General features: G+C 55.7%; 44 protein-coding genes and 2 tRNA genes (2 of these 46 cut by a window edge). 20 read left to right on the top strand and 26 right to left on the bottom strand.

The features are described 5' to 3' along the window. Both HK26_RS06260 and HK26_RS06255 read right to left on the bottom strand, forming a co-directional pair. Positions 1-732, bottom strand: partial view of an NAD-dependent succinate-semialdehyde dehydrogenase gene (locus HK26_RS06260; RefSeq protein ID WP_086638981.1) — the 5' portion only. It extends 660 nt beyond the left edge of the window; only the first 732 of its 1,392 coding nucleotides appear in the window; its start codon is at positions 730-732; the stop codon falls past the left edge of the window. A gap of 433 nt (positions 733-1,165) precedes the next feature. After that, positions 1,166-1,759 carry a TetR/AcrR family transcriptional regulator gene (locus HK26_RS06255; RefSeq protein ID WP_086638980.1) on the bottom strand — a complete coding sequence of 198 codons (594 nt, stop codon included), beginning with the start codon at positions 1,757-1,759 and terminating at the stop codon, positions 1,166-1,168. A 147-nt stretch (positions 1,760-1,906) separates the two neighbouring features. Here HK26_RS06255 and HK26_RS06250 point away from each other — a divergent pair, with 147 nt between their 5' ends. Further along, the gene (locus HK26_RS06250) at positions 1,907-3,106 is read left to right on the top strand and encodes an MFS transporter (RefSeq protein ID WP_086638979.1); all 1,200 of its coding nucleotides are present in this window, start codon (positions 1,907-1,909) and stop codon (positions 3,104-3,106) included. A gap of 78 nt (positions 3,107-3,184) precedes the next feature. Here HK26_RS06250 and HK26_RS06245 read toward each other — a convergent pair whose 3' ends face one another. Further along, complete coding sequence (locus HK26_RS06245; protein ID WP_025825484.1) at positions 3,185-3,391, bottom strand: cold-shock protein; 207 nt, start codon at positions 3,389-3,391, stop codon at positions 3,185-3,187. 369 nt (positions 3,392-3,760) lie between these two features. Between HK26_RS06245 and HK26_RS06240 the strand changes: the two genes are divergently transcribed. Then, positions 3,761-4,558, top strand: a complete 798-nt coding sequence (locus HK26_RS06240) for a hypothetical protein (protein ID WP_086638978.1) — start codon at positions 3,761-3,763, stop codon at positions 4,556-4,558. 32 nt (positions 4,559-4,590) lie between these two features. Here HK26_RS06240 and HK26_RS06235 read toward each other — a convergent pair whose 3' ends face one another. From HK26_RS06235 to HK26_RS06220, 4 genes are all read right to left on the bottom strand, one after another. Next, positions 4,591-5,523: a DMT family transporter gene (locus tag HK26_RS06235; protein ID WP_257640883.1), complete on the bottom strand. Its 933-nt coding sequence runs from the start codon at positions 5,521-5,523 to the stop codon at positions 4,591-4,593. Positions 5,524-5,714: 191 nt separating this feature from the next. Continuing rightward, on the bottom strand, positions 5,715-8,507 hold the full coding sequence (locus tag HK26_RS06230; RefSeq protein WP_180539363.1) for a sensor domain-containing diguanylate cyclase: 2,793 nt from the start codon (positions 8,505-8,507) through the stop codon (positions 5,715-5,717). Positions 8,508-8,750: 243 nt separating this feature from the next. After that, complete coding sequence (gene tmpT, locus HK26_RS06225) at positions 8,751-9,404, bottom strand: thiopurine S-methyltransferase (protein WP_086638976.1); 654 nt, start codon at positions 9,402-9,404, stop codon at positions 8,751-8,753. A gap of 28 nt (positions 9,405-9,432) precedes the next feature. Continuing rightward, entirely contained in the window at positions 9,433-9,756 is a 324-nt protein-coding gene (locus tag HK26_RS06220) for a YnfA family protein (protein ID WP_086638975.1), read from the bottom strand. A gap of 654 nt (positions 9,757-10,410) precedes the next feature. Between HK26_RS06220 and HK26_RS06215 the strand changes: the two genes are divergently transcribed. The 7 genes from HK26_RS06215 to HK26_RS06185 all read left to right on the top strand — a co-directional run bounded on the left by HK26_RS06215 (position 10,411) and on the right by HK26_RS06185 (position 19,799). Next, positions 10,411-12,609: a sensor domain-containing protein gene (locus tag HK26_RS06215; protein ID WP_086638974.1), complete on the top strand. Its 2,199-nt coding sequence runs from the start codon at positions 10,411-10,413 to the stop codon at positions 12,607-12,609. Positions 12,610-12,713: 104 nt separating this feature from the next. Beyond that, positions 12,714-13,628 (top strand): NUDIX hydrolase, encoded by a 915-nt coding sequence (locus HK26_RS06210; RefSeq protein WP_086638973.1) that lies wholly within the window; start codon positions 12,714-12,716, stop codon positions 13,626-13,628. Between the two features lie 87 nt (positions 13,629-13,715). After that, positions 13,716-14,696, top strand: coding sequence for a quinolinate synthase NadA (nadA, locus tag HK26_RS06205; protein ID WP_086638972.1), 981 nt, complete (start codon positions 13,716-13,718; stop codon positions 14,694-14,696). A 23-nt stretch (positions 14,697-14,719) separates the two neighbouring features. Beyond that, positions 14,720-15,583: a carboxylating nicotinate-nucleotide diphosphorylase gene (gene nadC / locus HK26_RS06200; RefSeq protein WP_086638971.1), complete on the top strand. Its 864-nt coding sequence runs from the start codon at positions 14,720-14,722 to the stop codon at positions 15,581-15,583. Between the two features lie 317 nt (positions 15,584-15,900). Next, entirely contained in the window at positions 15,901-18,276 is a 2,376-nt protein-coding gene (locus HK26_RS06195) for a TonB-dependent receptor (protein WP_143296294.1), read from the top strand. Between the two features lie 14 nt (positions 18,277-18,290). After that, on the top strand, positions 18,291-19,094 hold the full coding sequence (locus HK26_RS06190; protein WP_307772206.1) for a tetratricopeptide repeat protein: 804 nt from the start codon (positions 18,291-18,293) through the stop codon (positions 19,092-19,094). An 87-nt stretch (positions 19,095-19,181) separates the two neighbouring features. Continuing rightward, the gene (locus HK26_RS06185; RefSeq protein WP_086638969.1) at positions 19,182-19,799 is read left to right on the top strand and encodes a GcrA family cell cycle regulator; all 618 of its coding nucleotides are present in this window, start codon (positions 19,182-19,184) and stop codon (positions 19,797-19,799) included. Between the two features lie 76 nt (positions 19,800-19,875). On the opposite strand, the gene HK26_RS06180 is transcribed toward HK26_RS06185, so the two are convergent. Next, positions 19,876-20,565, bottom strand: a complete 690-nt coding sequence (locus tag HK26_RS06180; protein ID WP_180539361.1) for a bactofilin family protein — start codon at positions 20,563-20,565, stop codon at positions 19,876-19,878. 214 nt (positions 20,566-20,779) lie between these two features. On the opposite strand from HK26_RS06180, the gene HK26_RS06175 reads away from it, so the two are divergent. Continuing rightward, positions 20,780-21,778, top strand: a complete 999-nt coding sequence (locus HK26_RS06175) for an adenosine kinase (protein ID WP_086639059.1) — start codon at positions 20,780-20,782, stop codon at positions 21,776-21,778. Positions 21,779-21,811: 33 nt separating this feature from the next. Here HK26_RS06175 and rnd read toward each other — a convergent pair whose 3' ends face one another. Then, complete coding sequence (gene rnd, locus HK26_RS06170) at positions 21,812-23,014, bottom strand: ribonuclease D (RefSeq protein WP_086639058.1); 1,203 nt, start codon at positions 23,012-23,014, stop codon at positions 21,812-21,814. A 123-nt stretch (positions 23,015-23,137) separates the two neighbouring features. On the opposite strand from rnd, the gene queF reads away from it, so the two are divergent. Beyond that, on the top strand, positions 23,138-23,608 hold the full coding sequence (gene queF / locus HK26_RS06165) for a preQ(1) synthase (RefSeq protein ID WP_086638967.1): 471 nt from the start codon (positions 23,138-23,140) through the stop codon (positions 23,606-23,608). Between the two features lie 64 nt (positions 23,609-23,672). Here the strand turns inward: queF and atpC are convergent, their stop codons facing one another. From atpC to HK26_RS06135, 6 genes are all read right to left on the bottom strand, one after another. Continuing rightward, positions 23,673-24,080, bottom strand: a complete 408-nt coding sequence (atpC, locus tag HK26_RS06160) for an ATP synthase F1 subunit epsilon (protein WP_025825463.1) — start codon at positions 24,078-24,080, stop codon at positions 23,673-23,675. A gap of 28 nt (positions 24,081-24,108) precedes the next feature. Beyond that, positions 24,109-25,581 carry a F0F1 ATP synthase subunit beta gene (gene atpD / locus HK26_RS06155; protein ID WP_025825461.1) on the bottom strand — a complete coding sequence of 491 codons (1,473 nt, stop codon included), beginning with the start codon at positions 25,579-25,581 and terminating at the stop codon, positions 24,109-24,111. A 31-nt stretch (positions 25,582-25,612) separates the two neighbouring features. Further along, positions 25,613-26,500, bottom strand: a complete 888-nt coding sequence (locus HK26_RS06150; RefSeq protein WP_025825459.1) for a F0F1 ATP synthase subunit gamma — start codon at positions 26,498-26,500, stop codon at positions 25,613-25,615. Between the two features lie 16 nt (positions 26,501-26,516). After that, positions 26,517-28,052 carry a F0F1 ATP synthase subunit alpha gene (gene atpA / locus HK26_RS06145; RefSeq protein WP_025825457.1) on the bottom strand — a complete coding sequence of 512 codons (1,536 nt, stop codon included), beginning with the start codon at positions 28,050-28,052 and terminating at the stop codon, positions 26,517-26,519. After that, on the bottom strand, positions 28,052-28,669 hold the full coding sequence (gene atpH / locus HK26_RS06140; RefSeq protein WP_180539359.1) for an ATP synthase F1 subunit delta: 618 nt from the start codon (positions 28,667-28,669) through the stop codon (positions 28,052-28,054). The genes atpA and atpH overlap by 1 nt, the downstream gene beginning before the upstream one ends. A gap of 298 nt (positions 28,670-28,967) precedes the next feature. Then, positions 28,968-29,041 (bottom strand) — tRNA-Gly (locus HK26_RS06135). Between the two features lie 225 nt (positions 29,042-29,266). Here HK26_RS06135 and HK26_RS06130 point away from each other — a divergent pair. From HK26_RS06130 to HK26_RS06115, 4 genes are all read left to right on the top strand, one after another. Further along, positions 29,267-29,343, top strand: a tRNA-Trp gene (locus tag HK26_RS06130). A 135-nt stretch (positions 29,344-29,478) separates the two neighbouring features. Further along, positions 29,479-29,673, top strand: a complete 195-nt coding sequence (gene secE, locus HK26_RS06125) for a preprotein translocase subunit SecE (RefSeq protein ID WP_025825454.1) — start codon at positions 29,479-29,481, stop codon at positions 29,671-29,673. A gap of 9 nt (positions 29,674-29,682) precedes the next feature. Further along, the gene (gene nusG, locus HK26_RS06120) at positions 29,683-30,213 is read left to right on the top strand and encodes a transcription termination/antitermination protein NusG (protein ID WP_025825452.1); all 531 of its coding nucleotides are present in this window, start codon (positions 29,683-29,685) and stop codon (positions 30,211-30,213) included. Positions 30,214-30,403: 190 nt separating this feature from the next. After that, a complete protein-coding gene (locus HK26_RS06115) occupies positions 30,404-32,032 on the top strand; it encodes an NAD-dependent malic enzyme (RefSeq protein ID WP_086638965.1) in 1,629 nt (542 codons plus the stop codon). Between the two features lie 70 nt (positions 32,033-32,102). Here the strand turns inward: HK26_RS06115 and HK26_RS06110 are convergent, their stop codons facing one another. Next, positions 32,103-34,067: a S9 family peptidase gene (locus HK26_RS06110; RefSeq protein ID WP_257640881.1), complete on the bottom strand. Its 1,965-nt coding sequence runs from the start codon at positions 34,065-34,067 to the stop codon at positions 32,103-32,105. 261 nt (positions 34,068-34,328) lie between these two features. Here HK26_RS06110 and HK26_RS06105 point away from each other — a divergent pair, with 261 nt between their 5' ends. Together HK26_RS06105 and HK26_RS06100 are read left to right on the top strand one after the other, a co-directional pair. Further along, complete coding sequence (locus HK26_RS06105; RefSeq protein WP_086639057.1) at positions 34,329-34,913, top strand: DedA family protein; 585 nt, start codon at positions 34,329-34,331, stop codon at positions 34,911-34,913. Then, positions 34,910-35,860 carry an SDR family oxidoreductase gene (locus tag HK26_RS06100; protein WP_086638963.1) on the top strand — a complete coding sequence of 317 codons (951 nt, stop codon included), beginning with the start codon at positions 34,910-34,912 and terminating at the stop codon, positions 35,858-35,860. The genes HK26_RS06105 and HK26_RS06100 overlap by 4 nt, the downstream gene beginning before the upstream one ends. Before the next feature lie 13 nt (positions 35,861-35,873). Here HK26_RS06100 and HK26_RS06095 read toward each other — a convergent pair whose 3' ends face one another. After that, positions 35,874-38,225, bottom strand: coding sequence for a helicase-related protein (locus HK26_RS06095; RefSeq protein WP_086638962.1), 2,352 nt, complete (start codon positions 38,223-38,225; stop codon positions 35,874-35,876). Positions 38,226-38,586: 361 nt separating this feature from the next. Between HK26_RS06095 and HK26_RS06090 the strand changes: the two genes are divergently transcribed. The 3 genes from HK26_RS06090 to HK26_RS06080 are packed head-to-tail and all read left to right on the top strand — an operon-like array spanning position 38,587 to position 42,306. Then, on the top strand, positions 38,587-39,483 hold the full coding sequence (locus tag HK26_RS06090; RefSeq protein ID WP_025825442.1) for a ferredoxin--NADP reductase: 897 nt from the start codon (positions 38,587-38,589) through the stop codon (positions 39,481-39,483). A gap of 58 nt (positions 39,484-39,541) precedes the next feature. Then, positions 39,542-40,939, top strand: coding sequence for a glutathione-disulfide reductase (gorA, locus tag HK26_RS06085; protein ID WP_086638961.1), 1,398 nt, complete (start codon positions 39,542-39,544; stop codon positions 40,937-40,939). An 11-nt stretch (positions 40,940-40,950) separates the two neighbouring features. Next, on the top strand, positions 40,951-42,306 hold the full coding sequence (locus HK26_RS06080) for a dihydroorotase (protein ID WP_086638960.1): 1,356 nt from the start codon (positions 40,951-40,953) through the stop codon (positions 42,304-42,306). Positions 42,307-42,404: 98 nt separating this feature from the next. Here the strand turns inward: HK26_RS06080 and HK26_RS06075 are convergent, their stop codons facing one another. The 9 genes from HK26_RS06075 to HK26_RS06035 form a co-directional block, all read right to left on the bottom strand. Beyond that, a complete protein-coding gene (locus HK26_RS06075; RefSeq protein ID WP_180539357.1) occupies positions 42,405-42,962 on the bottom strand; it encodes an HD-GYP domain-containing protein in 558 nt (185 codons plus the stop codon). 186 nt (positions 42,963-43,148) lie between these two features. Further along, positions 43,149-45,245 (bottom strand): UDP-forming cellulose synthase catalytic subunit, encoded by a 2,097-nt coding sequence (gene bcsA / locus HK26_RS06070; RefSeq protein WP_086638958.1) that lies wholly within the window; start codon positions 45,243-45,245, stop codon positions 43,149-43,151. A gap of 91 nt (positions 45,246-45,336) precedes the next feature. Further along, positions 45,337-46,968: an SGNH/GDSL hydrolase family protein gene (locus HK26_RS06065; RefSeq protein ID WP_086638957.1), complete on the bottom strand. Its 1,632-nt coding sequence runs from the start codon at positions 46,966-46,968 to the stop codon at positions 45,337-45,339. A 75-nt stretch (positions 46,969-47,043) separates the two neighbouring features. Beyond that, positions 47,044-50,985 carry a cellulose biosynthesis protein BcsC gene (locus HK26_RS06060; RefSeq protein ID WP_086638956.1) on the bottom strand — a complete coding sequence of 1,314 codons (3,942 nt, stop codon included), beginning with the start codon at positions 50,983-50,985 and terminating at the stop codon, positions 47,044-47,046. Positions 50,986-50,992: 7 nt separating this feature from the next. After that, complete coding sequence (locus tag HK26_RS06055) at positions 50,993-52,126, bottom strand: acyltransferase family protein (protein WP_257640880.1); 1,134 nt, start codon at positions 52,124-52,126, stop codon at positions 50,993-50,995. A gap of 88 nt (positions 52,127-52,214) precedes the next feature. Continuing rightward, complete coding sequence (locus HK26_RS06050; RefSeq protein WP_086638954.1) at positions 52,215-52,865, bottom strand: SGNH/GDSL hydrolase family protein; 651 nt, start codon at positions 52,863-52,865, stop codon at positions 52,215-52,217. 111 nt (positions 52,866-52,976) lie between these two features. Beyond that, a complete protein-coding gene (locus HK26_RS06045) occupies positions 52,977-55,559 on the bottom strand; it encodes a cellulose biosynthesis cyclic di-GMP-binding regulatory protein BcsB (protein ID WP_143296292.1) in 2,583 nt (860 codons plus the stop codon). Positions 55,560-56,032: 473 nt separating this feature from the next. Continuing rightward, positions 56,033-57,094, bottom strand: a complete 1,062-nt coding sequence (locus tag HK26_RS06040) for a family 8 glycosyl hydrolase (RefSeq protein ID WP_257640896.1) — start codon at positions 57,092-57,094, stop codon at positions 56,033-56,035. A gap of 61 nt (positions 57,095-57,155) precedes the next feature. Next, positions 57,156-57,671: the 3' portion of an SGNH/GDSL hydrolase family protein gene (locus HK26_RS06035; protein ID WP_257640879.1), read on the bottom strand. Its footprint extends 99 nt past the window's final position; the window shows 516 of its 615 coding nt (coding positions 100-615); its start codon lies beyond the right edge, outside the window; it ends in the stop codon at positions 57,156-57,158.

Here is a 57,671-nt window from a genome sequence, read left to right as displayed (position 1 = left end):
TGCATCGTCCAGAACGATAAAAGCATCCGCCCCACCCAGTTCCATGGTGGCTTTTTTGAGCGCTTTACCGGCGGTGCCTGCAATAATCACACCTGCACCTTCGGACCCCGTCAGCGCCACACCGCACACGCGGGGGTCATTCAGGATCATGGCTGTATGGGGGCGTGCAGCATACAGGTTGCGGAACAGGCCTTTGGGCAGACCCGCTTCTTCCATCAGGGTCTGGCAGGCAGCGGCACATTGCGGCAGGTTGGATGCGTGCTTGAGCAGCACGGCATTCCCGGCAGAAAGCTGGGGCGCAATAATGCGGACAACCTGATAGAACGGGAAGTTCCATGGCTCAATGGCCAGCACAATACCCAGCGGTTCGTGTACCAGCGTTGCCTTGCCTTCCGATGGGTGCGCAACCGGCAGGGATTCGGGCTTGAGGAGCTCTTCCGCAAATTTTGCGTAATATTCAAAAATTTCGGCAGAAAGAATGACTTCTTTCTTAGATTCTTCAAACAGTTTGCCCATTTCCAGCGTGCCAAGCAGGGCGTATTTATCCACATCCCTGCGCAGAATGGCAGCAGCGGCATTCAGGATCCGCGCACGTTCCGCAAAGGATGTTTCACGCCAGCTTTCATAAGCCTCATGGGCCTGTGTCAGCGCGGTCTGGACTTCTGCGTCCGTAGCATCGGGGAAAGTTGCAAGAACTTCGCCTGTATAGGGATTTGTTGTCGCGTAGGCCATTTTACCTCACAAATATGATAGCATCGCCAGAGCGAAAACGAACCCATTCCGCCTGACGTCCCGCTTCCAGACCGTATGTGGCCTCGGGATATAAATAAATAGACCAGTCAACTCTTTTTGAGGCAGATCGAAACCTTTGCGTTCTCGCCTGCCCCTCCATCCGCCGCCAGCACAATGCGGTCGGTTACCTCTGCGCACAAAAACCTTATGGGCCAAAACATGGACTGGAATGCGACCACGCCATGGCTCGCTTTTTGTGCAACGCACGCTGTCTGTATACGTAGGGATATAGATAAGGTCAACGCAAAAAATAGACCGATCGTCTTGAGATTCCTCTCAACTCAGTCATTCGTCCTGCATAACAGCATGTGAACAAAGGTTTTTTTAATTAAGACCGTTTAAGTCCCAATTAACGCAGGGCTGCTATCCCAGATTAGGGAAGAAGAAGCTGCTCCGAGGCACGCAGAGTTTTTTCAAACGGTTGCGAGCGATGGGTGATTTTGACCATCAAGGTTGCTCCCAGCCACAACTGGTACAAAGCCCCTGCCAAAACCTGTGGCTCCATGCCACGCCGCACTGACCCGTCCTGCTGCCCTTTGGCAATTGTGCCAGCAATACGATCAATCGCCTGAGCCGTGCCGGAATCCAGAATCCTGCGCATACGCTCCGATAAATCAGAAACCTCGGCAGCGAGTTTAACAATCAGGCATTTATCGCCTGTTTTGCCATCCACATGGGTTTCCTGCCAGAAACGGAAATACGCAAACAGCTGGTCCACTGCATTCCCTGCATCTGGCGAGAAGAGTGCATCCATTTTTTGCAGATAATCAGCCATATAGATTCGCAGAAGTTCCTCGCCAAACGCTTCCTTGGAATCAAAATAATGATAGAATGATCCTTTGGGAATGTTTGCCACTTCCAGTATCTGGGAAATACCTACGGCAGAAAACCCACGCTCTCCAACAATAGAACGCGCAGCTTCCACAATACGTTTTCTGGCTGCATTATGCTTTTCTTCAACACTCATACGTTTTGAATAGAGTATCCACTAAAAACAGTCAATACAACTAGACCGTTCGGTCTATATTTGTCCCCCCCCACGGCTCTTTTCCTCATTGCTGCCATCGCGTTGAACTGACTGGGCAAAAGGCCGGAAATCTGGTCCAATTGCCCTATGGCCATAACCCCCACACCAGCTTCAGCCCCGTTGCACAGGGTGCTTACAGTCGTTCTGTTCAACCTGCTTGTTTATATTGTTATTGGCCTGCCCAATGCCGTCCTGACCATTTTTGTGCACACCACACTGGGGTACAGCACAACATTGGCCGGGCTGACCTTTGCCTTGCAGTATGCCGCCACTTTTGCCGCCCGCTCCTCTGCCGGGCGACTGGTGGACAAGGTTGGCCCCAAACCCGTCGTCATCGGGGGGCTGGCCACCTGCGTGTGTTCCGGGCTGCTATTCGGCTGGGCCGCTACGCTCCATAATACCCCCGCCATCTCTTTAGCAGTTATGCTGCTCAGCCGTCTTTTTCTGGGCTGGGCAGAAAGCTGGACTTCCACGGGTGTTATTATTTGGAACATCCACCGGGCTGGCGCAGAGAACACTGCCCTTGCAATTTCGTGGAACGGGATATGCTCTTATGGGGGCATTGCGCTGGGGGCGCCAGTTGGCGCGGCTTTAGCACTTCTGCCGCCACCTTACGGTGGCCTTGTTGCCATTGGAGGACTCTCCGTAATTCTTCCCCTGCTTGGGCTGGCTCTTATTGGTTTTTACCAAGGGGCCAAACCCCATGCCTCCACGCAAGCCCCCATTCCTTTTCGCAAAGCCCTGCATCTGGTCGTGTGGCACGGCTCCGCCCTTGCTGCGGGCTCCATCGGGTTTGCTGCCATTTCATCTTTTCTGGCGCTTTATTATGCCGCGCATCACTGGCACGGAGCCGCTACCGCGCTGGCGGTGTTTGGCGTGGTGTTTGTGTGTATCCGCTTTTTCTTTGCAAAACAGATCAAACAGCGCGGCGGCGTATTTGTGGCCATGACCTCCCTGCTGGTCGAGGCACTGGGGCTCATGATTATTGGCACATTTCCATCGCACACATGCGCCCTGTTGGGGGCGGCCTTAACGGGTGCTGGTTTTTCGTTACTTTTCCCCGCACTCGGGGTTATGGCGGTCGAACGGGCCGGGCCCTATAATCGTGGGGCGGCGTTAAGCGCCTATTCCATTTTTCTGGACCTGGCGATCGCCTGTTCTGGCTTTACGCTTGGCCCGATTATTGAACTCTCGGGCTACCGCGCCATGTTCCTGAGCAGTGCAGGCTGCTGCCTGCTCGGGGCCACCATAAGTTACATGTTAAAGCGTAACCCGACTGCGCACTAAGCACGCAACCATACAAACCGGGCATAAAAAAAGCCGCCCCGAAAGGCGGCTTCAGACAGCATTTCTGCCAGTCTGGTCTTAAACTGCCTTGAGATTGACAGCGGACTTTTTGCCGTTACGGCCTGCTTCGATTTCGTAAGAAACCTGCTGCCCTTCGCTGAGCGAAGCCATGCCTGCACGTTCAAGAGCAGAAATGTGAACGAACACGTCCTGCGCACCATCCTCAGGCTGGATAAAACCGAAACCCTTGGTCGAATTAAACCATTTTACGGTGCCTGTTGCCATAACTAGGCTCCTTTTTTAACGTCGTGGTCGCGCACAGAACACGTGCGCAATCGTAACTTCCAACAGGACAAGACCGACACAACGCGCGCCGGGCAGCCTTGTAAGAGCATCCACTTTTTGTGTTTACGCAGATTTTTTATCAAACCGCAAGGTTTTATTTTTACGATTCAAGAAATAAACCTCTAAAATCAGGATAACTAATTTATAATATTGAAATTATTCATAGTTTTTTATGCTATAATTATTCACATTTATTATCTTATTTCCCCATTTTTATAAATTTTTAACCCTAGTCAATAACCGCACTCATCAGCCTTTTTGGTGTCATTCCACCACGTGTTCACACCATAGCTGCACTGCACAGGCTGGATGGAACACGCCATTCGCGTTATGGAAAATCCGCTCCATACAACCTTCAAGGCCTTTTTCATGCCCCACTCCCAAACTCCACCAAGCCAACCAGCCGGCGCGCATGATGTGGTCTGGAAAGATTGCCCTGAAGCGGCCCTGCTCAACCTTGTTACAGCAGAAATCGTACAGAATTTCCCGCGCCCTTTGCAAGACGACAACCGGCGCGTTCACACACCCACGCTCTTTGCAGCGCTGGGCAGTGTCTGCGGGTTTACCGCTCAGGCCAGTCTGTCAGCATTGATGGACGCAGGCCTAAGGCCGGAGCAGGACATGATGGCCCACACATTGGCAGGGGGGCGGACATTCCTGTTTGGCGAACAACTCAACCAGTTTCTGATGCACGGAGACCCCAGCGTCCACAACCCCGGCCTCTGGCCCTGCCTGACCAGCGCCGCCTTACAGCAAGGCTGTGCCGTGCTGGATCTGCCAGACCTGAATACCCAGTTTGCATGTGTTGCCAGCCGTCTGGGCACCGCAGAAGAAGGCATACCCGATGTTGCGGCACCGTTTCACCCCCTGATCGCGACAGAAAACCTGCGGGAGGCCATGTGGGTTTATATGGAGCCCATTTTTTTACAAAATTACCCCGATAAACCCGGTCCACATGGCCCACTGCCCAAACCATTATGGAGTTCGGCAATGAATGTGGCGGCCGGCATGCTGTTCGCCACGCTCTTCAAGGTCATGGAACCCCGCACATCCATGGCTATTCTTCTGCAATCTGCCATTTTTGGTTCAAAAATCATAGAAAACTGAAGCACTGACCCAAAAACACGCAGGCTCGTCTCTCAACTGGTTACTTGTCCAGCCTTGCGGGCCTTGCGGCGTGCAAGGCGCTCCTTCATGGCCATACGCTCGTAACGAATTCTCTGTCGCACCCAGTTCAGTATGCCAGACGACATCAGCACAAGAATGCCAACAAAAGTCCAGACATCCAACGGTTGACGGAAAACAAGGTAGCTCAGGGCCACCCCCCACACCATCTGGCTATATTGGGGCAGAGCCACCCGGTTAGCCGGAGCACGGGCGGTCGCCATCATCATCATCAACTGCCCCAGAGCCGCCAGAAATCCATACCCGAACAGGTAAACCCACGCCGTCGTAGTCGCTGGCCACTGGGCGTGCAGCCCCATAAGAAGCCCGTTCCCGACCAGAGGCCCGATCAGACTGGACCCGAAAAGGGACAGGCGCGTACGCTCCTTATCCGCCAGTCGATAGGCAATAACACTGCCCGCGTTGGCAAACGCTGCAATAAGAGCACATAAATGCCCCCAGTGCAGCGCCCGAAACCCGGGGCGCAACACAATCAACACCCCGACAAAACCCAGCACAACTGCCAGCCACGCCCAGAATGTCACTTTTTCCTTGAGCAGTATTACGGACAGGATTGTCACGAATAACGGCATCAAAAACATAAGAGAAAATGCTTCGGGCATAGGAAGCAGCATAAAGGCTTCCACACTGGCAGCCGTGGCAGCAAAAACGCAGCCTGCCCGCAACAGCCACATACCCCATTGCTGCGGGCGGACAATATCCAGATACGATTCATCTGGCCTACGGATAAGCGGAAGAATCAGAAAACCAAAAACGCCGCCAGAAAATGCAACTTCAAATGGATCAAGCTGACCTGCCAGCAATTTGGAAAACGCATCGCTGACAGAAAAAGACGCGTAAGCCCCAAAAGCTAACGCCATACCGGAAAAAAGAGTTTTAGTGTCCATTGAAGCCGCTATATCTGTGAGAAAAATCCTGAATTCAGGATAGTATTTGGTAGCAATAAGGCCCGGTCAGCACAAAGTAAAACCTATTTTCCAGTTTTGTATTTCTGGCATCAGGTTTTTCAATCAATCCCGCAAATCATGTTCTAGCAAAAACAGACGTGCCAGCATATGCACGCGCCATCCTGCGGGCCTTATGTCAGATGGGTGTCTGGAATATCGTCAGCAAGATCACTGGCCAGACACCACCATTTTTCACGCGTTTTTTTATTATGCTTTGCATGGTACATAGCCATGTCGGCACTTTTTAACAAATGTTCCGCATCCGCACCATCCTGTGGGTAAAAAGCAAGACCCAGCGTCATACCCACCATGGCGGAAGCACCTGTTATGACGACAAAAGAATCTTCAACCGCACCATGCATAGTATTGAGCACAACTTCGGCCTGCTCAGTCGCCTGCGCTGTTACCAACCCTTCCAGAACCACAACAAACTCATCCCCGCCCAGTCGGGCAATATAATCGGTCTGGCGTAGCAGGCCCCGTAAGCGCTGGCCAAGCTGGAGCAAAAGCCTGTCTCCCGCCTCGTGCCCATACGTGTCATTCACCTGCTTAAAACCATCCAGGTCAATCAGGCCAACCGCTACGGTTGTGGCATTCCGCTGCGCCCGCGCAAGTGCCTGCGGCAGATATTCCGCAAGTGCCAGACGGTTGGGTAGGCCGGTCAGCACATCCTGCCGTGCCCGCTGGGCTTCCTGCTCCTGCAAACATTCAATCCGCTGTTTGACATCCAGCTTATCCAGCGCATGCCCCAAAAGACTGGCAACCCGCTTGCACAGAGCAATACTATGCTCATCAAAAACCTGTGCCTGTGGAGACGCAAAAGTCATAAGCGCCCATATCCGATCCCCCCGCCAGATGGGTGTAGACAGAACCGCACGCCAGTTATTAGCCTGAATAAACGCAAAACATGGATTATTGGCCTGCTCGGTCAACTCGTCATTACTGTAAACAAGCTCCTGCCCTTTCCATGCGCGCATGAATACAAACGGCTGGTCCCGCGCGCAGTCATCGTTCAGGCAGGTATTAATCTGTTCAATGCCACCTGTTCCCTCACCTGCACGGGACAAAACATGGACTTGCCCCGCATGATCCACCCGACCAATCCAGACAGCATGGAACAGTGTGTCCCGCACAAGATCCGAACAGGTGCGATTGCACATTTCCCCTTCATCTGTCGCAAGCAGCACGGCATCTGCGGCATTAACCAGCGCATGGTAGAGACGTCTGGCCACATCTCGGCTTGTGACATCCTCCAGTGTCCAGACAGAAATATCATTATGCAAATCGGACAACTGAACACCAGAACAATCAGCAATCAAAATCTGGCCATCAGCACGGGCAAGACGCACGCCAGCAATGCGCACCTCACGTTTTTGCGCCAGTTCATCATAACACGCGGCAACACGCCTGAATTCATGATGATCTGCAAAAAGAATTTCGGTTGATTTTCCAACCAGAGTATCGGCCGGCATACCCAGCATGTGTGTGGTATAGGAATTGGTCATCTGCACCACTCTGTCTTTTACAAGCAGAATGCCCACCACAGAGTTATCCAGCAGCGCAGCTTTTAGCCGCTGGCTGTAAATCCGGTCCAACCCCATGGAAATATTGATGCACACCTCTTTAAGCAAAATTTGAACCTGATCATCAAAAATGTCAGACTTTTCGTGATAAACACTGAAAATTGCCCAAACTTTTCCATCTCTGTAGATAGGCAAAGCCGTATTTGAGCGTAGCCCCAGCCGGAGTGCTTTCTCTTTCCATGGCGCCAGTGTGGCATTTTCCATAAAAGATGCGTTAAATATGGGCGAACCCGTACGCCAGACCTGACCAATGGTGCCCCGACCTTCTGGCACATCCGCACGCGCAGAAATAACAATATTATCCAGATATGTGCTCGCACCACTTATAGCCAGAAACTTGAAACACTGATCTTCATCTGGTCTGGTGATCAAAGCAATTTTGAAATGGGCGTACCGTATGGCCATATCGCAGATTTCCCGCAAAAGACCAGACTCATTGTTAGCCTGACTGGCACATTGACTGGCCTGCGCCATAAACATGTTAAAATCGGTCAGCCGACGCAAACGTACCATCTGCTCACGATCACGCCGACGAATGAGAAACTCACCCGCTATAACCAGCAGCGCAAGAAAAAGGGCCTCTGCACTCCAGCGTGCTGGAGCTTGCTGGCTGTAACTGCGCCACACACGTGAAGAGGGGACCAGTGTCTGCACCACAAACGGATACCCCGGCACCGGAGCCTGTGCGACCATCTCTGGCTTGACGGACAGCAACGGATGAACCTGCACCTGCATATGCAGCAAATGCGTCAAAGATTGCCCATTGCGGGTATCGATAACAGTAAAATCCCATTTCCTGTAATCAGGGGGCAGTTCCTGCTCATCCAAAAACCTGTTCAGGCGATAGGGTGATCCTAGAAAATACCCTGTTTCACCGGCATCTTTTTCACGCACCCGCATGGGTAGAACGACAGTGCCCAGATTTTCGGAATAATGTACGGGACCCAAAAAATGATTGGGCATTTTGGGAACAACCGAAAAATCCCGGAGTGGTTCAAGCTGATATTTTTTCTGCCCAGAGGTGGACCACTGTATGCTGTCCCCATCCGCCCCAAGCACGCTGAACGTCGAATACGCAGGACGAGACAGCAGGTAATGGCGGAGCAAAAGCTCCATTTGAGCGGACATGGTCTCTGGCCTGTCGTCCGGCCCGTGGAGCGCTACCAAAGCCATATCAAGCTCTGTAAAGCGCGTATCCAGCCGCTCCATAATCAGATTGGCATATGCCTGACCATCTCTGCGTGCGGCCTCGTTTACTTCTGCGATAGCATGCTGGTATTCATCAAACTCGATCGCAGTGCCACAAATCACCACCACCAGAACAGGTAGAGTGTAATTCATGACCACTCCGGTCCGTTTTTTTGCATTCCTGAAAGAATGATACAAAACGGAAGAGAAAGATGAAATTTTGCTCACGCGCATGACCATGTGTTGAATTTTACAACAAATTTTCGCGCAAGATATACTACAATACCCTCGCACACTCCATGTTTTTCCAAGAACAGATGGAAAATATTTTTATGACAACACACTACACTCATGTGTTTGTCGCAACACATGAGTGTAAAAAAGATAATCCTATTTTCAAACTTTCTTTTCAACAGAATGTAAAAACCAGATATGCTCATATCCCGGCTCTTTTCCCTTGATGCCATTGGCAACGGGGGAGCGGTCTATGCTCGCAATCGTATAATCCTGCGCGTAATACCGCTCCACATCCTGCGCCATAACCGCAAAAGGCGGACCGGACAAACGCTCCTGATCATATTCTACACAAACCAGAAACTGATCCGCACATTTGGTAAGTTGTGTAAGATGACGCGCATAGCGTGCCGCCATAGGTGCTGGCAAAGCCACCAGAGCCGCCCGGTCATAAACAATATCGACCGGACCAAGCATATCAGGCGTGAGGGCAAAAATATCCGCGACAAAAACTCTAATATTTACCCCCTCAAATACCACCACGCCAGCAGGCAAGTGGGATATGACAGGATGAATACCCAATTCCGCAAACAACTGCTCCACCGCAAGGTGACTCAGTTCTACACCAATCACTCTATAATTATTTTTCAGAAGCCAATGTATATCAAGGCTTTTACCACATAACGGCACAAATACGCACCCACCGCGCACGGCACACAGGCCGGAAAAATAGGTCACCAAGGCGGGGTGAGGATGTAACGCATGGAACCCAGTCTCGTTGCGTTTCCATTTTGCAAGCCAGAATTCAGCGTCCATTTACGAGCCCCACCCTTGTCGATAATAATTACGCATGTGGCGCAAACAGAATAACTGCTGCACCCAGTAGACATAGACCTACCCCAGTCAGGTCCCACCGATCTGGCGGCATACCCTCCACAAGCCACATCCACAACACGGCAACGGTAATGTACATGCCCCCATACGCCGCATAGGCACGCCCCGCCACAGACGTATCCACCAAGGTCAGCAAGTAAGCGAACAGCAACAAAGAGGCGCATCCTGGCAAAAGCCAGAAAAACGTCTTTCCCAGACGCAACCACGCCCAGAATGCAAAACATCCACCAATTTCTGCCAGTGCCGCAGCCAGAAAAACCAGCCCGGTTTTCATACCATTTCACTGCACGTCATTGTGCCCGCACCCCATCAATTCCCTAATTTTTATGTGCAGCCTATCATTCTTCAAGAAAAATTATTGCCAGAATAAAATCTGGCCATCTCCTATCAACAATCAACCTTCACACGCACCGTCAATCCGCCTCCGCCACACGCCTTCCACCCTCGGTGCCTTTGGCAAAGTTGCATTCCACCGCCGACTGTCACGATAATGTGATAACCTTGCCCTGTTAGAAAAATTGACACCATGAATGTCCATATCATTGTTATAAAAGAATTTTATGTACATTTTGATGATATTTTTCCCATCATGCGGAAGATACAACAATAGGCGTCTACCCTGCCCGAGAAAAAGTGTCGAATATGTTTGTTTATTCATCACACATCTAGGGCAAACGCATGTTTCCCTTTCTTTATAATATCCAATCCGGTGGTTTTATTTTAAATAACACATCACATTTTTATCAAATTCCTTGTTTAATAAATAAATATTCAAGATTTCCGTTGACTTTGGGGGGTGAGATATATTCAAAATTTAAGGGGTATCACACAGAAAACTATGCCATAGTGTCTACTGTTCTTTCATCTGGCATAGTCGTCTTGCGATCGGCTTCCCTCAGGTTTAGCCATATAATCAAAGATTGAGTTCATGCCAGATTATGCAAACCCGCTCTTATCTTCGTGCATTAACGATACGTTCTTTGCCGATATCCTGGAGCAGGCGGCAGATGGCATTATTATTATTGATGATAAGAACAGGATTGTTTTTTTCAACTCTGCGGCTGAACATTTATGGGGTTACCCCGCCTCCACCGTTTTAGGCAACGATGTCAATACACTTTTGCCGCTGGAACATCGCGATCACCACTCTGGCTATATCGCGCATAACCGGCAAACAGGCAGTCACCGCATTGTCAACACATCGCGCGAGGTTACTTTCGTGCGGAGCAATGGTGATTATGTTGCTGCAGACCTCTCGCTTTCCACAGCTCTACTGGGGCCTGAGCAAAAACGTTATTATATGGCGTTTATTAAAGGCGTTACCGAAGAGGTCCACCGTCTCAAGCTGCTTGAATTACAAAGTCAGGTTTTTACGTCACTGACAGGCTACACGACCATACAGGACGTGGCCGATATGCTGTGCAGTAAAGTAGAAAAACTGGTCCCCAACAGTATTGCAGCACTTCTCTCAGTCACCGTCCATGGCAGCATTTCCATACTTTCGGCAAAAAACTTACCGGCTAACACTGTTAAACAACTGACCAGTATAGTCCTTACTCCATCTGACATGAAAGACCTGCGCGCGCACCCCCACCACGCCTACGCAGTAGTCTGGCCCAACAAACAAAGTCAGGAATCTAACACTGATCTGCATGATTGCTGGGCTTCAGCCATCTGCAATGCCTCTGGAGAACTTCTGGGTATTTTTGTACTGTTTTCGTGCAACAAGGACAAAATTACGGACTGGCCCCAAAAAATTGTTACAGGGTGCGTTCCCTCCTGCGCCTCGATTATAGAGCATGAAAGAACACGTTACAGAATAAGCCAGTATAACAATATAGACCCCCTTACAGGCCTGCTGAACCGCTCTGCCCTGACAACCCGCCTTAAACAGATGGCCGCACAAAATGGGCAGGCACCATTTGCCATACTCATGCTTGATGTGGACCTGCTGCAGGATGTCAACAACGTCATGGGGTATAATAGTGGCGATATTCTTCTCCAGACAGTCGCACGCCGCATTGCCTCCCTATGCCGGACGCAACATCTGGTGGCACGTTTGGGAAGTGATGATTTTGTGGTCGTCATGCCCGATGCTGACAGGACAAAATCCTGCAAGCTGGCGCATGACCTTAACTGCATTGCACGTGAACCCATTGAAGTAAAAGGGCGTGATCTGGTCGCCTCACTGAGTATTGGCATAAGCCTGTATCCTGATGATGGCACAGAAATAGAGGAAATACTTGGCGCATCGGAAATTGCCATGCGACAGGCCAAAAAACAGGCTCGTGGAGGGTTCAGGTTTTTTGGCAAAGGTGGCAACAGCAATGTACGTGAACGCCTCATTATTGGTTCCGCACTCAGGGAGGCCTTGCACAGAAAAGAGCTGTATCTGGTGTACCAACCGCAGATCTGCGCCCTGACTGGCACATTATGCGGAGTAGAAGCGCTCAGCCGCTGGCAACATCCGTCCTTGGGGTTAATCCCTCCATCCACCTTTATTCCCATTGCCGAGGAAACGGGGCAGATTGAAGCCATTGGTCTATGGTCTTTGGAAAAATCCTGCGCGCAAATCCGCCAATGGGAGCAAGACAATGTCTATGTGCCCATTGTGAGCGTCAATATGTCTGCCGTGCATTTCTGCAGTATGGAGCTACCCGAGCAGATTTTGTCCATGCTGCACAAATACAGCGTGGACCCGCAACGCCTGACAATAGAAATTACCGAAAGCGTTGCCATGCGACAGGATCCCGAAACCGCATCCAACCTGAACGCCATACGCGATATGGGCGTTGGGTTATCCATGGATGATTTTGGTACCGGGTTTTCATCCCTGTCACGTCTGGCACAGCTCCCCCTCACCGAGATTAAGATAGACCGAAGTTTTATTGAAAATTTTGAAAATAATATCAGTTCCCTTGTCGTCGCCGAGGCCGCCATCAGCATTGGTAAACGGCTCGGAATCAAGGTTGTCACCGAAGGGGTCGAGCAGAAAGCACAGGAAACAAAATTACAGGAACTAGGCTGCGATATTCTGCAAGGCTACTTCTACAGCAAACCCCTGCGCGCGGAGGAAATTCCTTTATGGCTTGAGGCCTGCCCAACCCGGCAGGCCAGCAGAGGATAAGGACCTGCCACCCCCTTAACCTGCGCTCCCCCTTTGCCATAAAGCACCAAAAGAGAGTATTCTGTCGCGGTCTCCTAACCAGCGTATGTAACCACCACTCCCCTATGACCGACCATAGCTGCACCACACCCACCAACGCGCAGCCCGTATTGTGCGAAACTGAACTGGTGGCTGTTCTGGTCTGTATCAGCCACAACACGCCCCATATTCTTACCCTTGAGCATGGGCGTTCCTTTCCCTCTGGCCCCCTTATGGTTGAGCACCGCTCCTTGCAAAAAGGGATGCGTACCTGGGTTGAACACCAGACGGGGCTTAAGCTGGGCCATACAGAGCAGCTTTATACATTTGCAGACCCACGGCATGGCCACGGCCACCAGATGGTGCGTATCTCCTATATGGCGTTTATCCGGCAGAACTCCGAGCACACTCTGGCCGCGCACTCCATTTACGACTATTTCCCATGGGAGGACAGGCGCGACCCGGATTCTACCCCCCTGCTCCACACGATTGCCAACAGGTTAAGGCTCTGGACATCGGGCAATGCCCAACGCTGGCAAAGATGCGCCACCGTTTTTGGCCTTGATGGTCATAGCTGGAATGATGAACTCAGCCTGCAACGCTATGAACTCCTGTGGGAAGCAGGGCTGGTGGCAGAATCCCACTGGCAGAATGTCCCCCTCCTGCCGGGCCTGAGCATGGCCCATGACTACAGACGCATTCTGGCCACAGCGCTGTCACGCATGCGGGCAAAAATTCGCTACACTCCTGCGGTATTCGACCTTCTGCCTGTGCAGTTTACACTGCTGCAACTCCAGCAGGCCATGGAGTCTCTGGCTGGTCGTTTTATGCACAAACAGAACTTCCGCCGCCTTGTGCAGCAACAAAAGCTGGTCAGCCAGACTGCGGAATACGATTCTCCTGTACAGGGACGGCCAGCACAGCTTTATCAATTCGCCCCCGAAATGGCTGAACACTGCTACCTAGCGGGTGCTAAGCTCCCGCTCCCTGCCATCTCCTGAAAAAGTGTTTGCCAGCGCTCTTGCAATTCCTACGCGCTATATATACTCATTAAGAGCATATATAGCGCGGAACAATGGAGCAGAACAATGTCTGCATCACTCATGGCCAGCAGAGACCAACTCTACCACCCTGTTGCCCACATTATGCTGCGGGAACAATGGGAAGCCAATTATGCGGCAGACATTGAGGCCATTCTACGCCTGAAGCAGGAAAAAAACGCCGTTATCCTTGCCCATAACTACCAGACGCCGGAAATCTTCCATTGCGTGGCCGATATACGGGGCGACAGTCTGGCACTGGCCCGCGCCGCACAAACCGTAGATGCCGACACCATGGTTATGGCCGGTGTGCATTTTATGGCGGAAACCGCAAAACTGCTTAACCCGGAAAAAACAGTCCTGATCCCCGACGTGACGGCAGGCTGCTCTCTGGCTGAGGGCATTACTGCCGAAAACGTGCGTGAACTCAAAAGACGTTACCCCGGCGTGCCTGTTGTTACCTATGTCAACAGCACAGCCGATGTTAAGGCGGAAAGCGATGTCTGCTGCACATCCGGCAATGCCAGAAGGATTGTAGAAAGCCTTGGCGTGCCACGCGTTATCATGATTCCTGATGAATTTCTGGCCCGGAACATAGAAGCCGAAACCGGAATAGAAATGCTGACATGGCCCGCTCACTGCGAAGTGCATGAACGTTTTACACCCCAGGAAATCAGGCAATACCGCCGCCTGCACCCCGGCCTGAGCGTTATTGCCCACCCCGAATGCCCGCCGGACGTGCTGGCCGCAGCAGACCACGCGGGCTCCACTGCACAGATGATCGACTTTATCGACCAGAAAAAACCTCCCAAAGTCCTTCTGGTGACAGAATGTTCCATGAGCGACAACCTGGCCGCATTATACCCTGAAACCCAGTTTGTGCGCCCCTGCAACCTATGCCCCCATATGAAGCGGATCACCCTGTCCAACATCCGTCAGGCGTTGGAGCGCATGCAAACCGAAGTGACCATACCTGAACATCTGCAACACCCCGCCCGTATGGCGGTTGAGCGGATGTTGGCCATTTAACCCGACCGGAGCCAAAACCCACCATGACCACCGGCCTGCACCTACCCTCCCTGTTGTGGGAGCCGATTGTACGCACAGCTCTTATGGAAGATCTGGGCATTGGGGGAGATGTCACCACGCAAGCACTGGCAAAACCGGGGCAACAGTTGCGGGCGGCCTTCTGTGCACGCAAGGATGGTGTTGTGTGCGGCCTGGAAGGCGCGCGCCAGACCTTTGCCATGCTTGACCCGACCGTGCGCTTCAGCATGCTCAAACAGGACGGGCATCAGATTAACAGTGGAGATGTGCTGGCAACGGTGGAAGGCAGTGCCTACGCCCTGCTGGCAGGGGAACGCACGGCGCTCAACCTGCTCTCCCACCTTAGCGGCATTGCCACACATACGCAGCAGATTGTGCAGGCCGTAGCAGGTACCAAGGCCCGCATTGCCTGCACCCGCAAAACCCTGCCCGGCCTGAGATGCGCACAAAAACACGCTGTCCGGGCCGGTGGCGGCAGCAGCCACAGGCTCCGGCTGGATGACGCCATTCTTATCAAGGACAATCATATTGCCCTGTGCGGTGGCAACATCGATCAGACCCTGCACGCCGCCAGACAGTATGCGGGACACCTGATGAAGGTGGAGTTGGAGGTCGACACACTCGAACAGCTTGAACAGGCCCTGTCCTGTGCAGGGGCGGACGTGTATTTGCTGGATAATATGTCCATCCCACAACTGGAGCAGGCCGTGCGCATGATTAATGGCCGCGCACTGGCGGAAGCCTCTGGCGGCATTACCTTACAGACAGCTCTGCCCATCGCCCAAACGGGTGTGGATGTTCTCTCGCTCGGGTGGCTGACTCATAGCGTACACGCACTCGACATCGGTCTGGATATCGTCGAGACCTGAATTTACCCCCATACCCCGACCAGAACGCCCCGCTTTATAACGGGCAGTTCCTTGCGCATTGAGCAGTCCGTAGCTGTGCCTGCATAAAGGTTGCACATCCATTGGCTCAAATCAGACATCGAGTGTCTTTTTTGCAACATTTTGTTTTCTTCAATTCATAATAACAAAATTTCGAATATTTTTTTCGCTGTTGTTGAATTTTACCCATTTTCCGTTCGCGGCGGCATACCTCCCCCTCATTTGCAGCATTGCTAATGATTCGTATTTACACATACTCCGCAACTGCGAATCATAATCATTTATTTCAGGCTACTCACATGGGCTCATCTCCTATTCGTCGCTATCTTAATCCAACTCCTCTGGCTGTAGGGCTGGCCATGAGCTGTAATGCTTTTCCCGCATTGGCGGATGAGACCCCTGACCCTGCCAGCCATCACCTTAAAACAGACAGCAGCACCGCGCAGACCGATGCAAAAAACTCGGCCAGCCTTACAAATGGTAAGGGAAAAGGCCCCAAAACCATAAAACAGGCTGACGGCACCGAGGTTGAGCAGTGGACTGTTGTTGCCTCCCCCATGAACACGTTGCGCTCTTCAATCGGCTTTAGCCGCATGCAGGACGACGTGCTGCATACACCACAGACCATCAATGTGGTGCCTCAGATTCTGATGCAGCAGCAAAACGTGAAGTCTTTGGATGAAGCTCTCAAAAACGTCCCCGGCATTACTGCCTCGGTTGGTGAGGGCGAAGGGGGGATGTCTGGCGACCAGTTCCTGATCCGTGGGTTTGCCGCCCAAAACGATATTTATGAAAATGGATTGCGGGACTTTGGTGTTTATACCCGTGACAGCTTTGATTATGACCATATCACCGTTATAAAAGGCCCATCCTCACAGGTATTCGGCAATGGCACGACAGGTGGGGCCATCAACATCACAACAAAAACGCCCTATGCGGGCAACCACATTAACGCCAGTTTTTCAGGCGGGAGTGGCTCGTATTATCGTGGCACACTCGACATCAATCGTAAGATTACAGACACCATTGCTGTCCGCCTGACCGCCATGGGTAATGAAAACAATATGGTCGGCCGCGATTACATTTACTCGCACCGCTGGGGCATTGCACCATCCATTATTTTCGGTCTTGGAAAAAAACTTAATTATACACTGGAATATTTCCACCAGACCGACAACAGAATCCCTGATTACGGTGTGCCAGTTGCTAAAAAGCCCGGTACTGCCTACGGCAAACCGATGACTGAATATGGTATTAATCGCAATAACTGGTACGGCACCACCTTTGATCAGGACAACACCTCCACAGACATGCTAACCGGCCGCCTGCAGTGGGAAATCAACAAATACGTCACGTTTTATAATGACACGCGTGGTGGCCTTTACAGCCGCTACTACTCCGCATCGCAGGAAGCCTGCGGACTCGCGACTTGTGTCACGCCTTACTTCTCATCCAACCCAGCCAGCGCTGTCATCTCACGCAATGGTGGGCTTGGCGGACCTAACCCCTACCAGCAGGATGACTGGTCGGTGCAGAACGTTGCATCAGCCGTTGCAAACTTTAATACTGGGAAAATTCGGCACCAGATTATTGGCGGGATAGATATTGAACATATCTATGACCGCCGCCGCAACTACGCCTATGCCAGCACACGCCCAGGCACCAGCCTGATGTATCCCTCCATGTATGTGCCGGGTCTGAGCCTTTGTGATGCTGGGAGTTGCTCAGGCAACCTGACCAACATGCCCAATGGGGTCGGTAGAAAGGAATGGAAAAAAGGCGACGCCACGGATGTAGGTGCTTTCCTCTCTGAACAGGTGTGGTTTGTACCCTGGTTTTCCGTCAAAGCCGGGTTCCGCTGGGACCACTGGGACAGCCACTACAACGCCACAGGGGGAGACCCCGCCGATGCCGATACGCATATGGGGCAAAAGCAGGACACCTTTAACCCCAATGCCAGCCTGATGTACACACCTAACGACCATGCCATGGTTTATTTCAACTGGTCGGAATCCACTACACCACTCGGTTTGTACGTTGCCAACAGTTCTGAACCCCTGACACCCAAAAACCAGAACTTTTCGCCCGAGCGCAGCAGACTTTATGAACTGGGTGCAAAATACTCGGCGTTCCATGACCGGATCGGCTTTACGGCCTCCATCTTCCGTCTGGAAAAAGGCAACTCCCTGCTCACCGACCCCAGCACTGGCAGCGTCAGCTCCTCGGGCGATACACAGCGCAACCAGGGTATTGAGCTCAGCGTTTCCGGCCAGATTTTGAAAAACTGGAACATGATCGCCACCTATGCCCGCTATGACAGCCTGACAACGGGCGGCGCTGCAACAGACATTGGCAAGCAGGTCCAGTACGTCCCACGCAATCAGGCAACTGTTTGGAGCACTTACGAAATTGCACCCAAAAAAGTTTACAACCTTCTGGTCGGTGGCGGTCTGACGTGGCGCGAAGGCGTGTTTTTAGACACAACCAATACTGCCCGCGTTCCAGCCAATGTCGAGTTTGATGCCGTTATTTCGCACCACTTTGACGACCACTGGAAAGTCAGCATGAATGGCTACAACCTTGCCAACCGCCTGAATTACGGCAACCTCTTTTCCAACCGTGTGACGCCTTCAATCGGCCGGGCGTTCTTGTTCAATCTGTCTGCTTCTTATTAAAGAAGAATGGCATAATGATCGGCAGATACACATCTTTTATGACCCGTGTGATCAAGCGCAAAAAGCAGAACACACCCAAACCACCACCTCTGCCCGATCATGTGCAGGCCATCTACCAGAAGGCGGCAAACGGCCACCTTCTGGAGCAGGTCCTGTGGGGGAAAATTCTGCTGAACAGCGTTTTTGTCCCACCAGACCCCGCACAGGCCTATATATGGTTTTCCATTGCCGCCCAGACAGACTACGGCCCTGCGCACAACATGCTGGGGCGCTGCCACCACTTTGGCTGGGGTACCGACAAAGACCTGAGCAAAGCAGCACACCACTATGCCGCGGCTGCGGCTGTGGGGGATGAATGGGGGCGGTACAATCTTGCCATCCTGCATATGCGCGGTCTTGGCATGCCGCGTGACCTGCCAACAGCCTTCCGGCTGTTCCAGACAGGCGCACATCATGGCCATGCCAAATCCATGAACATCATGGCGCGTTTTTACGAAGAAGGCTGGGTTGTGAAAAAAGATCAGGCCAGCGCCTTTGACTGGTACCGACGCTCGGCCGAAAGCGGGGACTACCGTGGCTGCCATAACCACGCAACCATTCTGGTTGAGCAGGGCCAGCTGGAGCAGGCCCTGCACTGGTGGCAAAAAGCCCTGCCTGACGCAACGTCAGATATTCTGCTGGCCATGAACCGCACACTGGCATCCTACGACCATCCACTCGCCCGCTCCGTGCTAAAGGCAACACAGGAACGCCTGCAAACCCTCCTACACAAAGCTGAGCAGACCTCAGAACACTCGGATTTTGGGCTTTCCGCTTGAGATCAGAGTGCCTTCCTCCTAATATAAGGGGTGTAGAAGCACTGGTATTTTGCCAGCCCGCCATGCAATGCTCAAAGGTGCCTGTTAATGGAGTGGTCCGAAGAAATAATCGCCCAGCTTAAGGACCTATGGGCGGAAGGTCTTTCAACGGCGGAAATCGGCAGGCGTCTCTCCATTACCAAGAACGCAGTGGTCGGCAAGGCACACAGGCTGGGCCTCCCCCCCCGGCCATCCCCCATCCGCCGCAACGGTAGCAAGCCCAAAACAGCGGCAGACAAACCCGAGCAGACCACAGCGGCCACACCCGTGCCGGAGACTCCCACTCCGCGTGCCACAGGCCCGGTGGCTCCGTCTGTGCCTCCCGTGCCGCCTGCGGCCATTCCCACCCCAGCCCCTGTGGCCGAGCAAGCCGCACCCGCGGCGGCTGCACCTGTCATTGCCAGTGGGGATGACAAAGCAGCGCGGAAAGAAAAAGCAGCCCCTGTGGCACGGAGCACGACCAAACCCAAAACGCTCCTGCGCAGCATCTCCGACCCCGAACCGCAAAAGCGCCGTGGCCCCGCCTGCTGCTGGCCTATTGGTGACCCCGGCACACCGGGTTTTCATTTTTGTGGAGCAACACCCATTCCGGGCAAACCTTATTGCGAAGAGCATGCGCAAATCGCTTATGTGCGCCTGCGTGACCGGCGCGACAGTGTGGCCTGAACAACCACACTGCATCCGTTGACCTGACGGCAGCCTGAACGGCGTTATTCAGGTCAACGGGCAAACACCAGTCAGGTCAGCCTTCAATCGCCTTGGCGGGCTCAGCCGCAGCCTCAGCAGTTTTGGCCGCACCACTTCCTTCAGACAACATTTCAAGCTGGCCCGTAATCTGGCCGCCATCTTCCACCTTCAGGCGGTGGCAGGCGGCTTTGCCCAGCAGGCGGCCACTGCCACGCACGGTCAGGCTACCACGCGCAGTTAACGCGCCATCCACCGTACCGGCAATTTCCGCGTTTTCCACTTCCACACCACCACGGAACAGGCCACCGGGCATGACAACCAGCTCCTTGGCCGTAATCATGCTGGATTCGACAGTGCCTTCCACGACCAGACGCTCTGCATCCTGAACCGTGCCCTGCACGCTAATCCCACGCCCGACAACCAGCGTGCGCTGCTCCGGCCCTTCTTTTTTGGGCTGCATTTGCGTTGGCAGACCACGGGCAACAGCAGCACCCGGCATGGGAGGAATACCCGCACCAGCGGGAAGAGAAGAACCAGAAGGAAGAGGTGCACGACCCATGGGTGAAGTTTCCTTTAAATTATCAGAACGCGATACGGGAGCGCCATGTGTGGCCCCCCCCTGCACTCCCGCATTGGACGAAAGAACAGTGCCAGATGCCCCTGCCGGACGCGCAGAACCCTGCTGAACGGTAGAGGAGGCCTGAGTATTTGACTGACTCTCTTCAGGCTTACGTCTTTTGAACAAGAAAATCCCCCGCCTTTCTGGCTGCCCATGCTCAGGCAGCAATCCACATTAACAAGCTGCTGGCAGCACCAGCCCGGCTCCTCCAAACTTTTGCATGCAGGCAACCGTCTGGTCAGCAGCCCAGATTGCTTACGCCTTACTGTTGCCCTTTTTGTGGCAGCGCGCTAGCCAAACAACCACACAGATCATTTTTTCAGGAAAAAATTTTATCGCCATGACTGGTCAGGACACACAGTACGATATTCTCGGTATTGGCAATGCCATCACCGATATTCTCGCCCGCACGGACGCCACCTTCCTTCAGGGGCAGGGACTGACCCCCGGCAGCATGACACTGATTGACGTGGACCGCGCCAACGCGCTTGAAGCCGCCTTAAAGCCGGAGCAGGTCATGGGTGGTGGGTCCGCTGCCAACACCTGCGTCGTCGCCGCCCAGTTTGGCGCGCGCGTTGCCTACCTTGGCAAGGTCTCGCGTGATGATGCGGGGCTCAAGTTCACACAGGACCTGCGTGACAACGGGGTGCAGTTCCCATCCGCCCCCCTGAACACACAGGTGTTTGACAACCTGCCCACCGCACGCTGCGTGGTTATGGTCACCCCCGATGGCCAGCGCACCATGGCAACCTATCTGGGTGCCTGCACCTGCTTTACCCCCGATGACGTGCTGCCCGACATGATCGCCGCCTCCAGCATTATCTATCTGGAAGGGTATCTGTTTGATCCGCCACATGCGCAGGAAGCCTTCCGCCGGGCCGCAGCCCTTGCCCACAAAAACGGACGACAGGTTGCGCTCTCCCTGTCAGACCCGTTCTGCGTTGGCCGCCACCGCGACGCATTTCTTGATCTGGTCAAAAACCATGTCGACATCCTGTTCGCCAATGAAGATGAAATCTGCGCATTGTACGAAACAGAGAACTTTGACACAGCCGCCCGCCGCACCTTGCAGGATACAACCTTTGCCGCCCTGACCCGCTCTGGTCTGGGTAGTGTTGTGGTGCATGATGGCCAGCTGACAACCGTGGCCCCGGTACCCACACAGGTGGTGGACACAACGGGTGCGGGCGATGCCTATGCTGCGGGTTTCCTCGCAGGTCTGACCTCTGGCCGCAGCCTGCCAGAATGTGGGCGACTGGCATCTGTCGCTGCGTCCGAAATCATCTCGCACTATGGAGCGCGCCCGCTCTCCAACCTGTGGGAAGAAATGGGCTTCTGATTACACAGCCCGCTCCAGCAGGAACGCTGTCTCTTATGGAGCAGCGTCCTGACTGGGTAAGGTAATCACCCGTCCACCCCTGACCTGGAGCACGACCTTGCCCTCACACAGAGCCTGAGCCGCGTTACCAAAGACCTTGCTCCGCCAGCCTGACAGCAATGCAGGAGCCTGTGCGGGTTCTAGCGCCAGTGCTTCAAGTTCATCCATGGACGCCACCAGACGGGGGGCGACATCATGCTCCTCGCAGCATGCGGTCAGCAGCACTTTCAGCAATGCCACCAAGGATGCAGGGGGGCGGGCGTTATCCTTGCCCTTTCCACGGGCCGGGCGCGGCAATTCCGACTCTGGCAAAGCCTGCGCCTGCTTGACCGCCTCCAGCAAGGCAAGACCTGTCCGCCCTTCCGCCAGACCACGGGAGACACCCCGCACGCGGGCCAGTGCATCCACCGTTGTGGGGGTTGTCGCGGCTATTTCCAGCAGGCTTTCGTCCTTAAGCAGACGTTGGCGCGGCACGTTCACACGCTGGGCCTCACGCTCACGCAGGGCAGCAACAGCACGCAACACGCCCAACATGCGGCGGTTGCCTGTGCGTGCCTTCAGCCGCTCCCACTGTTTTTCCGGGTCAGGGCGGAAGGTCGCCGGGTCTTCCAGCTCCGCCATTTCCGCTCCCACCCAGCTTAACCGCTTGTCCTGTTCGAGCTTGTGCACCAGCTTTTCGTAAACAAGCCGTAGCCACGTCACATCCCCGGCCGCGTAAATCAGCTGCGCATCCGACAATGGACGCACGGACCAGTCCGTGAACCGATGACTTTTATCAATCATATGCCCGGTCAGGGAGCCTACCAGACTGTCATACCCGACCTGATCACCAAAGCCTGCCACCATGGCCGCCACCTGCGTATCAAACACAGGCGTGGGCAGGGCATCAAACTCATGCAGGAAAATCTCCAGATCCTGCCGCGCTGCATGAAATACCTTGAGCACTGCCGGATCGGCCATCAACTCCGCCAGAGGCGTCAGATCCAACCCTTCCGCCAGTGCGTCAATCAACACCACATCATGGGCACTACCCACCTGCACCAGGCACAGCTCCGGCCAGTATGTGCGCTCGCGCATGAACTCCGTATCAACCGTAACAAAACGCTCGGCATGAAACGGCTTGAGAGCCTCTGCCAGTTCCGGCGTGGAAGACACAAGCCGCGGCTGGGGAAAAACGGGAGTGGGTAATTTGGCCATGTTTCCTCCATACACTAGCAAACCCGAAAGCGACAGACAGAACCCATAACCCTGCACAGGAAACTTGACGAACGCCCCAACAAGCCGGACATCAAAGACAATCATGACCATCTGGAGCAAACCATGAGCACTGCAGACGATGGCCGCCACGCGCTAACCCAGCTCGGCCGCCAGATTGCCCCCCCCAACAGCCCCGAAGACGCCGTGCTGGAGCGTGTGCCCGCCCCTTACCCGGACAAGCGTTACATGGTCCGCTTTACCGCGCCGGAATTTACGTCCCTATGCCCCATTACCGGCCAGCCGGACTTTGCCCATATTGTGCTGGATTACGTGCCCGACAAATGGATTGTGGAAAGCAAGTCGCTCAAACTCTTCCTGACCAGCTTTCGCAACCACGGGGCTTTCCACGAAGCCTGCTCCGTACAGATCGCCAGCACACTGGTAGATCTGCTTAACCCGGTATGGCTACGGATTGGCGCTTACTGGTACCCACGCGGCGGGATTCCCATCGATGTCTTCTGGCAGACAGGGGATGCTCCGGCAGGCGTATGGATTCCTGCGCAGGATGTGCCCAATTATAAAGGTCGTGGTTAAAAAAAACGGGCATAAAAAAAGCCACCTCAAGGGTGGCTTTTTTCTGACCTGAACGTGCAAAAAATCAGCGGGCAATGCCAGCTTCAATTTCTGCCCGAACGGCCTGAATCTGGTCCTGTAGCACAACAAGACGGGACGTATCGGTCTTGTCTGCCTTGTCCCATGCTTCTGACAGGGCTTCAAGCTGTGCGGTGGCCGTATCAATGGAGATATCGCTCACCGGCACGGCCTTGTCTGCCAGCACCGTGCAACGTGTGGGGGTTATGTCAGCAAAACCACCCCCAACAAAATAGCGATCGGTCACTTTATCACCCTCATAAAGGGCAACAACGCCACCACGCAGAAGAAGCATCATGGGTGCGTGTTCCGGCATGGCGGCAATATCACCCTCCATGCCCGGAAGAACGGCCATATCTACTTCACGCGACACCAGAACCTTTTCAGGGCTGATTATCTCAATCTGGATTGGCATGAATGGTGCTCCCTCCAGAAGCCGGCTATCAGGCCGACTCCCTCAGTTTTTCTGCCTTGGCAATAGCTTCTTCAATCGTCCCGACCATGTAGAAAGCGGCTTCGGGCAGATCGTCATATTCACCGGCACAGATGGCCTTGAAGGAACGCACCGTATCGGTCACGGACACCAGCTTGCCGGGGGCACCCGTAAACACTTCCGCCACATGGAACGGCTGGGACAGGAAGCGCTGGATGCGACGAGCGCGCGCCACGATCAGCTTGTCGTCTTCAGACAGTTCGTCCATCCCCAGAATGGCGATGATATCCTGCAAGGACTTATAGGTCTGCAGAATACGCTGCACTTCACCAGCAACCGCATAGTGCTCTTCACCCACAATCTGCGGGTCCAGTGCGCGGGAGGTGGAGTCCAGCGGGTCCACAGCCGGGTAAATGCCCATTTCAGCAATGGAGCGGTTCAGCACGGTTGTGGCATCCAGGTGGGCAAAGGTTGCCGCAGGGGCCGGATCGGTCAAGTCATCGGCAGGGACGTACACGGCCTGCACAGACGTGATGGAGCCTTTTTTGGTGGACGTAATACGTTCCTGCAGGGCACCCATTTCTGTCGCCAGAGTGGGCTGGTAGCCCACGGCGGAAGGAATACGGCCCAGCAGTGCGGACACTTCCGAACCAGCCTGCGTAAAGCGGAAGATGTTATCCACGAAGAACAGCACATCCTGATTTTCTTCATCGCGGAAGTATTCCGCCATGGTCAGACCAGTCAGCGCCACGCGGGCACGCGCACCCGGCGGTTCGTTCATCTGACCGAACACCAGTGCCACCTTGGAACCTTCGGTGGAGCCGTTTTCGCCCAGTTTAATAACTCCGGCGTCCTGCATTTCGTAATACAGGTCGTTCCCTTCACGGGTACGTTCACCAACACCGGCAAACACGGACACACCACCATGTGCTTTGGCAATGTTGTTGATAAGTTCCTGAATAATAACAGTCTTACCAACGCCCGCACCACCAAACAGGCCGATCTTGCCACCCTTGAGGTAAGGGCAGAGCAGATCGACAACCTTGATGCCGGTCATCAGAATTTCAGAAGCGGCTGCCTGCTCGTCAAAAGCGGGAGCATCGCGGTGGATGGGAGCGCGACGTGCGGTCTGAACAGGGCCCTGTTCGTCAATCGGTTCGCCGATCACGTTCAGGATGCGGCCAAGCGTTTCGGGGCCAACGGGCACAGAAATCTGTGCACCGGTATCGACCACTTCCGTACCACGGACCAGACCATCGGTCGTGTCCATGGCAATGCAACGCACTTCATGTTCACCGATTTCCTGTGCCACTTCGAGCACAAGAACCTGATCGCCCAGCTTGACGTGCAGCGCGTTCAGAATTTTGGGCAGTTCGCCTTCGAACTGCACGTCAACAACCGGCCCTTTAATGGTGGTAATGCGGCCAACAGCATTGGTCTTCGTGGCCGCAGGGGCCTGGGTCTGGGTTGTGGTATCCGACATGGGTCAGCTCCTGCGGGGCATACGATCGGGCTCAGACAGCCTGTGCGCCCGAAATGATTTCGATCAGTTCGTTAGTAATATTGGTCTGGCGGGTCCGATTATAGACCTGCGTCAGACTATCGATAGTGCGGCCAGCATTGCGCGTTGCGTTATCCATGGCCGTCATACGGGCACCGTTTTCACCCGCAACCGTTTCCAGCAGCGAAGCATAAATCTGGACCTGCAGATTGCGCGGCAGCAGCATGGCCAGCAGCGTTGCTTCATCAGGTTCAAATTCATACTGGGCCACATCATTGGAAGCTTCAAGCTCAGTGCTTGTTTCTTCCACGACCATGGGCACCAGTTGCTGGCATGTCGGCACCTGCGTCATCGCATTGCGAAATTTGTTGAACACAAGTGTGCAAACATCAATCTCGCCTGCTTCCAGCAGGGCGTTGATCTTGTCACCCAGACCACTGGCAACGGAAAACGGAATTTCCTTTGCGCTGGTGCCGGTCACATGATCGACAATCAGGTCCGCATGGTCGCGCATGAAAAAGTTCAGAGCGCGACGACCAACCGGGAGCAGGCGCACCGTTTTGCCTTCGGACTGAAGGCGACGAATGGTCTGCACGGTCAGGCGATGAACGTTGGCGTTAAAGCCACCGCACAGGCCACGGTCACTGGTCATAGGAACAAGAAGATGCACCTTGTCCTGCCCGGTACCAGCCAGAAGAAGAGGCGCACCGTCCTCACCCCTGGTTGCACCAGCCAGTTCACCCAGCATACGGCGCATGGCTGCCGCGTAAGGACGTGCAGCTTCCGCGCTGGCCTGCGCCCGCCGTAATTTGGCGGCCGCCACCATTTTCATGGCGCTCGTGATCTTCCGTGTCGATTTGATACTTCCGATGCGCGCGCGCAGTTCCTTAAGGGAAGCCATGAGTGCTTCTGCTCCCTCAGCCGGCGAAGTTGCGGTTGAAGGCGGTCAGATATTCGGTCAGCCGCGCTTCAAGGTCCTTGGAAATGGCCTTTTCCTTGCTCAGCGTGTCCAGAATATCCTTGCCTGCGCTCCGCACATCGCTCAGCACTGCGCGTTCCCACGCCACAACCTTGTTAGCGGCAATGCCGTCAAGGAAGCCACGGGTGCCAGCGAACAGAAGAACAACCTGCTCTTCCACCGAAAGGGGAGAAGCCTGCGGCTGCTTGAGCAGTTCCACCAGACGTGCGCCACGGGCAAGCATCTTCTGCGTTGCCGGGTCCAGATCGGATGCAAACTGGGAGAACGCAGCCATTTCGCGGTACTGAGCAAGCTCAAGTTTGATCTTGCCAGCAACCTGCTTCATCGCCTTGATCTGCGCTGCCGACCCAACGCGGGAGACGGAGCCACCCACGTTCACTGCCGGGCGGATGCCCTTGTAGAACAGGTCGGTTTCAAGGAAGATCTGACCGTCCGTGATGGAAATCACGTTGGTTGGGATGTAGGCAGCCACGTCACCAGCCTGCGTTTCAATAACGGGCAGAGCCGTCAGAGAACCAGCGCCATTGGCGTCAGACATTTTAGCGGCACGTTCCAGCAGGCGGGAATGCAGGTAGAACACGTCACCCGGATACGCTTCACGACCTGGGGGACGACGCAGCAGCAGGGACATCTGGCGGTAAGCCACAGCCTGCTTGGTCAGATCGTCGTAGCAGATCAGGGCGTGCATGCCGTTGTCGCGGAAGTATTCGCCCATTGCGCAGGCGGCATACGGTGCGAGGTACTGCAGCGGAGCCGGATCGGATGCGGTTGCGGCCACGACGATGGAATACTTCATCGCGCCTTTTTCTTCCAGCAGACGCACAAGCTGTGCAACCGTGGAGCGCTTCTGGCCGATAGCAACGTAAATGCAGTAGAGGGACTTCTTGTCGTCACCCTGCTCGTTCACGCCCTTCTGGGCCAGAATGGTATCGGTCAGGATGGTGGTCTTGCCGGTCTGGCGGTCACCGATCACCAGTTCGCGCTGACCGCGACCAATCGGCACCAGAGCGTCAATCGCCTTGATACCGGTCTGCATGGGTTCGCTGACGGACTGACGCGGCATAATGCCCGGCGCCTTGACTTCCGCACGACGCAGTTCAACGTCGGTCAGCGGGCCTTTGTCGTCAATCGGGTTACCCAGACCGTCTACAACGCGGCCAAGCAGGCCCTTGCCAACCGGAACGCTGACAACCATGCCCGAACGGGTGACGCTGTCACCTTCACGGATGTTGGTATCGTCACCAAAAATAACGATACCGACGTTGTCGCTTTCCAGGTTCAGGGCCATGCCCTTCTGGCCAGCGGACGGGAAGTCCACCAGTTCGCCTGACATGACATTCTGCAGGCCAAACACGCGGGCAATGCCGTCACCGACGGACAGAACAGTGCCGGTTTCGACCACATCAGATTCCTTGTCGAACGAGGCAATCTGCTGCTTGAGGATATCCGAAATCTCTGCGGGACGGATTTCCATCACGCGGCTCCCTTCATGGCGTAATGCAAACGAAACAGGCGGGTCTTGAGGCTCGCGTCATACAGCTTTGCCCCTACGCGGACGACAAGGCCGCCCAGCAGGGTGCTGTCAACACGCTCACGAATATTGATACGGGAATAACCGGCCTCGGCCAGACGGGCCTGAAGCTGGGTGCGCTGCTCTGGTGTCAGCGCCACGGCGCTGCTGACCTCGGCCACCACCTCACCCCGGCGGGCCACAGCCAGCGCGTCAAGCGCAGCAAGAATGCGACGCAGCACCGGCAGGCGACGGTTATCCGCCACAACACCCACAAAATTACGAAGAAGCTGGCCGAACCCCTGAGCCTCCAGCACGGCCAGCACGGCCTTGCGAGACACCAGAATATCCAGACGCCTGTCTTCCAGAACAGTGCGCAGGGGCGCACTTTCATCAATCAGGCGGGCAAGCGCTCCGCCTTCATCAAGCACGGTGTCCAGCTGCCGCTGCTCGGCGGCCAGATCATAAAGCGCAATCGCGTAACGGCCTTCAAGACCGTTGGCCGCAAAAGCAACTGCTTGTGCTGTCGTTACGCCCGAGGCCACCACTCTTTGGTTCTTTCCTTCTGTGCGCGCCGGCATTCCACACTGACAACGATGCAACCCAGACCACCAGACGATGAATCCAGATTTAATGCACCTGCTGGCGCGGCCTCTAGCATGACCACAACAGGCACGCAACTAGCTGAACACCCCTATTTTGCGCATCCACCCCGATGGAGCGGACCATGGAGCGCAAAAGTCCATATCCACACACCCTGAACCGTCATGGCGCACAGTCTGAACACAACAGGCAACACCTGCCCGAAATGAAGCCACGCAACTCGCTACGATCACGAAACGGTGAGGGATGGAAGGCTACAGAATCTGGAGAATATTTTGGAGCGGACAGAGGGAATCGAACCCTCCTCGGTAGCTTGGAAGGCTACAGCATTACCACTATGCTATGCCCGCGCACCAAAGTGTGGATGTTTATAATCCATCCTCCACGCACGCCGCAAGCCCCCGACGTTTTTTTTGCGCCTGCGCGCACCCGTGCAAACAATAATCCACAACAGGCACTTGACTTTAGCGCCACAACATATTTTGTTCCGCCTCCTGTGATGCCCGCAAGATTGTGGCTGGTCAGACGAACGGGTTTCCGTTATAGGTCTTTTCCAGCCGTGGCGGACACGCTGCAGGGGTGTAGCTCAATTGGCTAGAGTGCCGGTCTCCAAAACCGGAGGTTGTGGGTTCGAGACCCTCCACCCCTGCCAGATTTTCTCGTGGTGTACGGAAGGTTCCGCTTTTCACCTGTAAAACGCGGCTTTATCGTACAATCTGAGTAGTGTTTTTAAAGACTGCCTCAACGTGCCGCACTGCGGCGGGGCAGAACAAGGAGAGTGTGCTTCGTGTCGTTCAGTCCCGGTAAGTTCCTGCATGATGTGCGTACCGAGGCGGAACGGGTCACATGGCCCACCCGCCGCGCAACGTTTGTCACCACCGGCGCCGTTTTGGCCATGGCAGGTATGGCATCCGTCTTCTTCTTCGTCGTGGATCAGTTGATCGGTCTCGGCGTGCGTCAACTTTTCGGGCTGGGAGGCTGAGAAAACGGCATGGCCAAGCGTTGGTATGTGGTCCACGTCTATTCGGGCTTCGAAAAGAAAATTGCACAGCACATCCGTGAAGACGCGGAACAGAAAGGGCTGAGCGATCATATTGACGAGATTCTTGTCCCGTCTGAGGAAGTGATTGAAGTCCGCCGTGGCCAGAAGGTGAACGCGGAACGCAAGTTCTTCCCCGGTTATGTGCTGATCAAGATGGAAATGACCGACGAGTCGTGGCATCTGGTCAAGGATACGCCAAAGGTTACGGGCTTTCTGGGCACCAAAAATCGCCCGACACCCATTTCTGCGGCTGAAGCTGAACGGATTATCCGCCAGACAGAGGAAGGCGTGCAGCATCCCCGCTCCGCCGTTACCTTTGAGGTGGGCGAGCAGATTCGTGTGGCCGATGGTCCTTTCACCTCCTTCAATGGTGTTATTGAGGAAGTGGATGAGGAAAAAGGCCGCCTGAAGGTCAGCGTCTCGATCTTTGGTCGTTCCACACCGGTGGATCTGGAGTTCAATCAGGTCGAAAAGCTGTAATTCTTCAGCCACATTGACCTGTAGTTTTTAAAGGCGGCCTTTGGGTCGCCTTTTTTATTGCTGTTCCGCACCGTCCATCTGCCCTGCAAACTCAGCAAACCCATTGCGGCCTTTGGAACACTCCGCCGAGTTCCGGGTTGTATCCTTGTCTGTTAGCCTTACGTGGTTTTTGCTTTGCCAAGGAGTGACCATGCCTTCCGCACCGACTCTTAGAGGAACAGCCCTGCTCAACAATGCCCTGCTCAACAAGGGCACCGCATTTACCGAGGCAGAACGGCGTGAATACGGGCTGGAAGGCCTCCTGCCCACACAGGTGGAAACACTGGACAGGCAGGTAGAACGAATCCACAGACATCTGGAAGCCAAACCCAGTAATCTGGAGCGCTATATCTATCTGAGCGGCCTGCGTGACCAGAACCAGACATTGTTCTATCGCGTGCTCATGTCCAACCCAGCGCAGTTTGTACCTATTGTCTACGCCCCTACTCTGGCGGCAGTCTGCCAGCAGTTCAGCCATATCTACCGCCGCCCCCGTGGCATGTACATCAGCCTGGACATGCGGGGCCGAATCCGCGACGTGCTGCGCAACTGGCCCATGGAGAACGTGCGCTTCCTGTGCGTAACCACTGGCGGGCGTATTCTGGGACTGGGCGATATTGGCGTAAATGGCATGGGCATCCCCATTGGCAAGCTCGACCTTTACACCGCTTGTGGCGCTGTTCCGCCCGAGGTGCTGCTGCCCGTACAACTGGATATTGGCACCACAAACAGTGCCCTGCGCGCAGACCCGCTTTACCTTGGCCTACGCCGCGAACCGCCACCGCTGGAAGAGCTGGACGGATTTGTAGAAGAATTTGTGCAGGCCGTTCAGGATGTTTTTCCCCACTGCTGCCTGCATTTTGAGGACTGGAAAGGCACGGACGCCCTCCATTACCTTGAGACATACCGTAACAAGGTCCTGTGTTATAATGATGATATTCAGGGCACGGCGGCCGTTACGCTGGCAGGCCTGATTACAGCACTCAAAATCAAGAACGAAACACTGTCCCAGCAGCGGTTCCTGTTCCTTGGTGCTGGGTCTTCCGGCCTTGGCACAGCGGATATGCTTGTATCTGCCCTGAAGCAGGAAGGCATGAGCGAGCAGGATGCCCTTGCGCGCATTACCCTCATGGATGTGGACGGCCTGCTGGAAAAAACCCGCACCGACCTGACACCACAGCAAAAGCGCTACGCCAAGTCCCTCCCCCCCTCACGTGACCTGCTGAGCATGGTGCAGACACTCAAACCCACCGTGCTTATTGGTGTCTCCACCTCCGGTGGTGCCTTTACGCAGGAGATTGTAGAGGCCATGAGTGCGCTGAACGAGCGCCCCATTATTTTCCCCCTCTCCCTGCCGCAAAAAAACGCAGAATGTACTGCCGAACAGGCCTATGAGTGGTCAAACGGGCAGGCTCTTTTTGCTGCGGGGCTACAGTTCCCCGAAGTGAGCCTGAACGGGCGGACTTTCTACCCCGGTCAGGCCAATAATTTTTATATCTTCCCGGCACTGGGGCTGGCTGTTTACGCTACCTGCCCACGCCACATCACCGATGAGCTGATTATTGAGAGCGCCCGCGCACTGGCCGATCAGGTGGACCTTGCGGCACAAGAGCGGGGGCGTCTGTTCCCGCCCCAGAGCGATATTCTGGACGTCTCCATCACCTCGGCCACACGTATTGCTGAATTTATTTTCGATCAGGGTGCCGCCACGGTAGAGCGGCCAAAGGATATCCGCGCGTGGATTGAAAGCCTGACCTACACCCCGCATTACGCGGAATAATTTTTACCCGGCAGCGCTGCTGGCAGAGATGAAAACCAACTCTGCCAGCACCGATTCGGGGGGCGCTCAGTCAGGCATCGTCTGCGGGCGCGGGGTCAAACCCAAAAACCCGACCATAGAACGCCAGCTCCATTTGCAGGGCCTGACGTAGGGTCGCCTCCTTACGAAAACCATGTCCCTCACCGGGGAACTCATGCAAGGTGCAGGCCGCCCCTGCAGCACGCAGGGCCGCAGCCATGGCGTGCGCCTGAGACGGCGGGACGACCTCATCCTCCTCCCCCTGCAACAGGAGCACGGGAGCGCGAATCCGATTCGCTACGGACAGGGGCGAACGCGCGACATAAACATCTTCGGCTTCTGGCCATGGGCCAACCAGACCGTCCAGATAACGGGCTTCAAACTTATGGGTCTCCTGCGCCAGCGCACGCAGGTCGGTCACACCGTACAGGCTGACCCCTGCCGCAAACAGGTCCGAAGTCGCCAATGCCAGAAGAACTGTCATGCCGCCAGCACTGGAGCCACGAATGGCGATTCGCTTTGGGTCTACCCGGCCCGTGGCCACCATATGCCGGCAGGCGGCAATACAGTCTGCCACGTCCACAACACCCCACTGCCCTTGCAGCCTGTTCCGCCATGCACGCCCAAAGCCCGTAGAGCCACCGTAATTCACATCCAGCACGGCAAACCCGCGGGATGTCCACCACTGGACCTTAAAGGAAAAACCCTCCTGCGCCCGGGCAGTTGGCCCGCCATGCACCAGTACGATCATGGGCGGTTTTTCGCCCTGTGGCACACGCGCCCTGCTATTGGCCGGGGGATAGAAAAATGCGTGACCCAACGGCGCATCCGCGCCATCCACCGCAAAACGCACCGATTCGGGGCCGGAAATATCCGCCGCCTGTAAATCCATTACGGCAGAACGGCGCAGCACCCGCGCCACACCCTGCTGCGCAGTACCCACAACAACAGCAGGCAGCGCATCGGCTGGGGCCTGAACCCATGCAAACTGCCCATCTGCCAGAGCAACGGGGCACTGCTCGGGGCTTGCTGCAAAAGGCCGCACCTGTGCATTGGCCATGCGCTCAAAGCACTGGCTCACCCCGTTCTGCACGCTCAGGGCCACACAGCCGCCATTGGCCAGAGGCTGATAACTGCTTTGGCCGAACACCCATGCAGGCTGCCCGATTTCCCCCTCCGGCATGGAATAGGCTACAAGATGGGGCTCAGGCTGGCACAGCACCTCCCAGATTCTCCAGCGCTCACACCGGTCGGAAATTACAAGCAGCCGTCCATCCGCTGTCCAGCGTGGTTCCACCAGCGACTCGCCCCCCGCAGCGCCTGCCAGCACCCGCACATCTTCCAGCGCACACAGGCTGCCATCCGCACTGCGCACAATACGGCCCATGCACAGGCGTGTGGAATCCCACGGCATATTGGGGTGGTCCCATTCAATCCAGACCAGCGTTGTGCCATCGGGCGAGCAGGTGGGGGACATGTAAAAATCTGCCCCGGTCTGCAGCACAAGACCCTCTGCCCCTGCGTGCGCCCCTAGTGTGACCAGTGCGGCCTGCGGCTCCCCCGCGCGTCTATGGTCTTCACGCACAGCCATGACCGCGCGACTGAGCGGGTCAAACCGCAGGTCGGCAAAGCGCACGTCCTGCGCGCCAGCCAGCAGAGTGGGCTGCACGGCCCCTTGCGCCAAAAACCAGACCTGCGCCGTGCGTCTGTGCGTATAGACAATGCCGTGTGGCGCCACCGCATAAGCCCCGCCGCCATACTCATGCACACGGGTGCCAACATCCGCATCCGTGGGCAACACTTCCACCACGCCATCCGGTTCTGCCCAGCGCATGAGCACCGTCCGCCCCCCTTCTGCCGGGCGGCGCTCCAGCCAGAACACACTCTGGCCGGTGGCGCGTACCTCTGAAAAGCTCAGGCTTTTACCCGCCACCAGCGTAGCGGTTACGGGTGAAGGCCAACTGCCACAGCGTAGGGGCTGGAGCAATGGGGCTGGCACTGTATTCTGTTCCATCATGCGGTACAGTCTATCATGCAAAACGCCTTGGGCGGAAAGGCATGTATCGCGCTCCATTCCATGCTAGGCACTATGGAGCGATGCCTCTGTTTTCTTCTGCGGGCTTGACATGGCGGGAGCGACTCTGCTCCTCCCCACTGCTGATGTTATCTGTGAATTGGATTGTCTGTTCTGTTACACGCTTTGGAATCCATCTTTTCGCTTGATTATCTGACAACCCTATTCACCCGCTATGGCTATGGGGTGGTGGGGGTTGTTGTCATGCTGGAAAGCATGGGGCTGCCCCTGCCTGCGGAAAGCCTGCTTATTACAGGCGCCATTTTTTGCGCGACCACCCACAAACTCCAGATTCAGGGCATTATTGTTGCCGGGGTCACGGGGGCGATCATGGGGGATAATCTGGGTTACCTGCTTGGCCACCGTCTGGGCCTTGGCCTTCTGCGCAAACATGGCCCACGCTTTGGCCTGACCCCCGAGCGCCTTCTGCTGGGGCGCTATGTTTTTCTCAAACATGGCGGTCCGGTTATTTTCTTTGGCCGCTTTGTGGCTATCCTGCGGATGTTTGTAGCCATACTGGCCGGAGCGAACCGTATGCCCTGGCATACGTTCCTGTTCTATAACGCGCTTGGCGGCGTGTTCTGGGCTGGTGGATACACACTCTGCGCCTATCTGCTGGGCAGCGAGATTGCCAGACTCTCCGGCTGGCTGGCCGTGGGTTTTGGTGCGGCAACTCTGGTGGTGATCAGTGCTTTGTTCGTGTTCATCAAGCACAACGAAAAACGTCTGACGGAGGAAGCCATGAAAGCAGCCGAACAGGATGAACAGCTCATGTCCCCCCTGCCATGATGGGCCGCAGCCCCTGGCGGGTCAGCAACACACAGCCCCCCCTGCATGGCCGTGTCGCACTGGTAACCGGAGCCAACAGCGGTCTGGGGTTTGAGGCCGCTCTTGGCCTTGCCCACCGTGGCGCAAGGCTCCTCCTTCCCATACGCAACCCCGACAGGGGACAAAGCGCGCTGGAGCGCCTGCTGGCGGCCTGCCCACAGGCGGATGTCACGCTGCTCCCGCTTGATCTGGCCTGCCTCCGTTCCGTAGCCACATGCGCCCGTGCGGTTGCAGACCTTACGGACCACATTGATATTCAGATCAATAATGCCGGGATCATGGCCCCGACCCGCCGGATGGAAACGCAGGACGGATTCGAGCTCCAGTTCGGTGTGAATCATCTGGGTCATTTTGCCCTGAGTGCACACCTGCGCCCCCTGCTGGAAGCAGCAAACGGCGGCGGCGTCCTTGTGAGCGTGGCAAGCCTTGCCGCGGCCAAGAACACTCTCCACTTCAATGACCTCCAGTCCCGCCATCGTTACAGCCCGTTTGGCGCGTACCAGCAGAGCAAGCTGGCCAATCTGCTGTTTGCACAGGAGCTGGCACGCAGGGCGGGGGAACGTGGCTGGAACCTGCATGCCCGCGCGGCTCACCCCGGCTGGGCAGCCACGTCCATTGTGGCCAATGGGCAGGCCTCAACCCTGCCCAAACCGCTGGGGTTCATTGAGCAGACGCTGGGCACGGCTGTCTTGCGCGTCATGGGCCAGTCTGCTGCCGCAGGGGCAGAGCCACTGCTTTATGCAGCCCTCTCCCCCCAGGCGCGTGATGGCGATTATTACGGACCACAGAGCGCGGGCGAGCGCCGTGGCCCCCCCGGCCCGGCTATTGTCCCCGCTACCGCACGCAAGGCCAGCACGGCAGCCCGCCTTTGGGATATTTCGGAACGGCTGACCAACACCGCGTGGTAAGGGCGCGCCCCACTTACCCGTGTGTGGAACGGCGCGCGCGGCTCTGCTGGCGCAGAACCCGTTCAATCCAGTCATTGAGCTTACGGGTTGTGTCTTCCGCCTCTTCGCGGTCGGGGTAAATGCTGGGGAAGCGCAGCGCCAGCCAGCGCCACGCCACAAGCCGCTTGTGGCGCTTTTCGGCCCGTTCCAGCTCTTCCCGCCCGGCCCGCTCTGCTGATGGCAGCGGCCCTGTACCCGGCGGCAGAACCCGGCGGCCCGCCGCGTGATCTGCTGCCCAACCCACCAGACGCCTGATCCCGTTATCCCGGTCATCCACCGGGCACATGGCGTAGGACCAGCGGGTGGTCAGGTCCAGCCCTTCCACCCCCTCCAGAGCAGAGGCAATGGCAAATGCCTGCTCCATGTCTGAGAGACGGTAGTTGGGGTCATCCTTGCGCAGAACCGCCCTGTGAATGCGCGAGAGCACACCATACAGGCTTTGCGACCCTATTTCTGACGCAACAGCTTTGACGATATCCGCATCGGGCTGCACATAGGGGCGCAGGTCCTCTGGCATTTCCGGGTCAGCATCAAGCTGACGCCTGACAAAACTGGGGCTACCCGCCCCCGCCAGCACAGCCACAATGCCTGTCTCGTGCTTGCCAAAGCGCCCGGCGCGCCCGCCAATCTGCTTGACCTCCTGCACGGTCAGGTCACGGGTCTGGCGGCCATCGTATTTTTTAAGCGCTGCAAACACCACCCGCTTGATGGACAGGTTCAGCCCCATGCCAATGGCGTCTGTTGCCACCAGAATATCGGCCTGACCGTTGTTGAAGCGCTGTGCCTCGGCCCGGCGTACCTCCGGGCTGAGCGCACCGTACACCACCGCCACACGCTTGCCATGCTGCATAAGGGCGGCGCGCAGGTCCAGAACCTCCCTGCGGGAAAAAGCGATCAGCGCATCCCCCGCGCCAAGGTCGGCCAGCCGCACAGGCTGGCTGGCGGCCTTGAGGGGGCTTTTACGCTCGAGCGAGATCTCGTCCAGCGGGTCCCCGCACAACTCGGCAATCCGGCGTACCATGGGAATACAGTCCGGTGCTCCGAGCACATACAGGTGGCGGGCCGGAGCGCCCATAATGGCTGCTGTCCATGCGGCTCCACGGTCCGTATCAAACAGCATCTGGGCTTCATCGATCACGGCCACATCTACAGGGCTGTAGAACGGACACATTTCCACCGTTGCGGCCAGATGCCTGCTGCCCGGCACCTCAATCCGTTCCTCCCCGGTGGACAGGGACGCCTCGACTCCACGGGCCGCCAGTGCCTCGCGGAACTCATGGGCCAGCAGGCGCAGGGGCGCCAGAGCCAGCCCGCTCTCCGCCTGCGCCAGCGCGTTGAGTGCCGTATAGGACTTGCCGCTGTTGGTCGGCCCGGTAACAAGCGTGATCTGGCGGTTAAGAGCACGGGCGGTGCGAAAGTGCGCCGCATACTTATCCAGCGCCGCCACGCGGGCGATTACGGCATTAGCCACCTTACGCCCCATATCGGGCGCATGTTTGCCCTTGCCCGGAGTGCTGGCGGGGCCACGCTCATCCCTCCGCCACTCGGACAGGTTGCCCCGCAGGGCCACAAGGGCTGCGGGGTCAAACTCCCACCGCTCCCGCCCACCGGGTTCCTGCACCTTACGTGCGACCGGGAGCCTGTTCTCGGCAATCCAGCGCAGGGCCTCACGGTGGGAGCAATGGAGCAGACGCGGTACCTCGTTGAACGGCACAAGGCTGCTCTCCCACGCCTTGAGCTGCTCTTCCTCCTGCTCCCGCCTGCTCTGGGCAGTTTTTTCAATCCGGCTGACCGCAGTCTGGCGCTGTGCTTCTTCCTTACGCACCGTCTCGAGGAAGGGGTCACCTTCGGGCAGGCCAAATGCAATGGCGACCGCCATAAGCAAAAGGTCTGTCTGGGCGGGGGAAGGCACGCGCCCGATATCCACCAGATCCGCCTGAATGGCCGCAAATGCTGCACGGGGGGATGCCCCATACCCACGCAGGCGGGCCAGACTGACCGGCGCCAGAGCCTGCTCAAGCGCCTGATCATCTGCTGCGGGGTCGGTAATCCCCCCCACAGCCTCTTCTATTTCCTCCCGCGTGATCCAGATTCGGCCACTGCGGCGCGTGCGGTCCAGCAGGCGGGAAATCCATTTTTTACGCCGCACCTGACAAAGTGCTGCGCAATAGACCTCTGCCGGTACCTCGCGCGCTCCGGGCTCAAGTGCGCGGGCAATCCGGCGCAGGACCTCGGTTTCTTCCTTGGGTTCGGGCAACAGGCCCGTCTGGGCCACGGCACGGGCAAGCGCTTCACGCGCGGGGGAGGCAGGGCTATCTGACGTCATACTCTACTTTTGCGTCATCCCGCGCTGCGGAACAATGGGCCTTGCCCCAGACTTCATGGAAAAATCAAACATTCGCCCCCATCATCGTGGTCGGGCGTGCAATTACGCTTGATATGGCAGCCACCTTGTGCCCATTGTGCCCGCCAATGGCGGTTTGTGGCTTCCAAGCGAGGCTGTTCCTGCCCTGCTGTGTGAAGCGGGAACACGTCTTGTGACGAATTTGCACTGGCGTCCCACGCGCCTGCCCCTTAAAAACGCCGCCTAAGCACCAGGGTTGCCTTTTGCCTGTTGAAGCACTGCCCCCTGTGGGCAAAAGCGCACCATCTCTCTGATCTGCTATAAGCGGAGTACAAAGCGGTCCATGTCTGAAACCATTCTTGATAACGACGTTCTCCCCCGGATGTCCGCCTCTGAAGTGCCAAGCAGCCTGCTGCCGGTAGAAGGGCAGGACGGCGTGTGGCACCTTGCCCCCCCGACAAAGGAATATGGGCACCTTTACCCGGCCAAGGTGCTTACCGTGCACCACTGGACCGACCGCCTGTTCACCTTCACCACCACGCGTGACCCCGGCCTGCGGTTTGAAAACGGCCAGTTCGCCATGATCGGGATTGAAGTGGACGGCAAGCCGCTGCTGCGCGCCTACTCCATTGCCTCCCCCAATTATGCGGATGAAATGGAGTTCCTCTCCATTGCCGTGCCTGATGGTCCGCTGACCTCGCGCCTGCGCCACGTCAAGGTGGGCGATACGGTTCTGATCGGACGCAAGCCCACCGGCACCCTGCTGCTGGACAACCTGCGCCCCGGCCGTAACCTGTACTTCCTGTCCACCGGCACCGGTCTGGCTCCCTTCATGAGCCTGATCAAGGACCCTGAGTGCTATGAGCGCTACGACCACGTGATTCTGAGCCACACCGTGCGCATTTCCGGCGAACTGGCCTATGCCAACCACATCCGCCATGAACTGCCCCAGCACGAGTTCCTTGGTGAGGACATTAGCGGCAAGCTGCTCTACTACCCGGCTGTCACGCGTGAAGACTTTGCCGTTACCGACCGCATTACCAAGCTGATTGAAAGCGGTAAGATCTTTACCGATCTGAACATTCCCGCACTCGACCCCGAGCATGACCGCGTGATGATCTGCGGCTCGCCCGAAATGCTGGCCGACACGGAAGCCCTGCTTCAGGCCCGCGGGTTTGATGAAGGCAACATGTCCACCCCCGGCGCGTACGTGGTGGAAAAAGCGTTTGCCGAACGCTAAGGCTAACCCCACCTTACTGTAAAAGACCCACAGCCCAGCACCCAAGGAGCCCTGCCCCATGACGTATGACTTTGATCTTCTGGTCATAGGAGCAGGCTCCGGCGGTGTGCGGTGCGCGCGCATTGCCGCAGGCCATGGCGCGCGCGTGGGCGTGGTGGAAAGCCGCCACTGGGGTGGCACATGCGTCAACCTTGGGTGTGTCCCCAAAAAGCTTATGGTCATGGCCAGCGACTACGCCGCCATGGTGGAGGACAGCCACGGCTTTGGCTGGTCCACAGCCCCCGGCACCCATGACTGGCCCGCCCTGATTGCCGCACAGGACCGCGAGATCACGCGCCTGAACGGCATTTATGTTTCCATGCTGGAAAAAGCAGGCATTACCCTCTTTACCGGCCATGCCGAATTTGTGGACGGGCACACGCTGCGCATTACGCCCTCCCCCCTAGCCCCCGCCGAGCAGCCCCGCACCATAACCGCCGAGCGCATTGTTATCGCCACCGGCTCCACGCCGACCAAACTCGATATTCCCGGTGCCGAGCTGGCCATTACCTCGGATCAGGCATTTTCCCTGCCACAGCGCCCCCAAAAGGTGGTCATGATTGGCAGCGGGTATATTGGCGTTGAATTTGCTGGTATTTTTGCAGGTCTTGGCTCCAGCGTGGAGCTGGTTTACCGCCGTGACCTGCCCCTGCGTGGCTTTGACCCGGACATGCGCACGGCACTGGCCGATGCCATAGAAGCACGCGGCATTACCCAGCACCGCCACGTCAACCCCACCAGCATTACCCGCACGCAAACAGGGCTGAACCTTACGCTGGATAACGGGCAGACCCTGAGCGCGGACTGCATTTTCATGGCGACAGGCCGCCGCCCCAAAATCGACTCTCTGGGGCTGGGCAACACCTCCATAGCCACTGCCGAAAACGGCCGCATTCAGGTCGATGCCAAGAGCGAGACCACACACCCCGGCATTTACGCCATTGGGGACGTAACCGACCGCATCAACTTAACGCCGGTTGCCATTGCAGAAGGCCATAATCTGGCTGATCGCCTGTATGGCAAGGCCCCCGCACGCCAGTGGTGCTACGCGACCACGCCCAAGGCTGTCTTTTTCTCTCCCCCCCTTGCAACAGTGGGGCTGACGGAAGAAGAGGCCGCACAAAACGGGGCTGTGGATATTTACCTGACCCGCTTCAACCCCATGCGCTACACACTGGCAGGCCGCGTACGCAAAACGGTCATGAAACTGGTTGTCGATCAGCCAAGCCAGAAAGTGGTTGGCGTGCACATTCTGGGTGACGATGCACCGGAAATGCTTCAGGCTGTTGCCATTGCCGTAACGGCCGGGCTGACCAAAGCTGACTTTGACCGCACAATCGGCATCCACCCCACCTCGGCCGAAGAGCTGGTGACCATGCGCACCCGCACGCGTGTCACCCCCAAAGCTGAAAAGTAAGGACAGAGCCCATGGCCACACCCACACAAAACACTCCCCGGCAGTCCCATGATCTGGCCCTTAAAAATGGCTCCGTAGTCCTGCCTGATGGCACGGTGGAAACAACGGTCTATGTCCGCAATGGCCAGATCAGCGCCATTGGCGGCACGGCGGACGCTGCACGTGTGGTGGATTGCACCGGCCTGACCATTCTGCCCGGCGTGATTGATACACAGGTCCATTTTCGTGAACCCGGTGCGGTGGAGAATGAAGACCTTGAAACCGGCAGCCGCTCTGCCGTACTGGGCGGCGTCACCGGCGTTTTTGAAATGCCGAACACCAAGCCCACCACCTCCACGCCCGAGGCCGTGGCCGACAAGCTGGCCCGCGCCAAAGGCCGGATGTGGTGTGACCATGCCTTTTACGTTGGCGCCACATCCGACAATGCCGACCAGTGTGGAGCGTTGGAAAAACTGCCCGGCACAGCGGGCATCAAGGTGTTCATGGGGTCCTCTACCGGCAACCTGCTGGTCTCCGACGATGCCATGCTCGAACGTGTCCTGCGCTCCGGTCAGCGCCGCGTGGCCATTCACGCCGAAGACGAATCCCGCCTGCTCGAACGCATGGGCGAGCGTGTGGAAGGAGACCCCGCCTCCCACCCTGTCTGGCGTGATGATGAAACCGCCTTGCGCGCCACCCAGCGCGTTTTGCATCTGGCCCGCAAAACCGGCAGGCGCGTGCACATCCTGCACATTACCACTCCGGCGGAACTGGAGCTGATCTCCCAGCACCGCGACATTGCCACCTGCGAGCTGACCCCCCAGCACCTTACCCTTGCCGCGGAAGACGCCTACCCGCGCCTTGGCACCTTTGCCCAGATGAACCCCCCCATCCGTTCCGCCGCCCACCGCGATGGGCTGTGGCACTGGGTCACGCAGGGGATGCCTGATGTCATTGGCTCGGACCACGCACCACACACGCTGGCCAACAAGAGCAAGCCTTACCCAGCATCCCCATCCGGCATGCCGGGGGTGCAAACACTGCTGCCCCTTATGCTCAACCACGTTGCCCACCACCGCCTGACCCTACGCCGTCTGGTGGACCTGACATCAGCAGGGCCGCAACGCCTGTTCGGGCTGGTACGCAAGGGCCGCATTGCCGTGGGGTATGATGCGGACTTTACCATTGTGGACCTTAAAGCCCGCTGGACAATAGAGCAGGACTGGCTGGCATCACGCTGCGGCTGGTCCCCCTTTACGGGTGAAACCTTAACCGGCAAACCCATTGGCACCATTATCCGTGGGCAACAAGTTATGTGGGACGGCACACTGGCCGACAAGGCAACAGGCATGCCGTTCCGTTTTGATGCAACGGACCGCCCTGCATAAACAACAACCAGCGGACCTGTGGTGATTGCCATTAAACCCCTGCTTTAAATGGCAATCACTACCCTATGGCGCTCCAGCAACTGGTGCGTCGCTGTGCCTTAAACTTTTTTGGCGGTCAGGCGGGTCGCCAGTATTTCATCCAGATGTTTGAGGCATACATCTGCCAGATCAGGATCAAAATGTGATCCTTTCCCGTCTTCCAGCTCATGGCGGATAAAAGCAATATCACACGCCCCACGATACTCCCTGTGGGACGCGAGTGCGTCTATCACATCAGCCAGAGTAATCACACGGACCGCGAGCGGTATCTGTTCTTCCTTCAGCCCAAGCGGGTAGCCTGCACCATCCCATCGTTCATGGTGCATCAGCATGGCGTCCAGAACTTCTATGGGAAAATTCTTTTTTTGCCAGAGCAGAATACCCAGCCCAAGGGAAGGATGCTGGCGGACTATCGCTTTTTCCTCGGGGGTCAAGGCGCGAGGCGCCTCAAGAATTGTACTGGGGACGAGCAGTTTGCCAGTGTCATGCATTTTGCCTGCAAGACGCAGCTTTTTCATGTCCAGACTATGCAGCCCGGCCAGCTTGGCAATTTTGCACGCGATCTTACCAACCCGGTACCCATGCCCATTCTGAATGGACCCAGCCTTTTTGATCAAGATTTTATCTGATTCTGAAAACAGTTTATGAGCCTCGCGTGACAATATTCGGGTCGTTCTTTTACACCAGTTGCGTAGACCGTAAACTATAGCGAAGTCAAAACCATATCTCAATAAACAGTTTTGAGACCTATGCGCTAAAACCGCCTGCTATAAGGACCAAAATGGTTCTGTTTTCTACAAAAATTAGTCTATCGGGCGCCTGCGCAATACTGCAACCAGCAGAAAATTAATAATGCCACGCGCCAGCAGATTAAAACTATGCAAGGGCTTGTCCCGTGAATAGTCGCTCCAATGGGACCATGCATCACTCCGGCCAAAAATCATTTCAACAATCCCGGTCTCCTCACCCAGAGTGCTGTTTCTCCACTCCAATCTGGCCAATGTACCCTGTTGGTTAATAATCTGGGCTGGCACGTTCATTGTGATTTTATCGTGCAGGTTAATATATTCCACATGCACCGTCTGCAGACCGGCAGGTAGTGGGTCACTCATTCTGAGCGATACCCCACCTTTGGAGAGGTCCACCGTTGTGGCCGCATAGCGTTGCTGCGCCACAGGGTCGATAACGGTTACGGCCAACTGCGCAGGAATGCGGGGAGCACGGCGGTTCTGCTTACGCTCATAACCAACGGTAATCGCTGCAAGGACAATCAAAAGGTTAGCCAGAACCCATAAAAGATTCATACCGTAGGTCTGGAACAGCAGGGGGTTGCCCCGGTGCACGACCATTCCCACAACACCCACAATAGCCGCCATGATCAGGATAAAACACATGATCACATTCGGACGGACCATACGCGTATCAAGAAAATCCTTTGTAATCAGGCCACCTTTTGCTGTTACGTTAAACGTCCCGCGAGAAGGAGCAAAGAACGCGACCAACACAACAGGCGCCAGAAAAATGGCTATTGACGTTTCATAGACATAATTCCAGATCGAATAACGCCAGCGCCCCTGTATGCGGGACTGGGTGATAAGCGACTGTAACAGATGCGGTATGGCATAAATCATGACCGCAGCCGGTGTGGCATAAATAATATTCTGCCCCAGACACAAAAATGCCAGAGGCGCTATAAGAAAAATAAGCCGTGGAATTGGAAAGAAAAAATGCAGCATGGCGGACAGGTAACACAACCGCTGCCCTAAGCTGAGCCCACGCCCGAGCAATGGATTATCAATCCGGAAAATCTGCACCATACCTCTGGCCCAGCGGATACGCTGCCCCACATGCAGGGCCAGACTTTCTGTTGCCAACCCACCTGCCAGCGTCTCGCGCAGATAAGCGGACTCCCACCCCTTGCGCTGCATTTTCAGGGATGTGTGGGCGTCTTCCGTCACGGTTTCAACCGCAAAACCACGAATACTTTCCAAAGCCTTGCGGCGCAGCACGGCACCGGACCCGCAAAAAAGAGTCGCATTCCAAAAGTCGTTGCCGGGCTGGACTAGGCCGTAGAACAGATTACTCTCTGGTGGAATATGCCCATAAGTGTCCAGATTTCTCTGGAACGGGTCGAGCGAATAAAAATATTGTGGTGTCTGTACAAGAGAAATACGTGGGTTCAGCACCATCCACCCAATTGTACGCACCAGAAAACTTTTGACCGGAATATGATCACAGTCAAACACAGCAACCAGTTCGCTATGGGTCTGCATAAGGGCATTGTTCAGGTTGCCAGCCTTGGCATGCACATTATTGGGACGGGTGATGTAACCCACACCAACATCCTGCGCAAACGCCTGAAACAGGGGGCGTCGCCCATCATCCAGCAAATACACATGGAGTTTGCCTACAGGCCAATCCATTGTCATGGCTGCCAGAACCGTATTCCTGACAACCTCCAGATCCTCGTTATAGGTGGGAATAAAAACATCTATGTGGGGCCATAAGTTTTTATCTTCTGGAAGAGAACATTCCTTACGGTTGAGCGGCCATGACAGCTGCATGTAACCCAGAAACAGAATAATCCACGAATACGTCTCCGCAAAAAGCAACGTCAGCATCAACGTGCTTTGCCACCACCCATCAAATGCCAGCGTATATGAAAGACGCCAGAAAATATAACGCAGGGTGACAAAGGTCGACAGGCCGATCATCAAAAGACTTGGAAGGTAACCATTCTTTTTACGAATCAGAAATGCGCAGAGCAGCACGCCCACGCTCAGCACAATCTGCGCAATGGGAGAAACCACAGCCTGACTGGCCACAAGAACAAGCACCGTCCCGACCGTGATCAGGATATAAGGCAGTACCTTTGAGGTGCGTTGTGGGGTGAAAGTCATAAAATATGGCTACCTGACCAGAGAAAACTGCCCAAAAGAAAAACATGCACACATGCCCGCATGCGCTGCATGACCCTTATCTGCTCCACACTCAGTGCACACCCTGCGCAAAGCCTGTGTTGATGGACGCCCATATCAGACTGGCCAGCTCTGCCTGTCCTTCTGCCGTAAAATGGGTAAAATCCTTATCCCAGTACTGCGTATTACCCGGGTTGGATAAAACAGAGCCCGGAGCAAATGGATCGACAATTGTATCGGGGCGTAATGTACCCGCAGCCTGTGCCGACATAACCTTGGAACGCAACACGGGATCTGTTGGTGCTTCGGCTACCAGCACAACATAATATTTCATGGCCTGCAGGCCCTGTATCACCTTGCCAAGGTTGATCAGTGTTTCATCATACCCGATGTGGTTCTGGCTCAGGTGATCATTATATCCCCCGAACACAACGGCCACACGATTGCCTGAATGCGTTGCCACCTGCGCTGCTGCGGGCAGCATGCCCAGCAAATGGCGTGTCGTCGCACCAGAAACAGCCAGATTATAGCTCTGGTACTGCCCGTATGCCTGAGCCAGCATGGGCCAGTTCCGCCCATCAGCCACACGGAAACCCTCCGAACGGCTATCCCCCAGCACAACAAGTGCAGGCCGAACCTGCGGCATCTGTTGGCCCTGCAACACGGCCGCCACACGGAACTGCTCAACCGCGGCTCCATCATTCACATGATCAGCCAGCACCAACCCGGTCCAGATCCCGGTATTACGCCCCTGACTGAACCACTCTCCGCCATCCGCATTAAAGCCGATATAACCACCTTTGAGACTTGGCCCATTTATTCTGCCATGCCCCAACGCCTGCATGTTGCCCGATTGCAGATAATACGCAGCCCCGTGCGCCCACACCGAGAATGTTGCTGGCGCGTTGGTTATGACCAGACTGGTACGCTGGTCCGGACTGGTGGAATCCGCCAGATGCACGAACCCATCCAGCTCGTACCCACCGAAATAGACCTTGAACTCTCGTCCCTCCTCCCCCAGCATAAGGGGGACAGGATATGCCGCATAGCCGGAGTTGGACGACGCATATGCGCCAGTCGTGCCAAAAAAGAAGCTCCCCGAATCTACGTGCAGGTCAGGCGGCAGCATAAATCCGCCGGGGCCATTCTGCTCTCCCCATGAAAGGGCAGGCGTGCCATTAACCTCTGCCTCTCCAACATGCACAACAGCCTTACCGGGCACCGCCAGCAGGTCATGCCCCAGTCCGGACTGGTCATACACACGGGTGACAACCGCATACGTCCCCCGATCACGCTGGTTTAAGGGAGTACCATCTAGCCGTCCATCCGCAGCAATATCCAAAGTCACGTTTTGCGGCTGACCTTGGATCATCAGGGTAACACCCAGCGCGTGGCCCGTGTACCCAGAGACCATGCGCACGGTCCCTCCAGCAAAAAGCGTGTGCTGCCCAAACGCATCTGCCGGCAGACCGGAGGAGGAAACAGGCTCCCACCGCGCTGCATGCGGACGCATGGACGCGGCGCGCCAGACATGCCCACACGCCTGCCACAGGTCCTTTACGGCATAACCCTGAGTAGCATCATCCGTTGCAACGGGTGGCCGAGCGGCACCCTCTGTTGCCGCACATGTCTGCCCGTACGCCGCAGGCAGGGTCATGCTCCCCAGTAAAAAGGCTGTGCACAGAACACTACAGGTCTGTTTCATGTCATTCCTTCAGCAGACCAGGTACCTCTACGGTTCCTGAACACGAAGTATTGCAAAAATACATGATAATGAGGACTAGAAACTATCAATGGTGTAATGAGCCATGAGAATAGCCGAAACCTCCGACCAGCTCCCCGCACGGCTGTAGCTGGCCTGCGCGCCAAGACGCAGGCTGGGCGTTACCTGATACACGATCCGCCCCTGCACATTGCCCGCCACACCACTGGCAGACTGGGCACCCTCCGTGTTCTCACCAATAGCCGCAGGCTGCAACCCGTCATTCAGTGGGAAATAGGGGGCCGCATCACTATGATAGTGCTGGAAGCCGCCCTCCCCGCGCAACAACCAGGTCCACATATCACGATGCCCCGTCCATTCGAGCGGGATCATAATCGCGTAGTAAGACTGCGGGGAGAAGTAGCCCCCCTGCCCCCAGGTAAACAGGTAGCTGTTCCGGCGGTAACTGTAATAGGAAAAATTCAACCCGGTCCGCACCATCATGCGCTTTTCATGGTCTTGCCAAACCTGTGCATTACCACCCGCCTGCACATCCAGCTCCGTATTAGACACAACATGGGTCCCGTCCAGATATGCAAAGCCTGCTCCAGCGTAGAGGTTCCACATGGGGTGCCCCCACTCCAGCATGCCGTGACCAAATTCACGCGTGACACCACCCCACTTGCGTCCACTCACGGGGTCTTTCATCCCCGCGTAAGAGAGTTCGCTGTTTGTCACCATCCGCCGGCCACCACTGACCCGTAACACCAGATCACGCGTCAGATGCGGCGCAAATTCGACCCCACCCACCACATTGGCAATGGGGAACCCAAGCGGGGTCGAGCCCACATCCGCACTGAACCAGCGGTTGACATAACTCACATTCAGCCCAACGCCCTGCACATAATAGTGGTGCCCCCTACCCGCACAGACCCCATCTGGCCCAACGGTGGCGCACTGACCAAACTGATGGTTGGAATCCGGGTTAGCCAGCGGATTGCCTGTAAACAGAAATGTCGGCGCCACAGAGAACGACAACCGGTGATCCCATGACTGAAAAGGCAGTGTGCCAGTCAGAGGCAGGGCCAGTTCGGTCATCTGCCCAAGCCCTTCTATGCCTGTGCGGTTGCGCACATAAAAATTACCGTCGATCTGTGGCGAAAGGGAATCGTGCAGATAAACAATCGAACGGTTATTGGCCTCTGGGGTCGTGTCTTCTGGCAGATAATGGTAGGCCGCAGGCAGCATGACACCCTGCAAATCCCGATAACCGGATTCAATCAACGGCCAGCGGTAGTCGGGGGCGAGCACGGCGTGCTGTTCGCACGCGTCACTCTCCTTACTGTCACAATCGGCTTCCTGCAGATGTTCCATGGCTGCAAGCTGCATGCGCATGTTGTTATTGGAGCTGGCACTCTCGGCCAACGCGCTCCATGTCTCGGACGCGTCGGGCGCAAGTGCCTGCAAGCGCTGCGCCATTGTGTTGGCTGTGCTGGAATCCCCCGCCATGGCCGCATCATGGACAGTCGCTGCCAGCACGCGCCGGTTATTGGGTGTGCTGTCCAGCACCTTCATGTCCTCAACCAGAGCGCGTTCGGGCATATCCTTGGCAGCATACACACGGCTCAGTGCCAGACGGCTCTCAACCGCATCCGGATTGGACTCGATGTAGGGTGTAAGCAGATGCAGTGCATCGTCCGGCCACCCGTTCCGCACCAGATGGTCTGCCTGTATGGCCGTAAACCCATCTTCGATCGTACGCCGCACCTCGGCTTCATGCTCGGTAGGGGGGGTCGTCTGGGCCTGCGTATCAAACGCATTCAAAGTGGCCGTAATGTCCTGACTGACCTTGCGATGAAAAGATGTGCTGCCAGGCATGGCCAGAATATGCAGGTACAACCCGGCATAATTCAGCCTTTGGGCCAGTGGCATGTCACGCACCTGAGCATCTGCCTTTTGCAGCACGGTATATGCCGCCTGTGCCTCATCATGTCTGAGGAGTGCATCGGCTGTCAGCTGGGCCCGCTGCCCTGTAGGGTCCGGGCGATTGGCCAGCGCCAGCAACCCGGCTACTGGCGAAGCACTGCTGCTTTCGGCCTCCTCCACCTCCATGCCGGCCTGAGCGCGCGTCATAAGCCGCCGCATATCAGGGGTTATGGCCGCAGAGGGCATGCGCCTGAGCAAACGGGCCGAAGTGGCAAAATCATTCTGCCCATCAGCAAAAACAACACCCGCAGCCAAGGCTTCCTGCGAGGGAGCACGCTGGGTCAGCATGGCATCCATAACCGCCTGCGCCTGCGCTGGCCGATGCGCCGCAACCAGTGCCTGAGCGAGCTTGAGCCTGACCCAAGGGTCATTGGGGGTCAGGCCTACAGCCTCATTCAGCAACGACACACGATCCGTCTCGCCTGCTGTCTGTTCGGCCTGCTGGACCAGCTGCGCACTACGCACGCGGTCGGCAAGAGCTGTCTGCACATTGCCTGTCTGGCGAATAACCTCTGCCGCCTCATCCGCCCGCCCATCCTGCAAGAGCATGGTAATCAACATTGACAGGGCGGCTTTGTTCCGGGGCAGGCGCAGGAGCACGCCACGGTAGGCCTCTTCCGCTTCGGCCCGGTGTCCTTCCTGCATTTCCAGCTGAGCACGGAACAGCAGCGCTATGGCCTCCTGCCCTGGCTGGCTGGCCAGTTGCCCGATGTAACGCCGTGCATCATCATCACGGTGCGCCGCAATGGCGCGGGCGATCTGCATGGGCAAAGGATTGCTCCCCGCCATGTTCTTGCGCATGCCCAGCAAGGCTGTCTGCCACTGTGATGCCGTTGCGGGGTCTGCCGCCATGGCCTGCTTGAAGTTCTGCTCGGCCCGGTGCCAGTCATGCTGTCTTTCAGCAATAAGACCCATGCCGCCAAGAGCTGCGGCATCCTGCGCGTTATAGGTCAGCGCCTGCTGGAAGCCTTTTTCAGCCTCATTGACATGGCCTGAATTCAGATACGCATACCCGTCAATCCGCGCAGTATCGGCATCAATCCGCCGCTGCTCCTCGCGCGCTTTGGCAAGCCGATCGGCAATTTCAGTATCATTGGGGTGCTGCGCCAACCATTCATAATACATGGGAACGGAGGAGCCACGAATGGCTTCCCATAACAGCGCCTGCCGCCATGCGGCATAAGCCTGCCGGCGGATACGGGGCGAAATATCAGCCGCAGCCAGTGCCTTGAGCCGCTCCAGCCCCTCTGCGCGCGATGTTTCGCGGTAGGTCAGGATCCGGTAATATAAAAGCTGTGCATCAAGGTCTGTTGGCTGCTGTTGCAACCAGAGCTTGAGCCGGGACACTGCCTCCTGATAACCAAGGATGGTCGCCCCCAGAACACCATAATATTCCAGCGCCAAATCTGGCGGCGGCGGCCCATTGCCGAACAGAGCCTTGTACGCCATGGCTGCCTGCAGCATGGTGCCCGATGCCGCCAGCGCACGGGCATGCGCAAGCTGGGCCTTATCCACTGGTTTGGTCGCAATAATACGACGCAATGCCATGCACAGGTCCTGTGGCGCACCATTGGCTTCCATCTGCGCCAACGTTTTTTCAGCCCCCGCACTGTCCCCCTGCGCCTGCTGGGCCGTGCCCAACAGCAAAAGAGCCCGTGGATTCTGGGGAGCAATATTCAACGCACGTCTGATGGTATCGGACACACGGTCAAACTGGTGCTGCGTCAACCAGTATTGCGCATCCGACAGCAGGCGATTGAACAGGGCATTATCTGCCACTCCCTCCCCCCGCGCGGGAGAAGACATGACCACCGGCACAACGTTAGGCGCAAAAGGTGAGGGAACAGCCCCGCCCACCGCATGGAACGTCTGCGCAAACCCCGCCGAAAACGTGACCAGACATCCCCCCCCAAGGGCACCAAGCACAACAAACCACCGTGTTCTGCCAGACACCCCGGCAGCCCGCCACACCGCCGGGAATGCAATGCACTCGGCTGGTGGGGCGGCAGGCAGGCCAGTGGGGAGCTTTGCCATGATGATGTCAGTGCACGCGTGACACAGCGGAAAGCCACGCCAGCCCAGCAGCGGACACAAGGCATAGACCCACCAGAAGAACGGCTCCACGCTGACGGGCAGAGGCAATAGCGCTGTTTTCGTAATTCAGCATCGGCCGTTCCACACAAATGTAGCTCAACGTCCCGGCAATAACGGCACCCCCCAGAACGAGCGCCATGGTCATGCCCTGCACCTGGCTGGCCAGCACATAGGTCGCCATAACAATGGCCGGCCAGTGCCACAGGTACAGGGAGTAGGAAATAACTCCAACAGGGGAGAGCGGTTCCAGCAGGCGGCGCGTGGCTGCTTGCGGTTGCATAATAATCAGCATGGTCGCCACACAAGGCAGCAACGCCATGTAAGACGGGCAGGCATATGCAAGGTTATAAAACACCCCACACAGCACAAGCGTGACCACAGACAGCGCGTAAGTCAGCCCTGATAGCAACCGTGACTGCGGTAAAGCGGGCAGCACCCAGATAACAGTGCCGAGGCAGAATTCCCATAACCGCGCAAAAATACTGTAATACCCTGCCTGATCCCCTGCATGATACGCGACCATACTATACGCAAAAGATGCCACCATCACGACATACAGAACGGCCTGCCTGTAACGCAGTGCAGACAGCAGAAGCGCAATCAGGAAAATAATAAGATAGAACTGCATTTCCAAAGAAAGGGACCATGTATGCAGGAAGGGATAGGCAATACTTTGCCCTTCAAAATATCCTACATGATGGCTGGCCCAGATATTTGACAGATAGATCAGGGAGTAAGCCCCATTCTGGGCAATGTCCGCCCGGTCACTCCGCAGAACCCACCACAGCATACTGGCTGAAACCAGTAAAATCATGACCAGAAGCGCTGGTACAAGCCTGTAAAGGCGGCGCAACACAAACCGTTCCGGCCGAAAAGGATGCTGCATGAATGCAGACCGGCCCATAAAATAACCTGAAATAACAATAAAAATATCTACGCCAACAAAGCCACCTTTTAACCACCCGGCATGAAAAATCATAACAAGCAGAACAGCCAGTCCACGCAGGCCATCAACATCCCGACGCCGGTTAAGGGGAAAGAACTCTGCCTTGAGCTTATCTTTCCATGTTTGTTGCATCATAGTTAACGACATGAGCTTGACCACCAAATTTCCGTAACCTGAAAAATAAACCGTAAGTAGCGCCTATAAAAAAAAGCCATACCACCTGTTATTTATGCATTTTTTCCAGAATGGGCATGGTCTGCTGGAGAATACCATTCCCCCAGACTTTATAACTGGCCGGTGTCAGGTGCACGCCGTCAATGGTTTTGGGGCTACCCGGCTGCATCAGCTTTGTGCCATCAACATAGGTACATGGTGCCACTTCATCTTTAAGGAAAGACGCCATTTCCTGAGCGCGTTTGTCAGTTTTACCATAACGTGGGCTATATTCACCCCACGTTGGCCCCACCCAGATACATGCGGTGTTCCCCAAAGTCATGGTCAGGGTCTTGACCTGCTCATCGGCCCAGTTTTTAGAAATTTCGTTTTGCCCGTAGGCTGCCATTGTGTCCCCCAACACCACGATCACAACGTCTGGGTGCCATTGCGCAATAAGCGATGTAATCGGCGGTGGGGAGGTGGGGGTCATGTTGGGTGGGCTCAATGGCGCATCCCCAATGCGCTGGGCCGCACCGCACCCGTTGTTCGGGTTAGGCACCACCCAGTCTGCCGCAGTGGACGAACATACGCCATAGGTCACCACCTTTGCACCAGCCCGGGTATAGGCTTCAGGCAGGATCGTCAGCAGGGAATCCTTAAATGTGACGTGACTATCCCCAATAATGAGCAATGTCAGCCCGGCCAGAAGTGCGCTCATGATCGTGTTATTATCCCTTGTTCATCATTCACTATCGGCAGATCTGCCGTATTGTCCTTCCCGGTCAAACCCACAGTGACCGGGAAGATGGTGGCGTCAGTCACATCCAGCTTATGAGTCAATCGGCTCATCTTCACCTTGCAGTTGTCGCTGCAACCGGCGCCGTGCATGGGTGCGCAACCACTTGGCCGTACCCACTGCCAGCAACCCGGCACCCAGCAAACTGGCCAGAATAACAAGGAGCACATGCTCCTCTAGCAGAACAGCAAGACGGATCCAGAGCGGTAGCGAACCAACCGTGTAAAGATGGGAATTACGATAATTGGTGAGCACATTACCATTTTTGATAACCAGATCGCCCTGTACGGCAGGCAGCTTCTGACTATCGAGCAAAGATGCCACCATCTGTTGCAGCTGCTCTGGCCGATCTCCAAGAATGGCCACAACGGAACGATGATTGGTATACGGAGATTCCCCACCGATCAGAAGAGACGCATTGACGATCGGGGCATTCAGCACAGACTGCACATTGTTATGCTGCCCGCCGTCACCACGGTCCTGAAACAGATACCAAAGCCCATCAAGCAGCGTTTTCTGCCCGACATGAATGGCCTGCCCACTAATTTCGTAGGCTGAGCGGGATAACAGCGTTTTTGCTGCCCCAAGCTGATCAAGCGTGGAGAGGACAATAATATCTTTTGCAGCGCCCAGCCCACCCAGATCAGCACTGGAAACAATATCTATGCCAACAGCCGGGTATTGGGTGGATGCGCCCAGAAAACCCATGAGATTCAGAAAAGCCGTGCTGGTGCCAGCGTCAGGCTGAGCTGGCAGCACAACCGCTGTCTGGGAGTAATCTGCCATTCTGGAAAACGGAAATGCAGAACCAGCAAAATAAGACAGATCCGGCAAAGTAGCGTAGTGATAGCTGTTACTGAAATCAAACGTGGATGTTGAATCCACTTCAGCAATAAAATCATCATTCGTGCGACGGCAGGCACCCCGGTCGATCGGCAGCACGTTAAAGTTCAGGTCCAGCTGGTTACGACCACCAAACAGCAACCATGGTGGAAGGGCGGCATCAAACGTCATCATCCCACCCTGATACCCGGGCAGATGCGCTTCGGCCTTTTTCCAAAAAACATCCGAAAACAGAGGGAAACTCTGCACATAGGCATTGTTGACCAGCACATCCAGCCGCGCACCTTCGTGTTCGAATGCAGCCGCCACAGGAGTTCTTGCCCGCAGCTTGACTGGAAAAGCGTGCTGTTTCCACCGGTATAGATCAGGCGGAATACGGAATGGAACGTAAACGCCCAGTGGCGCACCCCCCTGATGCTGCAGGTCCATGGCAGACATCAACTCGCCAAACCGAACCGCACGATCAGTGGGCACAAATGCGGGAGCATCGTAAGGTTTACGCGGAGCCAGTGTTACGTCAGAGACAACCCTGAATGGAACATCCCCCAATGTATCGGACGAAAACGCCAGAACACGCGCTGCTGTTTCAACGTCTTTCTGGTTCTGACCCGTTACAACCAGCACTGTGCCATTCGGGTCATTGGGGTTGGCCGCTTCAAACAGTGTTGGCCCGGAAGGCAGCGTTCCATTGCTATCGAGGGGAATATTTTCTCCCACTTCCACAGCATTACCCGTTTTGGGGAATGTTGCGGCAACTGGAAAGGATGCCCCACGAAAATCCGCCAGCTTACCAAACCATGACGCAACAATACCTGCGGCCTTCAGGTCATGCAGCCCACTGGTGTATGGCAGCACAAAGGGAATCTTCAGCACTTCCCGCATGTTCGGGTCAAAAAATGGTTCGGGAAGATGGGACAGTTTACGAACAGGTGGCAGCTTGACTGTTGCAATAATAACTTTGGACAGGTCTGAAACTCTTGCCCAAAGCACACCATTATGCATGTCATTACAGTCACGCCGATACTCGCCAGCGAACTGGAAGTTCAGATGGTTCAGGCGCGTAAAGAAAATAGGGTCAATATCAAAAACAAGTGGTCCAAATCGTGAGTTTTTTAAATCAACCAGAACAGTACCGACATACTGTTCATTCAGCGTCACTGTAAGGCTGCTCGCTTCTGGCAGCAAAGAGGGTGACATGGCACCATCAATAACAATTTGCGCCCGCGTAACAATTTCATCTGCAGGAATGGGAATATCCAGCCCTTGCAGAGGTGAAAAACCACGCAATGTCATTGGAGCCGTCAGCCCTAACTGCCGAAGGCTCAAAACCCGGATAATTTCTGGGGACGTGGGGGAAGGTGCTGGCAAGCTCACGGCTGGAGCCTGAGCACCGCCGGAAAATACAGGCACACCCGCAGGTGGCAGGATACCGCCGCCCTGCACAGGCGCAGGCGTTGCCGGAGCAGGAGCAGGAGCCTGCATAACATCGGATGCCGGAGCACTCGGCGGTGGCAAATCAGGCGCCGAGGCCACACCCTCTGGCGCAGGTGCGCCTGTTGGTGCCGCAGCCGTTGGCACAGGTGCGGCCGCTCGTGCCCGCGCGTTAAGCGAAACATCCGACGGCGCCAAAAAAGGACTCGGACGCTCAGGCACCTGATACGGTGCAGAATCCTGCTGCGATGCAGCATATGCAGGGCAACCAGCCAGAAACACCCAGCTAGCCATGCTGGAAGCGCTGACAGACCAGATCACGCGGAAACAGGATTTGAACACGAACGGTCTTTCTTTTAACAAATTTGAGTGAATACTCTTTTTTCTGGCCATTGCGTCAATGCCACTCCAGAAAAAAGAGAAGGTTTAAGGTGTCAAATACCATGCATCACACCCCAAGAGAGCAGACAGAGCACCCCATTTAGGCATAATGTGAATTACTGTAAGAAGAATTTTTTTGAACTCTACAAAGTTAATAAGTTGTCTATCAAATTAAATTAAATTAACGCTTTTGTAAATAATAGAAACATATGCCGCTGAATAAAATACTGACCCGCACAAATTTTGATCTTCATCATGGTAACTTATTGATATTATTCTTATTCCATAAAATACAATCATACATTCACTGAAAAAATTGTTGAAATTATTCCCTATAAATCATGAGTTTGTATAAATTTTCTCAAAAGTTTCTGCAAACAAATGAAAATCACTATAGTTATTAAAAATAATCATTTTTATAACACTACCACCTGTTACCATTTCCCACGACCATATTGCGCCGCCATGATATCTGCCCCGAACTGGCGTTTAACAAGGCCGGACAACATGGCAAGAGAGGACGAGTAATAGTTTTCGTTACTCTGCACAGGCGGCATGCTCCCTGCCATATTCCCAAACCCGCATGCCCCACCAATATCGTAAAATCCCGGTGGGGCATTATATGCTGACCGCTCGCCTGTTTTTAAATCCACCCAAGCAGGCAGACCACCTGCAGGCCACGCAGTCCAATAATTTTCGAATCCGGCCATAAGATCCCCGCCCAACTGCCCAGCCCAGGCAAGGTAAAGAGGAACACGCACCGCATCGTAAGAAAAACGGGGAGGGAACTGGGGGGCAATAGACAACTCACCTGTGTGAGATGATATTTGTAGCCAGTCTGGCGGTAACTTCCACCGCCCAAAGCGTCCGTTACGTATCAGCGTCAAACCATCTTTTATAAGACCACGCCAGACTTCCGCATTATCCAGACCTGTTGCAAGAATCAGGGACGGCATAACGTAGTAAGACAGATTAACGGTCACGGCATCAGGAGTTGAAAAACCAATATATCCTGGCAAAAGAATCCGTTTTCCGGCAACTTTTAAAACAAGCTTTTTACGGACATCTTTATAAATAGCCCGCGCTGCTTTTAAATACTCCGACTTTTGCCAACGGTAACCCGCAAAAGCCAATGCCAGCGCAATCAGCAGGTCCCCATCCGTTGCATTATTACTGTCCGGCACGTGGGGCGATGTATCTGGCAGATAATGCCATGCGTGTAAGGCACTATCTGGCAATTTAAGATTATTTTCAGTCCAGGAAAAAATCTTTTCAAAGGCCTGTTTATCATCATTGGCCTGAGCAAACAGCATCCCATAACCCTGCCCCTCGGTATGGGACTGCCCGCCATTGCCGTTATCTATGATCCGGCCATCATCACGCAAAAAATGCGAAGCATACCAGGTCCATTCGTCCACAGACTGCGCCATCCCTTGCTGGGCACACAAAGGAAGTGCCGCCGCAGACCACAACAACGTACGGCGTGACAGGCTCATGCCCTGAGAATGATCTGACGCCTGTTTACCATACATTGCTGCTATGCCTCGCATTTTCGTTTTATTGGCCTTTGGCCAGCATGGGCTCTACATTCTGGATGATTGCATTGCTCCACTTTGTATAATCTTCAGACGTCAAATGCAGACCATCTTCAGTGCTGACGTCTTTTTGCTGCAACAGCTTGGTCGAATCCACATAATGGCAGGGCTGCACTTCCTTGTTCAGAAGATTGGCCAGTTCCACTGTACGCGCCTCGGTTTTTCCATAACGTGGATTATAATGCCCCCAGGTCGGCCCGATCCACACGCATTTGGTTGACCCTATATCCGACACCAACGCATGGACCTGATCCTTGATCCAGTCTGTTGGCATCTGTGGCTGGCTGTAACCCGCCATGGCGTCCCCAAAGACCACCACCACCGCATCGGGATGCCACTGCTGCATCAACGCCTGAATGTTAGGCGGAGCATCATTTTTATCCATCGACACATTAATGTGCTCGGTACCAATGCGTTTAGTATAACCGCAGGCATTCAGGGGCTTTTCATCCACCCAGTCTTCCGGTTTGGATGAACA

This window comes from Acetobacter okinawensis, assembly GCF_002153655.1.
GTDB lineage: Bacteria > Pseudomonadota > Alphaproteobacteria > Acetobacterales > Acetobacteraceae > Acetobacter > Acetobacter okinawensis_A.
Note: the sequence above shows the minus strand (reverse complement) of the source record. Positions and strands in the feature narration are given on the sequence as shown.

What these genes read in the sequence shown, in the direction of transcription:
- HK26_RS06255 (WP_086638980.1), bottom strand. Translation starts at nt 1,759, where the DNA reads ATGAGTGTTGAAGAAAAGCATAATGCAGCCAGAAAACGTATTGTGGAA.
- HK26_RS06250 (WP_086638979.1), top strand. Translation starts at nt 1,907, where the DNA reads ATGGCCATAACCCCCACACCAGCTTCAGCCCCGTTGCACAGGGTGCTT.
- HK26_RS06245 (WP_025825484.1), bottom strand. Translation starts at nt 3,391, where the DNA reads ATGGCAACAGGCACCGTAAAATGGTTTAATTCGACCAAGGGTTTCGGT.
- HK26_RS06240 (WP_086638978.1), top strand. Translation starts at nt 3,761, where the DNA reads ATGGAACACGCCATTCGCGTTATGGAAAATCCGCTCCATACAACCTTC.
- HK26_RS06235 (WP_257640883.1), bottom strand. Translation starts at nt 5,523, where the DNA reads ATGGACACTAAAACTCTTTTTTCCGGTATGGCGTTAGCTTTTGGGGCT.
- HK26_RS06230 (WP_180539363.1), bottom strand. Translation starts at nt 8,507, where the DNA reads ATGAATTACACTCTACCTGTTCTGGTGGTGGTGATTTGTGGCACTGCG.
- tmpT (WP_086638976.1), bottom strand. Translation starts at nt 9,404, where the DNA reads ATGGACGCTGAATTCTGGCTTGCAAAATGGAAACGCAACGAGACTGGG.
- HK26_RS06220 (WP_086638975.1), bottom strand. Translation starts at nt 9,756, where the DNA reads ATGAAAACCGGGCTGGTTTTTCTGGCTGCGGCACTGGCAGAAATTGGT.
- HK26_RS06215 (WP_086638974.1), top strand. Translation starts at nt 10,411, where the DNA reads ATGCCAGATTATGCAAACCCGCTCTTATCTTCGTGCATTAACGATACG.
- HK26_RS06210 (WP_086638973.1), top strand. Translation starts at nt 12,714, where the DNA reads ATGACCGACCATAGCTGCACCACACCCACCAACGCGCAGCCCGTATTG.
- nadA (WP_086638972.1), top strand. Translation starts at nt 13,716, where the DNA reads ATGTCTGCATCACTCATGGCCAGCAGAGACCAACTCTACCACCCTGTT.
- nadC (WP_086638971.1), top strand. Translation starts at nt 14,720, where the DNA reads ATGACCACCGGCCTGCACCTACCCTCCCTGTTGTGGGAGCCGATTGTA.
- HK26_RS06195 (WP_143296294.1), top strand. Translation starts at nt 15,901, where the DNA reads ATGGGCTCATCTCCTATTCGTCGCTATCTTAATCCAACTCCTCTGGCT.
- HK26_RS06190 (WP_307772206.1), top strand. Translation starts at nt 18,291, where the DNA reads ATGATCGGCAGATACACATCTTTTATGACCCGTGTGATCAAGCGCAAA.
- HK26_RS06185 (WP_086638969.1), top strand. Translation starts at nt 19,182, where the DNA reads ATGGAGTGGTCCGAAGAAATAATCGCCCAGCTTAAGGACCTATGGGCG.
- HK26_RS06175 (WP_086639059.1), top strand. Translation starts at nt 20,780, where the DNA reads ATGACTGGTCAGGACACACAGTACGATATTCTCGGTATTGGCAATGCC.
- rnd (WP_086639058.1), bottom strand. Translation starts at nt 23,014, where the DNA reads ATGGCCAAATTACCCACTCCCGTTTTTCCCCAGCCGCGGCTTGTGTCT.
- queF (WP_086638967.1), top strand. Translation starts at nt 23,138, where the DNA reads ATGAGCACTGCAGACGATGGCCGCCACGCGCTAACCCAGCTCGGCCGC.
- atpC (WP_025825463.1), bottom strand. Translation starts at nt 24,080, where the DNA reads ATGCCAATCCAGATTGAGATAATCAGCCCTGAAAAGGTTCTGGTGTCG.
- atpD (WP_025825461.1), bottom strand. Translation starts at nt 25,581, where the DNA reads ATGTCGGATACCACAACCCAGACCCAGGCCCCTGCGGCCACGAAGACC.
- HK26_RS06150 (WP_025825459.1), bottom strand. Translation starts at nt 26,500, where the DNA reads ATGGCTTCCCTTAAGGAACTGCGCGCGCGCATCGGAAGTATCAAATCG.
- atpA (WP_025825457.1), bottom strand. Translation starts at nt 28,052, where the DNA reads ATGGAAATCCGTCCCGCAGAGATTTCGGATATCCTCAAGCAGCAGATT.
- atpH (WP_180539359.1), bottom strand. Translation starts at nt 28,669, where the DNA reads ATGCCGGCGCGCACAGAAGGAAAGAACCAAAGAGTGGTGGCCTCGGGC.
- nusG (WP_025825452.1), top strand. Translation starts at nt 29,683, where the DNA reads ATGGCCAAGCGTTGGTATGTGGTCCACGTCTATTCGGGCTTCGAAAAG.
- HK26_RS06115 (WP_086638965.1), top strand. Translation starts at nt 30,404, where the DNA reads ATGCCTTCCGCACCGACTCTTAGAGGAACAGCCCTGCTCAACAATGCC.
- HK26_RS06110 (WP_257640881.1), bottom strand. Translation starts at nt 34,067, where the DNA reads ATGATGGAACAGAATACAGTGCCAGCCCCATTGCTCCAGCCCCTACGC.
- HK26_RS06105 (WP_086639057.1), top strand. Translation starts at nt 34,329, where the DNA reads ATGCTGGAAAGCATGGGGCTGCCCCTGCCTGCGGAAAGCCTGCTTATT.
- HK26_RS06100 (WP_086638963.1), top strand. Translation starts at nt 34,910, where the DNA reads ATGATGGGCCGCAGCCCCTGGCGGGTCAGCAACACACAGCCCCCCCTG.
- HK26_RS06095 (WP_086638962.1), bottom strand. Translation starts at nt 38,225, where the DNA reads ATGACGTCAGATAGCCCTGCCTCCCCCGCGCGTGAAGCGCTTGCCCGT.
- HK26_RS06090 (WP_025825442.1), top strand. Translation starts at nt 38,587, where the DNA reads ATGTCTGAAACCATTCTTGATAACGACGTTCTCCCCCGGATGTCCGCC.
- gorA (WP_086638961.1), top strand. Translation starts at nt 39,542, where the DNA reads ATGACGTATGACTTTGATCTTCTGGTCATAGGAGCAGGCTCCGGCGGT.
- HK26_RS06080 (WP_086638960.1), top strand. Translation starts at nt 40,951, where the DNA reads ATGGCCACACCCACACAAAACACTCCCCGGCAGTCCCATGATCTGGCC.
- bcsA (WP_086638958.1), bottom strand. Translation starts at nt 45,245, where the DNA reads ATGACTTTCACCCCACAACGCACCTCAAAGGTACTGCCTTATATCCTG.
- HK26_RS06065 (WP_086638957.1), bottom strand. Translation starts at nt 46,968, where the DNA reads ATGAAACAGACCTGTAGTGTTCTGTGCACAGCCTTTTTACTGGGGAGC.
- HK26_RS06060 (WP_086638956.1), bottom strand. Translation starts at nt 50,985, where the DNA reads ATGGCAAAGCTCCCCACTGGCCTGCCTGCCGCCCCACCAGCCGAGTGC.
- HK26_RS06055 (WP_257640880.1), bottom strand. Translation starts at nt 52,126, where the DNA reads ATGATGCAACAAACATGGAAAGATAAGCTCAAGGCAGAGTTCTTTCCC.
- HK26_RS06050 (WP_086638954.1), bottom strand. Translation starts at nt 52,865, where the DNA reads ATGAGCGCACTTCTGGCCGGGCTGACATTGCTCATTATTGGGGATAGT.
- HK26_RS06040 (WP_257640896.1), bottom strand. Translation starts at nt 57,094, where the DNA reads ATGAGCCTGTCACGCCGTACGTTGTTGTGGTCTGCGGCGGCACTTCCT.